The sequence below is a fragment of the Phycisphaerae bacterium genome, assembly GCA_017999985.1.
GTDB lineage: Bacteria > Planctomycetota > Phycisphaerae > UBA1845 > Fen-1342 > JAGNKU01.
In genome coordinates, this window is sequence record JAGNKU010000002.1 from 115,343 (window position 1) to 173,013 (window position 57,671).

The window sequence follows — 57,671 nt, forward strand, 5'->3', positions numbered from 1 at the left end:
CACTCGGTCTGGGGTGCATGGGGATGTCGGAGTTCTACGGCGCCGCAGACGAGCGCGAGTCGCTCGCGACGTTGGACCGCGCGCTGGAGCTGGGCATCAACTTCCTCGACACGGCGGACATGTACGGCCCGTTTAAGAACGAGGAGCTGGTCGGACGCGCGATCTGCGGCCGACGTGCCCACGTCGTCCTCGCGACGAAGTTCGGCATCGTGCGCACCGGCGATGCCGCGGCCCGCGGCGTCGACGGTCGACCCGAATATGTGCGGGCCGCGTGCGAGGCGAGCCTGAAACGGCTGAACGTCGACACCATCGACCTCTACTACCAACACCGCGTCGACCCGGACACGCCGATCGAGGACACGGTCGGAGCGATGGCGGAACTCGTAAAGCAGGGCAAGGTGCGCTATCTCGGGTTGTCCGAGGCGGGGCCGCAGACCCTGCGGCGGGCATGCAAGGTCCATCCGATCACCGCGTTGCAGTCGGAATACTCGTTGTGGACCCGCGATCCGGAGCACGAGATTCTCGCGACCTGCCGCGAGCTGGGCATCGGCTTTGTCGCGTACAGCCCGCTTGGCCGCGGCTTCCTGACCGGGCGGATTCGCAGGCCGGACGATCTCGCGACGGATGACTGGCGGCGGGGTTCGCCACGCTTCCAGGGCGACAACTTTCACCGCAACATGTCGCTGGTTAAGAAGGTCGAGGAACTCGCCGCGGAGAAGGGCTGCCGGCCCTCGCAGCTCGCACTCGCGTGGGTGCTCGCACAGGGCGACGATATCGTGCCGATCCCCGGAACAAAGCGGCGCCGCTATCTCGAGGAGAACGCCGCCGCGGCGGACATTCGTCTTACGCCGGACGATCTGCGCCGGATCGCGGAAATCGCACCGCCGGGCGTCGCCGCGGGCACGCGGTACCCGCAGGCGTACATGGAGATGGTCAGTCGCTGAGCGCAAGCCGCAAAGTCCCTGCCTCGCGAAGTGGGGCCAGGGCCGGCGTGGAAGCCGCGATCCGCGCGCGGGCGTTCGGTTGCCGCGTTGTTCAGTCCGTGTTGCTACAAGACCGCCTTGACGGCCGCGGCCAGCTTCCCGGGCGTGCGTTCTTCCAGCTCGTATGTCACGCGCAGAGACGGCTTGTTGATCTTCAGCATGCGCCCCAGGTCGATCGGCGTACCGATCAGCACGAGGTCGCACGGGACGGCGTTGATCGTCCGCTCGAGCTCCTTCATCTGCTTCTGTCCGTAGCCCATCGCCGGCAGCACTTCGGTGACGTGCGTGTATTTCGCGAACGTCTTCTTGATGCTGCCGACGGCGTACGGACGCGGATCAACCAGCTTTTTGGCGCCGAACTTCTTCGCCGCGATGTGGCCGGCGCCGTATTTCATCTCGCCATGCGTGAGCGTCGGCCCATCCTCGACCACGAGTACCTTCTTGCCTTTGATCTGCTTCGGCTCGGACACGAATACGGGTGAATCCGCCATGATGACGCGGGCCCGCGGATTCGCAGTCTTGATGTTGGCCAGCACGGTCGCGACGTCCTTCTTGCTCGCCGTGTTCACCTTGTTGACGACGATGACGTCGGCCATCCGCAGGTTTGTCTCGCCCGGGTAGTAGCGCACTTCGTGGCCCGGACGGTGCGGATCGACGACCGTGATGAAGAGGTCCGGCTTGTAGAACGGCATGTCATTGTTGCCGCCGTCCCACAGCACGACGTCCGCCTCGGCTTCCGCGGCCCGCAGGATCTTCTCGTAGTCCACGCCGGCGAAGACCAGGTTGCCCGCCTCGATATGCGGCTCGTACTCCTCGCGTTCCTCGATGGTGCACTCGTGCGCATCGAGGTCGGCCAGCGTCGCGAAACGCTGGCAGATCTGCTTCGTCAGGTCGCCGTAGGGCATCGGGTGCCGGACCGCCGCGACCTTCTTGCCGGCCTTCTTCAGCAGGCGCACGACGGCCCGCGATGTCTGGCTCTTGCCGCAGCCGGTGCGGACCGCACAGACGGCGATCACCGGCTTGCTGCTCCTGAGCATCGTGTGCCGGTGACCGAGCATGCAGAAGTCGGCGCCGGCGGCGTTGACGAGCGCGCCCTTGTGCATCACGACTTCGTGCGGCAAATCCGAGTATGCCAGCGCGACAAGGCCCACGTTGTGCTGACGGATAAGGTCGGTGATCTGGTCCTCGGCGTAGATTGGAATCCCTTGCGGATAGCGCGGTCCGGCGAGAGCAGGGGGGTACACGCGCCCGTCGATGTCCGGGATCTGCGCCGCGGTGAAGGCGACCACTTCGACGGTGGGGTTGTCGCGCCAGTAGACGTTGAAATCGTGAAAGTCGCGCCCGGCGGCGCCCATGATGATGACTCTGCGGCTCGCTTGGTTCATAAACTCGCGTCCACTCTGGCCTTGAGAGGGGTTTGGTACGTCGCGGCAGCTGGCTGCTCAGGCGCCAAGCATCCGTGCTGGGCGCAGTCCATCGCTGCGGCCCAGAACATAGCCGGGCCTGCATATTTACTCAAGCGGCGGCTGGCGCCCGCGGGCAGGGGGGCCTTGTCCTGTGGGCCGGCGCTCCGTACTATGCAGCGGGTGAATTGCCGCCCTCCATGGAGCCCGACGATGCGTTCGTGGTCACAAACACTTGCCCGCCTTGGTGTTGTCGTCGTGACCGTCCTCACGCTGTGCGCAGCCCCGGTCTCCGCTCAGGACAAGGACGAGACGATCTGGCGAGAACCCGGCATCAGCTACCTGCCAGAACGATCACCGTACATTGAGTGGATCGCCGCCACGGTGATGATCATCGGCTGTCTCCTGGCGGCGTTCAAGAATCCGCACCGTACGCACCTGGACTAATCCCGGCCGCAGGCCCCAGCGCCGCGGCCGCCTCTGCGGAGCCTGCCATGAACAAGACCACGTGGCTGACCGTGCTCGTCTGCGTGAATCTGCTCCTGCTGACGGCGATCGGCCTGTTCGCGAGCACGCCCCGCACGGCGCTCGCGCAAGGCACGGGCCTGGCGGCGAACTACATGGTGGTCGCCGGCCGCATCCAGAGCGAGTTTGACGCGTTGTACCTGATTGACCTGCGTGAACGCACGCTGCATGCGTTCTATTTCATCAAGGGCAGCCGGGAGCTGAAGTACGCCGGCTACCGCGACCTCGAACGCGATTTCCGCAACAATTGAGGTGCCGCGATGGACCCCAAGACCGCCCACCCGCTCGACGGCCGTACTTTCGCGATCGGCGTGCTGAGCATCACGTCCTGCATCCTGTTCGTGGGGCTGTTGCTGGTGTGGCAGCCGCCGGCTCAGGCTGTGGGCATGAACGACCGCGCGGGCGATTACATTCTTCTGACGCAGCAGCTTTCACAAACGACGGAAGGCGTAGTCGTCATCGATGCGGCTGCCCGCCGGATGATCATTTACGAGTTCGACTACAACGACAAAGTGTTGAACATTCTGAATGGCGCGCCGCTGGACCAACTGCCGAAGCCGGTGGGCGTGGAGCAGCGCGCCCCGGCGCGGCGTTGACGCACGAGGGTGATCGTAAAACTGTGAGCTTGGGGGAGCATGCGGCTGGGCCAGTGTTCGGGGTTTCGTGACTCAACATAATATATCTTATCGGACGTTACGCATCAAGTATTCCCACTCGCTACCACCAGCGGTGAACGCCCCTCTCACGCCGTCCGCACCCGTCTTCTGCCCGGGCGCGCAGCCCAAACCTCGGCCGATCTATCCTTCCCTCGCGCACTCCACCCACACGGGCACTTCAATCGCTGAACGGCAGTATCGGCAGCGCTACGTGATTGCGATCGCGCTGCGCGGGTTGTGCGTCGGCTGCGCATTGTTGCCGCGCGCGGCGCGGCATGGCGATTAGTCTCGCGCGCTGCCGTGCCCGGCGCGTATCGGTGTTCAGCCGAGGCGGATGCGCGCGGATGTAGGCGTCTAGATGCGCGGCGCAGGTGAAATGCTGTTCCCAGCCGTAGTCGCCGGAATGGTAGTCGCAGTCGTCGGCCGAGTACGAGCGGCAGATCTTGGGCCGGGTCTCGTAAATGCCGCAACGATGATCGGGCTGCAGATGACGGCACGGGGATTCGAGCGAAATGTACCAGTCGCCGTCCTCGACGAAGACCGAGACTCGTTCGTGGATCAGAAACCAGCGAATATCGTCAAAGTCGGCCTCATCTTCAGGCGTGTCGATGGGCAGCGCAATATAGCGGCAGCACGCCGCCGTGCAGTGTTCACAGAGTATGCCGGCCATGTGTTTGGTACCTCAGCGGGTCTGGTCGCCGGGCAGAGAGTAAAGCCAGAGCGGGCGCAATCGGCAAGCAGCCCCCCTGCTGTCCAAGAACGTGCGCGCGCACGCACCAAGACTACTGTTGATCGCCCATGCAGACGCCGACGGCCCGTGCCATTGCGATCATTGGATCGTCGACGGGCACGGTGCGCTGTTGGCCGGCGACCGACTCGATCGGCACAGTGCTGGTACGCCCCTGCCGCAGCACCACCATCTGGTTCCATTCCTGTTTCTGGATGAGCCGGACGGCCTCGTAGCCGAACGCGGTCGCCAGAACGCGGTCGTACGCCACCGGCGTGCCGCCGCGCTGAACGTGGCCGAGGATCGTGGCCCGCGTTTCCAGGTGGGTCTTCTCCGAGATCTGAGCGGCCAGGACCGTGCTCACACCGCCCAGGCGAACCGGGTCCGGACTGTCGTGCACGATCTTCTCCACGGTCTGGTGTCCCCCTTTCGGCGCCGCCCCCTCGGAAATGGCGATGAGCGTGAAGCGCTTACCGAGCTGACTGCGGCGCAGGCATTCTTCGCACACTGCGTCCACGTCGTACGGGATCTCAGGAATGAGGATCACGTCGGAGCCACTCGCCAGACCGGCATGCAGAGTCAGCCAGCCGGCGTTGCGGCCCATGAGCTCGACCAGCATGACGCGGTGGTGACTTGAAGCGGTTGAGTGGATGCGATCAAGACACTCGGTCGCGGTCTGGGCTGCCGTGGTGAAGCCGAAGGTCAGGTCCGTGGACATCAGGTCGTTGTCGATCGTTTTCGGCACGCCGACGCAGCGGACGCCGTGCTTGATTAGACCGGCCGCACCGGTCATCGTGCCATCGCCGCCGATGCAGACGACGACGTCGAGGGCGCGTTCGGCGATGTGCTCGATGACCCGATTGGTGACATCCTCGAAGATGGGCTTGCCAGAGGCGTCCTGCCCGACCGCGAACCGGGCGGGGTCGGCGCGGTTGGATGTGCCCAGGATCGTCCCGCCGGCGGTGAGGATGTTGGACACATCCTGCCAATCCAGAACCCGCATGCGATTGCGAATGAGACCGAGGTAACCGTCCTCGATCCCCCACACCTCCGCCCCCAGTTCGTTGATCGCCGCCTTGGTGACGACACGAATGACGGCGTTGAGTCCCGGACAATCCCCACCGCCTGTCATGATCCCGATGCGAGTCACTTTGTGTCCCGACGCCATGCGCAACTCCGCTGCCCCGTGTCCGATAAAGCTCGCCGCAATTGCGACACTATCCAATGATCGGCGGATTTTGACGACGGGGTAATGTACAGCGCCTCCCCTGTTGGCGATATGCCACGCTCCCCGCGTCCCCCCCGGCCAGCCGCGCCCGACCAGTGAATCAATACAGCCAGATGGGGTCTATATAGGTCGTCAGAAATTGCCCGGTTGACCCGGCGGTGGCGGCACTCGCCGCACCGGCAGCCGTGACGCTTCCGCCCCCGCCGCCGTTGCCGCCGCATGCCCCCCCACCGCCGCCGCCCTGTCGTGGGTCCGCAGTGATCGAGACCGCCGTCGATCCGGCAGCGCCGCCCTGGAGGTTGATCGTCCCGGGCACAACGTTGGGGCCGATGAGGTGGACGATGCCGCCGCCACCACCACCACCAGCTCCCGCCGCCGCGCTGCTGGCACCACCGTTGCCCCCCAGCGCGTTGATCGTGCCGGAGTTCGCTACCAGGCCGGACGAAGCCAGAACGACGATCCCGCCCCCTCCGCCGCCGCAGTTACCCGCGCCGGCCGCACCGTTCGCGGTGATGGTCCCAAAGTTCACGACGCCGAGCTGTGCCAGCACGACCAGTGAGCCGCCGCCGTAGCCACCCAGTGCGGCGCGCGCGCCGCCGCCGCCGCCGCCGGCGTTTGCTCCGGGCAGGTAGATGTACCGCGCCGCGAAAGCGCTCGGCGCGACTCCGCCGGCACCGCCAACGCGTGTGGTGGCGTTGCTGCCGTATTCCCCCGCAGCCGCGGCACTGAGGGTGACACCCGGGTGCGCCGGGGAATCACTAAGACCCACCACTGGGGCGGTGCCGTTCTGCGTGCCGCCGCGCGCGCTGGTCTGAACAACAATGGTGCCATTGTTGGTGAAGTTGCCGGTGCAGCGGATGACGGCCCCGCTGGGAACCGTCAGCGTGATTCCCGTGTTGATCGTGAAATCCGTGTAGCGGAGGTCCGTGTCCGTGAGGGTCGTGCTGACGCTCACGACCTTGGGTCCGGCCGACCCGTTACCGTACGTGGTACCGTCGCCGGGCGGTCCCTCGGGTCCCGTGGCGCCGGTCGGGCCTGCAGGCCCCGCCGGTCCGGTCGCGCCGGTCGCGCCAGGGGTGCCGGCGCAGTCCAGCGCATTGAACGCGCCGTCGTCATTCACGTCCTCTTCCGGGTCGCCTTGGCCATCACCGTCGAGGTCCCAGCACGAGATGCCATCGGCCCCGGCGGGGCCTTCCGGTCCGGTTGGCCCTGCCGGCCCCATGTGGCTATCGCAATCCAACTCGTCGAAGTTCCCATCACCGTTGATGTCCTCGGACGGGTCACCGATGCCGTCCTCGTTGAGGTCCCAGCACGAGCGCTCCTGGGCCACCAGTCCGGCCGTGACGCCGTTGCTGTCGTTGATCTGGAGTGTCAAATCCGGGCAACCGGCGAGCGTGATCAGCAGGAGTGGAGCCGATAGAGCGAGGCTCCAGAAAGGCATCGTCGAAATCCTTGCCGGCAGAGCATTCCGTAGCGTGCGTCTCATGCTGCCTCCTAGGGATTCAGCATCCCCGCGATGTCCTGCCGGCGTATCGGATTGCGGGGTGGGCTAGGTAAGTAACGTCGTGTTGTTGCTCTTGGACAACATGCGCGACGGCGAGAGCGCATGTATTCTCGGACGTGCGACCCGGGCGTAACAGGGATGCTTCGCGTCCGCAACGCGGCCGTGCCTGTACGAGGCCCCCTACTCCTCTTCGCCGGGCTCGTCCTGCTCCGGTGCTTCGTCGGCGGGTTCCAGTTGGGCTGCCGCTTCCTCACTGTCCCGCACCTCGCGGGCGCGGGCGGTGGCCTTGGCGACGGTCTCGACCGGCAGCACCAAGCCGCGGCCGCGTGCCAGGAGGTTGGCGGCGTTGCCGCTGACTTCATCCGCATCGGGCTGTTGCACGCAGGCGAAGCCGACCAGCTCGCCCTGTGCGGTGAAGATCGGCAGGCCGGGGTCGGTGTCCAGCGAGCCGCGGACGACATACAGCTCGCGCGGTTTGTGCGTGCGGCCGGCCACCTGGCCCTCGCTGACGAGCACTTCCTGCCCGAAGTAGCGGCCCATCACGCCAAGGGTCAGCAGCCGCTGGCCCAGGCGCGGCTTGATGTTGGCGCGAACCGCGGCGTCGAGCTCGACGCTCGCGAACCGGCGGTCGCCGACGTCCTTGATCTGCAGCCAGGCCAGGTCGAGCTCGGTGTCGCGCGCGACGTAGGTGGCGGGCAGGCCCTCGGTGTCGTCGCCGATGAGCACCTTGATGTCGGTGGGCACCGAGCGGCCATCGCGATAGCGCGCGCGGCCGCCACCCAGCAGCGTGTTGGAGCACAGCACGAGGCCGCCAGGCGCGATCATCACGCCGTTGATCTCGTTCTCGCCGGCATAGTTGCCCATGCTGCCCTGGGTCTTCTGGACGAACTTGATCGTGACCAGCGCCGGCGCGTGCGTCTTGCGCACGTGCTCGTACTCAGCCTCGATCGCGTCCTCGTTCGCCGCCAGCGTCAGCGGCCCAAGCCAAAGCCCGAGCCCCAGTGCGCCAAGCCATCGCCAACCCGAACGTGCATTCAACATGAGTTACTCCTCGCCACTTCTGTCCGCGGGGCTGGCCTGCGGGTTCCAATCCGGCTCGACAAACTGGAAATGCGTCCGCACGCCGCGCAACACGACAAAGACCACGCGCTCCGGTTGCGCGGCCGTCACGTCGGCCATGCGTTTGCGATACACGGGCAAGCCGGTCACCGGCTGGCCATTGATCTGTTGAATGAGATCGCCCGGCTGAATGCCGCCGAGGCCGGCCCAGCCCGCGTCCTCGACCTGCTCGACGAGGACGCCCTCGACGTCGTCATCCCAGCGGTTTTCGTCGCGGTCGAAGAAGGTCAGCTCGCGCACGACCAGGTCGAAATCACGGTTGTGGTCGCGGCGCGCCTCCTCCACGGTCAGGCGCGTCGGTTCCAGCGGCACGACGACCTGCACGGTCTGGTCGTCGCGCAGGACGGTCAGCGTGGCCTGCGCATCGATATCGAGGCGTCGCACCTGCCGCGCCAGCAGGCCGGCATCCTGCAGACCGCGCAGGTTCAGCTCTTCACCGTTCAGACCAACGATCACGTCGCCTACGCGCAGGTCGCTCTGGGCCGCTCGCGTGCGGGGGTAAACGCGCGTCACGCGAAAACCCGTGCGGTCCGCGTATCCGAGCTGCTCGGCCAGGTCTTTCAACAACGGCTGCGTCGCGATGCCGATCCATGCCTTGCGCACTTCCCGGGGCGAGTCCGGCTCCTCCTCCGGTTTCGGCTTGATCAGCGTCACCTGCTGCTCGCCTTGTCGCGTGAACTCGATCAGCAGGTAGTCCGGCAAAGGCTTGCGCGCCATGATCTCCCCATACAGCTTGACGAGCGCTGCCAGATCCTTGACCGGCTGTCGATCGATCGCCTGCAGCACGTCGCCCGGCACGAGCGGCGGCTCGGCGACCGCGGCCGGTCCGCCGGAGCGCGTGCTGGTGATCAGGACGCCGTCAGAGCTGTCAAGCCGACGATCGCGCGCCAGCTTGCGCGTGATGTCCATCGTGGCCAGCCCCCAGCCGCGGAAGGCGGTTTCATCGCCGCGGTCTTTCTGCAGCCGCTCGGTGATGATGGTCGCGGTCGCGGCTGAGCCTGCGCGCTCGTACTCGACGCGCAGCTCCGCGCCAACCGGCAGATCGGCGATGCGTTTCATGAGCGGCGGCACTTCCTCGAGGAAGCGCACGGTAATCGGCTCACCCTGGATCGCCACGATCACGTCGCCGGCCTCGATGCCCGCGCGACCCGCGGGCCCCTCGCGGTCCACGGAATTGACCAGCACGCCCCGCGTCAGCCCGGTGCGCTGAATCGCCTTGAAGCTCACGCCGATGTCGCTGCGGATGACCTCGCCGTCGCGGATGAGCGCGTCCACGACGGTGCGTACGAGGCGGCTGGGGATGGCGAAGCCCATCTGGTCGCCGCCCAGCTCGTTGACACCCACGACCTCGCCCTTGAGATTCACGAGCGGACCGCCGCTGTTGCCAGGCTGGATCGCGGCGTCGTGCTGGATCCAGTTCGTGAACACGCCCGTGCGCTGCCCGTAGTCGAGTTCCATCTCCTCCATTTCGTCGCCGCCGTACTCGCTGCTGAACACGCGGTCCGTGTTCGAGACGATCCCGAGCGTAACGGAGCGCGACAGGGCGAACGGGGAGCCCATCGCCATGACGGTGTCGCCGATGGTCAGTTCCGCCGAATCGCCGAACTGGGCCACGGGCAGGTTCGGCTCCGGCCCGAGGGACGCAACGTCGAGCTTCAGCACGGCCAGGTCGGTCAGCGGGTCCTCGCCGACGAGGTCCGCGCTGAGCTCGCGTTGGTCCGTGAGCGTGCACTTGAACTTGCGGCCCTTGTTGGTGACGTGCTGGTTCGTAACGACGTAGCCGTCGGGCGAGATGATCGTGCCGCTGCCGACGGAGGCGCCTTTCTGCTCCTTGCCGCCCCAGTAGTTGACGGTGACGACGTGGATGTTGACGAGCGCGGGGAAGACACGGTCCCGGGCGCGGGCGACGATCTGTTGGAGGTGCTCGCGCAGGCGCCCGGGTTCGTCCGTGCGCACCTGCGCCGGCTGGTCGCTGTGCAGGTGCGCGGGCTCCTCCGGACGCGCGGCCGGTTCAGCCGCACGTGGCGCGCACGCTCCGGCAGCAAGCCACAGCGTCAGGACCGCGCACAACGTCACGGCAGCACGCCCCGCGTGATAATTCCGTTCCCGGCAGACTGACATAGGCTGGACCTCGCGCGGCAGACCCCGCGAAGGATGATCGTAGCACCACGCTGCGCCACTCGCCGCGCCGGCGCCAGGCCGCTTGATACCGGATGCCGGCACCGGCGGCAAGCCGTGCGGCGCCACGTTAGCGCTGCGGCAACGACTCGATCGTCACCGCGCCGCGCTTCACGTCCAACTGCAGAGGCCGGTTCAGCGGCACCGGCGACATCGGCCAGACATGCCCGAACGACTTCGTAATGATCACTGGCAAGCGGCGTTGCGGGGGCAGGTGATACTTCAATAGCTCCAATACCGCCGGCTGCGTGTCTTCGTGCAGATTGTGGAAGTCGCCGATGAGCACGCCCGCCGCCCGGTCGAACCAGCCGGCCAGCTTCATGGCGGCCAGGTGGCGGTCGATGCGGTACGGCGTCTCCTTCAGATCTTCGAGCATGAGCCACTTGCGGTCCGGTCGCAGCAGCCGTCCCAGCGGCCCCCCCACCACCGCAGCCAGCACGGCGAGGCAACCGCCGACCAGCCGTATACGCCCGGACTTGACGCGGCCGTTGACCACCGCGCCGTGCAGCGGCGCGAAGTACAGGTGCCTCGGGCGCTCCGGCGTCTGCCCCGCGAAGATCTCCGGCAGTGTCCGCCAGTATTCCGCCAACGCGTCGCGGGCCGCCTCCACCGGGCGGATGTTCGAGCCGAGCCAGTTCGGGCACAGCCAGTACAGCCCGCGTCCGCACTTGTAGCTCGCCACCCAGCCAACCAGCGTGGACATCTCGCTGAACCCGAGGGTCCACAACGGCGTGCGCCGACGGGTTAGGCGGCTGAGGTCCAGGTGCGGCAGGATGCGCGACAGGTACGCCCCACCGCTGGCGGCGACGATGGCCAGCGTCCGGGGGTCGTCGATGGCGTTTTGGATATCGCGAATGCGCAGCGCATCGTCGGTGCGCCCACCGCGGCGCTCGTTCTCGATCGCCGCCATGATCTTCATGTTGCACGTCAGCCGCAGCGGCCGCGGCAGATGCTCGCGTGCGAACGCGACGTATTCCTGGACGGACATCTTGAAGCGCGCCGCATCGGGCGCGAGCGGGTTGGCGTGGGCGAGCATGTGGACACGGTTGGGCGACGTCTGGCGATTCGACATTGGCACCTCGCAGTTTCACTCGTTCGACCGACCAGAGGTCGATCCCCCAAGCAGGTCGGTCCCTCGCGACCGGGCGCTTGGCTTCCGGCTCCTAGACCGCTCAGGTGGACGGTTCCGCGCTGGCTGGCACTATAATCGAAACGATGTTGAAGATCGGCCATCTCGAGTTCGACTTTCCCGTCGTGCAGGCGGCGCTGTCTGGGTACAGCGACGCGCCCATGCGCATGATCGCGCGGCAGATGGGCGCACCCTACGCCCTCCACGAAGTCGTCCTCGACAAGTCCGTCGTCCAATCCCTGAAGGCCCGCGAGAAGCTGCTCGGCACGCTCGACCCCGCCGATCATCCGATCGCCGGACAGCTCATGGGCGCCGAGCCGGGACTCTTCGCCGCGGCGGCCGCCGTGCTCGCCGAGCGCGGCTACGATGCCGTCGACATCAACTTCGGCTGCCCGGTGAAGAAGGTGCTCGGGCGCTGCCGCGGCGGATTCCTGCTCTCGACACCGGAGACGGCGATCGAGATTCTGCGGGCTGTTCGCGACGCCGTTCCGCCGCACGTGCCGGTGACGCTGAAGATGCGCCGCGGGCTCGACGACTCGCCGGAGAGCGAACGCAACTTCTTCCGGATCTTCGATGCCGCGTTCGAGCTGGGGCTCGCCGCGATCACCGTCCACGGCCGCACCGTCCGCCAACGCTACATGGGCGCCAGCGATTGGGGCTTCCTGGCACGCGTCAAACGCCACGCCGGCGACCGCACGATCCTCGGCAGCGGCGACCTCTACTCCGCCGAGGACATCCGCCGGATGCTGGAGCTGACCGGCGTCGATGGCGTCACGGTTGCCCGCGGCTGCATCGGTTACCCGTGGATCTTTCGCGAAGCCCGCGCCGCGCTTGCCGGTGCCCCCCTGCCGGACGCGCCGTCCGTCCCCGAACAGGGTCAGGTTATCCGGGCCCATTTCGATCTGGCGGTCGCCGCCTATGGCCCGCGCATCGCCGTCAAGCTCATGCGCAAGTTCGGCATCAAGTACTCGGAAGCCCACGCCCATCCACGCGACGTCCGTGCCGCATTCGTGCACGCCATGACGCCCGAGCAGTGGCTGGACGTGCTGGCGACATGGTACGATCCCGGCCGCGACTGGCCTCCCGGCCGGCGCAAAACCGGGCCCGGTGAACTGGTCGCGGCCGGGGCGATGCTGTAGCCTTCCGCAACTTTGATTAGCAAACTCCAGGCAGACGATGGCCGATCTGGCGGCTGGCCGGTTCTGTCTGCCAGCGGTGACGGTTATCGGTATTTGTCGGCCTGGCACGAGCCGGGCTGTGACCGCGACGGAGACGCAGCCGCGTTGTCATCCGAAGGAGTGGCTCGACTCATGGGTCTGTGTCGCACTGTTATCCTGACGGCGATTCCGGCGGCGCTCGGCGCACTCAATGGTGGCTGTGCCGCGCCGGCCCCTTTCCGGGTCATGTCGTTCAACATTCGCTACGGGACGGCGGACGACGGGCCCAACCGCTGGGAGGCGCGGCGTGAACTGGCCTTCCAGGCGATCCGCGATCAGCAGCCCGATGTACTGGGCCTGCAGGAGGTCCTCGCGCCGCAGGCGGCCGAGCTGCGCGAAGCCCTGCAGGATTACGGCTTCGTCGGCGTTGGGCGCGACGATGGCCGCGAGAAGGGCGAATTCGTCCCGATCTTCTATCGCAAGAGCAAGTTCACGCTGGTGGACTCCGGCCATTTCTGGTTCAGCGAAACGCCGGAAAGGCCGGGCAGCGTCGGGTGGGATGCTGCATTGCCACGGATGGCGACCTGGGTGCGGCTGCGGTTCAAGGAGGCGCTGTTCGCCGACCTGACGGTGGTCAATTTGCACCTCGATCACGAGGGCGAAAAGGCGCGGGTCGAGTCGGCGAAGATGGTGAGCCGGCTGGTGGAATCGCTGGGCGGCAAGCCGGTCATCGTGTTGGGTGATTTCAACTGCGCGCCGGGCTCGGCCCCCTACCAGGCGCTGCTGCGCGACTGCGGCTCGCCTGCGGCCCTCACTGACACGCAGCCCAACGACAAGGCGCCGGGCGTCGGCGGGACTTATCACGCCTTCACCGGCCAGCCGCGCGGCGGACGCATCGACTGGATTCTCATCAACCGGCGGTGCAAGGCGGTGGATGCGGACGTCGATCGGCGTAAGCACGACGGGCGGTACCCGTCGGACCATTTCCCGGTGACGGCGACGGTGCAATTGGCCGCGGGCGCGGCGGGCACCTGAGTGCGTCCGGCGGTTGCCTCCCGGTCCGGGAGTCCGGTTGACGCGGGGTGGGTGCGACGCTAAGGTAATGTGCTCGGCTGTCAGAGCGGCCGAGCGCCGGCCCCCATCGTCTAGTGGCCTAGGATATCAGGTTCTCATCCTGGAGACCGGGGTTCGAGTCCCCGTGGGGGCGCTTCGAACCAGAACCCCCTGAGCGATCAGGGGGTTTTTCTTGCGCGCGGTCGTTGCGTTACGATGGTAGGTGGTCGAGTGAACGCAAATCGTGCGATCGAAGCACTGCGCCGGAGCTTCCTGCCGGGAGAACGTCTTCTCTGGACAGGTCGCCCTTCGCCCGGGTACAGGTGGCGCGGTGCCGACTGGCTAGCCGTCTGCATCGGGCTTGTGCTGATCGCGTTCGCCGTGCATTACTACCTCGGCGAAGACGGTGGGACGTTCGGGATGGCGATCGTCATCGCTTTTTGGGGCGTCATCCTGCTTGCGGCACCCCTGATTCACCGGTTTGAACGAAACTCGATTCTGACGTACGCGCTGACCACCCAACGTGCGATTACCGTCACGCGAAGGCTGGTGGGGACGAGGGTTCGGACGATCCTGCTGCGCTTCCCCTGCCGGGTTGAGCTCGAATTACACCGCAATGGCACCGGCAGTGTCTACTTCGGCGATCGTGGCACGCGTCTCGGCACTGGAGCTGAGCTTGGCGTGCCCATGCATTTCCGCCACGTGGCGGATGCGAGGGTCGTCTATGAATTGATCATCCGGCACATGCCGTCGCCGTTGTGTGCTGGTTGCGGCTACAACCTGACCGGCAACGTCAGCGGGCGGTGTCCGGAGTGCGGCACGGCCATCCTGCCACCGGACACGAAGCCCGGCTGAAGCCGGCTGTGGTACTATGCGTCCACCCTCTTCACCACCGGCTTGAAGCCGGTGGCAGACTCCGGTCGGCTGAAGCCGACCCGACGACGCCGGGGATTCGCAGAGTATGATGCGAAGCGATATGAGCGAACGCCCCTGGATACTTCCGCCGGCGGTGGTCGCGGGCATGGTCGCGGTGCTCGTGGTGTGTTTCGCCGTCGCCGAATGCACTGGCTTCTACTTGCGCACGCCGGATACGCGCGCGCTCGACCACTGGCTGTGGCAGGGGCTCTTTCTGTGGCCGTTTGTTGGTTTGGCGGCCGGTGGCATCATGCACGGGATCAGCGGCCGGCCGCCGCGTGAGGCGCGCTTGTGGCCGGTCATTGTCCCGCCGCTCCTGGCGGCCGTGTGGTTGGCGGCAGCGGAGGGCGGTGAGCAGTACCGACGATACGTGGAGGCTCGCGCCAGCGGCATCCCACGCTATTCGTTCTGGTGGGATATCGGCATTCCCCTCATTGGCGTCGCCATGCCGCTCGTGGCCTGGGGCATGATGTCGTTGCCGCTCTGGGCATTCTCACGCGCCTGGCGGCTGCCCATTACGCCGGGCAAGTGTCCGACGTGCGACTACGACCTGACCGGCAACACGTCCGGCGTGTGTCCCGAATGCGGCACGCGAATCGTGTCTGAACAGAGCATTCCCCATTGGTACTACAAGTCCCGGTTTGGCTGGCTTCCGGAGCTGGCCCAGTTCTCCGATGCGAGCGCCCGGTACGCAGCGTGCAAGTCCGCGGCGAAGGAGTGCAAGACGTGGAGCAGACTCGCACTGTTCGTCGCAGCGGTGCTGATAGTCTTTGAATCTGAGACGTGGCTGCCCGCGGGTAGCGAAAGGTGCTGGACGCGGGTTCAACTCGCCGTGCTCGCCATGTCCGTACCCGTGCTGTGGCTGGAACGGCGTCGCATGCGCCGCGCCCTGCGACGTCAGCTCGCTGCGCGCGACGCACGTCCACCTGGTGCCGCGAAGCCGTAAGCGCCGTTGCGGGCTCACCTGGGTTCCTGTCCGCGCAAACAGCCCGGCGGCCGGGCGGGATTGCCGCGCCGGCCGCCGGATTCGTTCGATGCCACGTGCCATCAACCCCTTACGGGCATGGTGTGGCAGTTGTGTTGTAGATGCACCCGTCGCCCTGCTGGCAGTACGACATGCAGAACCTGTCATACGGGCCGGTGACGGAGATGTGGCTACCCACCTGGTAACCGCACGTGTTCACGATGTAGAGCCCACCATCCTCCCCTTCCAGCAGCACGCACTCCACGCCCTCGACGAGCGTGCCGCAGACCGTGATCGTCGGCAGCGGTGGTGGCGGGGCCGGCGGTTTCTTTTTGGGTGCCGCGACCACGAGACCGCTGCACAGCGCAGCGACACAGGCGAAACCGAGCAATGCTCTCATGATGTGCCTCCTGCCCGAGCATGCATGGGGCCAGACCTGTGACGAGCGCCGGCCACGGCCCCGGATGGTGGCCGACGAGCGCGCATTCTAACCGGCCCTCTCCGTCGTGCAACGGGCAACCCCCGCGCCCCCACGGTGCCCTGCGCCACGGCCAACTCGGCGCACGCAAGAGGCCGACGACTGGATCAAACCAGTCGCCGGCCTGCGTGCCCCCTCTGCACGCGGCGTCGTGCCGGTAAATGCCTACCGGCGGCGAGCCAGCAACAGCACGCCCAGCAGCGTCAGCAGACTGCCGGGCTCCGGGATAATCAGGAAATTCCCGGTGCCGCTCGCCAGGTCGTTCGCGCTCACCACGAACCCGTAGTTCGCCTGCATGTTGAACGCGGGAGAGGTGATCGCCTGCAGCGGCGCGGCGTCGTTACCGGCCGCGCTGCCGCCCGTCACCGCCAGGCCGGCGGTGAACAGGTCCGCAAACGGCGTCCCACTGTTGTAGAGCGTGTGATACACGGCCCCGCCGGGCACGGGCGCGGCCAGCCACGCACCATCGCCCAAGCTGTCCGTCAGCGTCAGCCCGACACTGGCCGTCGCCTGCGCGGGCGAAAGCGGCGCAAAGCTCAACAGCCCTGAGCCGATCGTGAAGCTCGTATCCGCGGCGCCCGCGGTCACGGCGAAGCCCAGAGCCACGACCGGGTCACCGAAATACACGGCGTTGGCCGAAGTCAACGTTGCGATCGGTTCGCCCAAGTCGTTCTCGATCGTCACGGCCAGCGGCAGATGCCAGAAATAGCGGCCCGTGAGCGGATCGTACGTGAGCTCGCTGGCCGGCACGTCATAGGCGCCGCTGCCGAGCACACTGCTGGCCGCGATGGTGAAGGCCACGCCCGTGACGTCGGCCACCGCTGGTGCCGACAGCACCAGCGCGCCGACGAGAGCCACCAGGGCAAAGGGCGCTACCCGCGGCAATTTACTGCTAACCATCATTCCTGCTCCTCCTCCAGCAAACACGCGTAATGCCGCGCCGGCCCCGGGCCCATACAATGTGCCGTACGACCACGGCGCGGCGAATCGCGATTCCCACTTCTTGTGCGTCGCTTACGTCAGCGACGCCGCAGAGCGAGGACCACCAGCGTCAGCAGCGCGGTCCCCGGCTCTGGAATGATCTCGAAGAAATTCGTCCCGCTGGCCATGTCGTTGGCCGACAGCGTGAACGTGACCATGCTGCTCATGTTGTGCACCGTGCCGGCCACCGGTACATAACCGCTGGCCGGGTAGGCGTCCGTCGTCGTCTGCGTTAACCACGGCCCGGCACTGGCCGACGGGAGCAGGTCCGCGAACGGCGTGCCGCCCGGCACGAAGCCGTTGTACTGCGCGAGATACGAAGCCGTGCCGCCTGCGCCACCATTGCCGCTGAGCAGGGCGCCGTCACCCGTCAAATCGGTGACGCTCACGGCGGTGCTGGCTCGGCCGAACGCATTCGACAGGGGCGGAGCGACCACGAGCAACGCAGAAGCGATGGAAAAAGTCGTATCGCTCGGACCGGCGAGCACAGAGAAGCTGAAGCTGACAGCCGGATCCTCATGAATGACGATCCAAGCAGACTCCAGCACAGCCAGCAAATCCTGCGTATGCGGGTTTCGAATCTGGGCTGGCTCAGGGAGATTCCACGTCCACGTCCCGGTATCCGGGTCGAACCAGTTCGGGTTCGGGGGCACAACGAACTGGCCCTGTCCCTCACCATTCGAAACCTCGATCCAGAACAAGGGCCCGGTGACGCCAGCTTGCGCGGCGGCGACGGTCATCGCCAGAACTGTCAGTAGCGCAACGACGCTGCGTTGACGTGCTGCCATGTTTCTCCTCCTCTTAACGCGCTGGACCAGTAGTCACAGTCACGGCACAACTATGCATTTACGCGATGTGACACCGAGCCAAGCGAGCTGGCTCCTCAACTCCTCAATTTCATAATAGCAACACTCGCTCCCGCCGCCTATGGGACTTTCAATAAATCTCGCGTAGGAATTGGCACGGTCTGTGTAGGACTGCGCCTACATTCTGCGGCCTTCCAGCCCACCCCCTCGGTCTGCAGGCCCCCATCGCGCCACGCCCCTGCGAGCGTTCAATCCGCCGTGACAAGCGTCTGAATTACCTGCAGGTCCGCGAGATCCACGTCCCGGTCGCCGTTCGCGTCCCCGGCGCCGCAAGCGTGCGTGGGTGCATACACTCGCTCCGGTCCACGCAGGCAGAACGCCAGCAACGGCAAATCCGTGGCGGTCACGGCCCCGTCGCCGTCATAGTCCCCCGGCGGGCGCGGCGCGAAGACCTCGAACTCGGTGATGCGCGCGTAGTTGTCGGTGCCGCAATCCGTGACGAACAGCCGCACATGCCGCACCAGCTGCGGTGCGCAGTAAGCGCGCGCAGTGCTGTGCTCCTGCGTCCCGTTGTAGATCATTGCATCCACGCGCCACGGCCCGTCCGCGGCGAGCGCCGTCTGCACCTGGAATGCCTCGGTGTTGTATTCCGCGGGTTCGCCCGCCGCGCCGGCGTGGCGTACAATGAAGCCCGTCAACGAACGCACCGCGCCGAGGTCGAGCTGGAGCCAGTGCGGAGGCGTGGTGCCGGCGCTGGTCCACTTGCTCGCCGGTGAGACGACGCCATCGACGGCGAGCTGCCCGTCACCGGAATCGGTCCAGACGTTGATGGCATGGGGCGCGACATTGACGCCGGTGGGTGTTTCAACGTTCATCAAAGGCGGCAGCGGGACCGGCGCCAGCGAGGGCAGGTTCAACGCGCAGGTCGCCTGCAGCGCGTCCCACAGATCATTGACCGCTCCGCCGGGGCCGATGCCGTGCAGGTACTCGATGGAGTAATTCGCCCAGCCGCCGCTGTCGTACTGGTAGATGAACCAGCACGCGCTGCTGATGGGGTGCGCGCGGTCGGTCTGGTTCCAGTCATCGAGGTCCGTGAGTGCGGCGCTGAGGAACTGTGCGCTCTGGGCTTCGTGGAGATCGTCGATCGGCTCCACGCGCCGATTCCACTCGGTCAGATGCACGGGCTTGTCCGCGAAGCCGCGGCTCTCGATGACGGCGAGCTGCGAAAGGTAGCTGGCCTGGAACTCGGCCCGCGAGGTCGCGACGTCGTTCCACGGGGCAGCATAGGCGTGAATGGCGAAACCGTCCACGTCGGCCGGCGTCAGCAACGCGCACATCCGGTCCAGATACACGTTGCCGTCGGTATGCCGGACGCCCGGCTCGACCCCCCCAGGCGAGACCGGGCCCAACAGCACGAGCTGCTCGCCGAGCGGGCTGGGCACCGCTTTGAGCGCCCCACGAATCTGCGTGAACATGTCAACGTACGCGGCGGCGGCGAGTTCGTTGCCGCCCCATTCCCCGTACAGATTCATCTCGTTGCCGATCTGCCAGATGTGGCACACGCCGGCGAGCGTCTGGGCGGCGGCCTGCACGTCGGCCAGATACTGGGCGAGGTGCTCGGGATACGGCACGGTTTCGCCCCAGTTGCGTTCGATGCGGACGATCAGCGAGTGGCCGCGGGCGACCATGGTCAGGAAGCGGTAGTCGCGTTGCCACGCGGCGCTCCACCAGATATCGCTGTTGGTCTGGACGATCTCCAGCGACCAGATGCCCTTGCCGCCGGTCATAGACTCGACCACGCTGCCCGCCGGATCGCCGTACCAGTGAATGCCATACAGCCAGGGCGAGTCGGCGCGGGTCGCAGCGCTGCCGACGCACGTGCAGACGAGCACGGCCAGCCAGAGCGGGCTGCGTCGGCACGCTGCGGATGGCGCGGGGGGCGGCATGCGGACTCCTTGCCCATCTCCATCGGACGGCGGCGGTGCCGTCGCGGACCCGCATTGTAACCGAACGGCGGCGGCCTCAAGGCACCGCGTGCGTGCGGCGCAGGGCCTCGAGCTCCAGCTCGATGCAGGCCCCGGCGAGCTGCTCTTTGATGTCGGGTGACTCGCGGTACTCCTCCGGCGTCCGGCCCCAGTAGAAACCGAGCCAGCCGGCTGCGAAGTTCTCGGACTCGCGCAGAAACGTGCGGAAGTCATCGCTGCCGCAGCGCAACGGAAAGGTCTCTTCGATCAGGACGAGCTTGCCGACGGCGAAGCCCGCGAGCGTCTCGAGCGCGGCGTCGACGCGCCCCCCCTCGGGATAGATGTGTACGGCGAGGAAGTCGAGCTCCGGCGCGACCTCGGTCGGCACGAACCCGGACGACAGGCCGGGCCGGTCCAGGCTCCAGTCCACCAGCCCGACTGTCACCAGGCGGCGCGCGTCGTGCTCGCGAATCGCGGTGACCAGACGTTGAATCCAGGCACGCGCGACCGCCGGCCGGGAGCGGCGGCCCAGATCGAGCGTGATGAACTGCACATAGTGGTACTTGCCCGCGAACGGGGGGCCGAGCCAGTCGCCGGGTTTACGTCGGCCCCCGGGGACGACGGGCTCGTTCATAAGGTCGTAGCAGAACACGGCGGGGCTGGGCGCGCACCGTGCCGCGATCGCCGACCAGAAGCGTGCCTGGGCCTGCCAGCGCGCCTCCTCGGTCAATGCGTCGTACCACGACGGGACGTCGTTCTTCAGATAGCAGCCCAGGCCGGTCAGGTCGAGGTAGAGTCGCTTCTGTTCGGCGAGCACAAGCAGCATCGCCAGACGATCCAGCGCGTCAGGGTCGGGCTCGTCCGGGCCGCGCATGAAGCGCCCGAATTGCAGGTGGACCCGAACCGTGTTCGCGCCGAACGCCGCCATCTCTCCGAAGTCCTCCACGACGCGCGCCCACGCACTGTCCCAGTACTCTTCGATGAGGCGGCCCTCGGCGTCGTGGTCGTAGTTGAACCCGCGCGGGACGAACGCACGTCCGGAGGGCGTGTGCGCGAACCCGCGTCCGTCAGCCGAAACGACGATACGTTCCATGGGGGGCGGGGCCGCGGCCGGTGGGGTCGTCGCGCAACCGCTCAGCAATCCGCCCACCCCGGCCATTCCGATCCAGATTGTCCAGCGAGCACGCAGCGCTGACATGGCCGGCGCAGCATACCCGAAGCAGCCGGCCACTGCACCGTCACCACAGGTTGCGAACCGACGGGGCCGCGTTACAGTGCCCCCTACCGTCCGGCAATGCCGCCGGTCAGCCCACTGGAGGTATCAAGATGCGTAAGCTCACGTTGCTGTTGGTCGCGATCGGGACGGGGTTCATCAGTACCGCACAAACCAAGCCCACGTGGACACAACTATCGCTTTCCACGTGCGGCGTGGACAAGTTCCTCGCGGCGCATCCCGACAGCGACGGCCGTGGCGTGATCATCGCGGTGCTGGACACGGGCGTCGACCCGGGCATCCCCGGCCTGACGAAGCTGCCCAGCGGCGACGTGAAGATGATCGACGTGCAGGACTTCACCGGTGACGGGGACGTCGAGCTGGAGTGGATCGGCCGCGACGGCGAGACCGGCAAGCTCGTGCGGCGCGACGAGGACGGCACACCGACCGAATACACGCCGCCGCAGTTGCCCGCGGATCCGCCGAACACGGTGCGACAGTGGTGGTTCGGGACGTTCAGCGAGTCCAAGTTCGTCAATGCGGACCAGCCGGATCTGAATGGGAATGACACCACGGAGGACGATTTTCCGGTGCTCGTGACGGCGCTGAAGGGTGACCAGGACGACCTGGCGGTGTGCTACGTCGACACGAACCTGGACCGCAGCTTCGCGGACGAAAAGCCGCTGCAGAACTACAAGCTGAACTACGATACGTTCCTGTTTCACCCCAAGAGCCCCGAGTCGGAAATCGCGCCGCTGACGTTCGCGGTCAATATCTTCCTGCGCGAGCGGAAAGTCGTCTTTCATTTCGACAACGGTGCGCACGGCACGCACGTCGCCGGCATCGCCGCCGGCTATCGCATCAACGATCAGGACGGCTTCAATGGCGTGGCGCCCGGGGCGCAGCTCATGAGCCTGAAAATCGGGCACGGTGGGCTGGGCGGACCGAGCGTGACCGACAGCATTGCCGACGCGTTGCGCTACGCCGCGCGGGTCGCGCAGGAGCGCGGCGTGCCGGTCGTGTGCAACCTGTCGTTCGGTGTCGAGTCAGAGATCGAGGGCTATTCCGACATCGACAAGGAGGTTGATCAGATCCTCCGCGCGAATCCGTACCTGGTGTTCTGCACGTCCGCGGGCAACTCCGGGCCGGGGCTCTCATCGGTCGGCACGCCCGCCGCCGCCAGCGAAGCGATTACGGTGGCGGCCCTGATGGCCGCAGATTCCGGCCGGGATGTGGCCGGCTGGACCCTGTCGGACGCGGTGGTGACCACGTTCAGCTCGCGCGGCGGCGAGCTGGACAAGCCCGACGTTGCGACGCCGGGCTGGTCCACGTCTACCGTGCCGCGCTGGGTGCGCGGCGGGGACTTCTGGTCGGGGACGAGCATGGCCAGCCCGTATGCAGCGGGCCTCTGCGCCGTGCTCATCAGCCACGCCCAGCAGCAGAGCACCGGCGCGAAAGTGCGGGCGTGCGACGTTAAGCAGGCGCTGTGCTTGTCCGCGCGGGCGCTGCCCGGCTTCACCGCCCTCGACCAGGGCTACGGCATTCCGGACCTGACGAAGGCCGCCGATCTGCTGGGGCAGATCCTCCCGCGCGCCAAGGACGACCCGGTAATGAGCTACGACATCTCGACGAACTCGCCGTACGGGCATAAAGGCCGGTCGGCGGCGGCGTACTGGCGGAGCACGTGGCTCCCGAAGAACGACCGGCAGACGTTCACCATCGCGCCGATCTTCGCGCCGACCCGGGATGCGTCCGTGCGGTCGTCGTTCACGCGGAAGTTCGAGCTGCGTTCGTTGGCGCCGTGGTGCAAGCTGCCGCAGACGCAGGTCTATCTGCATGCGGAGCAGGAAGCGCGGGCATTTGTGGAGTACGACGCGGCCCAGCTCACCGAGCCCGGTTTGCACGTGGGCATCGTCGAAGCGATCGCGGACGGCATGGTCGCCTTCCGCCTGCTGAACACGATCATTGTGCCGCTGCGCTGCTCGGCGGCGGACGATTTCACGCTGACGCTGCGTGGCGAAACAGCGGACGGCTGGGTGCCCGACCGGCATTTCGTGGCCGTGCCGCCGGGGGCGTCGATGATGAAGCTCATCCTCAAAGCGCCGGAAGACCAGCCGTCCAAGGCGTCGATGACCCAGATCTTCGGCCCGCGCGGCAAGTCCTATCGCACGGGCAGGCGGCTCGACACGGAGAGCGGCGTACGCGAGGTTGAGTGGGTCATCGACGAGGACCTAAGCCCGGGCGTATGGGAAGTGCCCATCGTCGCGGACCGGCCGGACAAGCAGTGGCCCTACGAGCTGACCGTGCGTTTCCTCGGCCTGCACGCCAGTCCGGCGAAGATCACCACGGGCTCGGCGACCAAGCCGCAGGGCGAACTCATCGTCACCAACCTCTTCGAACAGCCGGTCGCAGCCACCATGGATGGCCAGATCGAGGGTTTCCGCCTGCACAAGGAAGACAAGTTCGAGGGCCTGAACGACGAGCTTTCGTATAGCGTCAGCGTGGATGAGCGCTGCAACCGTCTGCGGCTGCGGATCGAGATGACGCCGGAAGACTACGCCACGACGACCGACATCGCCGTGCAGGTCAAGGACGGGGACGGCACCGCGGTGTTTCAGACGGCCTTCGAGGACCGCGTGCTGGAGGCGACGTTCGGGACAGACGGCCACAAGTCGCTGGACGTGGTGATTACCGCAGGCTTCGCGGCGGCGGACGCCACGCGTGAGACGCCGGTCACGGTCGACATCGATCAGCTTCTGTCGTCGCCCGTGGGTGTGAAGGTCTCGCAGGACGGGGAGTCGAGCCTGAAGTTCGTGCCGGGCGTCCCGCTGAAGCTGGAATACGCCGCCACGGACAAGTTGACGAACATCCCGAACGGGCAGCGTCCGGTCGGGTTTCTGCGGTTTCGCGAGCAGGCCAGTAACGACACGGTGCTGCGCGTGCCGCTGGACATCGGCAAGTAGTTGCCTACCGGGCGCCGAGGAGGAAGGTGCCGAACGTGCGAATCAGGACAGCCACGTCGAACTCGAGCGAGCGGTGCTTCAGGTAGTACAGGTCGTAGCACAGCTTGCGGTGTGAGTCGGCGATGCTGGCACCGTAGCCATAGTGGATCTGGGCCCAGCCGGTAAGGCCCGGGCGGGTCAGATGGCGCAGGCGGTAATGCGGCAGCACCTGCTCCAGGTTGCTGACGAACTCCGGCCGCTCGGGGCGCGGGCCGACGAGGGCCATGTCGCCGCGCAGGATGTTCCAGAGCTGGGGCAGCTCGTCGAGGCGTGAGTTGCGGAGGAAGCGGCCGATGCGGGTGACGCGCGTGTCGTTCGGCGCGGCCCAGCGGGCGCCGTCCTTCTCCGCATCCTGGCGCATCGTGCGGAATTTGTACATGGTGAAGATGCGGCCGTGATGTCCGACGCGGAGCTGCTTGAACAGCACCGGACCCGGGCTGTCCAGGCGCACGAGCAGCGCGATCAGCGGCCACAGTGGCAGCGACAGCAGCAGGCCGAGGGTGGCCGCGCCGACGCTCATGACGCGGCTGACGGCCTCATAGTTGCCGCGGTTCTGCACGTCGGCGCGCAGGAACCACTCCGCGGTGATGCTCTCCACCGGCACTTCGCCGAGCAGCTTTTCCACGAACGTGGCCTGATCGGTGACGCGGCAACGGTTCTCAAAGCAGCGGGCCACGGCGCGCCCGACTGCGCCGTTCGACGCCTCTTCCGACGCCACGACGACTTCATCGACCAGGTGCTCGGCCAGAACGGTCGAGATCTGGTCCAGGTTCCCGAGGCACGGGCACGTCTCCTCGAAGTCGAGGTCGGATTCGCTCCGGAAACGCGGCCGCAGCGCGTCCGTGTGGCCGGCCGCCAGGCGCACCGGGCCGCTGGCGACGCTCACGTGCCCCACCACCTCGTACGGCTGCCGGTGTGTGCGCGCCAGGATCGCCATCAGCTTGCGGATTGAATCGCCGGCGCCAACGCACAGCAGGCGCACCCGGCTTTCGGTGATGACGTCATGCGCCAGCAGGCGGAACGGAACCGCGGTCAGCAGGTAAATCACCACCACGGCCAGGCCCACCCAGCGACTCGCGGCCGCGTAGAAGAAGAGCGACAGGCAGGCAAATGACAAAACCACGCCGAGCGCGAGCGTCAGTAGTGACCGCACGAGGATGCGGCTGCGCGCCAGCAGGGTCTTGCGTTCGTACAGCCCGAAGACCAGGCCGGCGACCGTCATCCCCACGCAGAACGTCGCGCTGACCAGCCAGCGGTTGGCGATCCACCCGTAACCCGCGGCGGTACGCAGCAGCAACGTGCAGGCCGCGGACGATGCCAGGCCGATAATCACCCAGTCCAGGTAAATCCAAGCCGTCGACGACATCGACACCAGGAACCGCCGCAGGGGCAACTGCCCGCGCGGCGCGGCGCGGGTGACAACGGGCGGGGCGACCTCAGCGGGCGCCGACTCGGCGGGTATGAGGACGGTCGAAGGCATAGCTCCTGGGCTCGGTCAGTCGTCGTGTCGCCGTGAATATCGGCGCCACTTGACGGGGCCATGAATGCGGCGGAAGCCCGCCGAATGGACAGCCGAAAACTTACGCAAGGCACTGGGCGAGTGACCCGATAATCGAACCAGGGGGGCGCGGACGCGGAGTAGGAACATGCGTCGAGGAATCGCACTGGCGCTGCTGACGATGCTGGGGCTGTGGGCCGGGTGTCATGAGTCACAGCCGCAGCTGACGGTTGAGCCGCGCCTGGACATGTCCGATCTCGCCGCCGGGCTGAGTTTTGTCGAGAGCGGCTTCACGCTGCTCGCGGATCAGCAGACCGAGGGCCGCTTCTCCTGCGCGCTGGCAATCGCGAAGTTCGTCGCGTCGGACAATGGACAGCACGGCGCCCTGGAGTTCGTCACGCTCCAGCCGCACGAGGAATCCTACTGGTTGGAGCAGATGCGCGGCGTACTGGCCGTGCAGGAGCTGGTCTTTCTGCGGCCGCGCACCACGCGCCCCGAGGGACAGAGTGTGGCGGCGCTGTGCGACGCGGCCCGGCGGCTGAAGGCCCCCCTGCTGCTGGTCTATGCGCCCAATGGCCTGGGGCCGAACTCCGCACAGGTGCTCGGCGTGATCTACGACACCGCCTCGCGCGTCGCGCTGGCGACGCTGCGGTCAACCTCACGCATCGTGGACGCCGGCGGCGCCGAGACCTCGCCGCAGAACAAACGCGGGGACCTGCGTGACCGGGACGCGCGCTGCGTCGCGCAGCGCGAGTTCGAGGGCTACGTGCTCGCCTGCCTGCGCGAGCTGATCCACCGCGACCAGCCGCCGGCCACGACGCAGCCCCACGAGAACTGGGACCGGCCGTTCATCGAGCGCTGGTGGATCCAGTCGCGCTGACCCGCGCCGGCCACTCGCGGCCCGTCAACCGCCCCACAATTCCCGGCGGCGTCCGGTAAAGACTGCCGACACGCCGCCACGCACCTGTCGCGCCGATTGGTATGCCACACATCGCTGGCCGAGCGCACACGCGTTTCATACCCTTCATCAAGGAGCGCGGCGACGCATATCCGTCGGCGCCGCGCCGGCTTGGCGCGCCCGGCGTGCGAGCCCCGGGAGCGCCCCATAGGGACCGACAGCCGTGTGCGCAGCCCAAGCGATGCCGCGTCGAGGGGACCGCCACGTTGATCAGCGTCTGACCGTTGATGGCGTGGCCAAGCCGCCCGTCTTGGGTCGGGCCACGCTGCGCGCGGCGTGTCTCACCTGCCTGGCCATCATCGTGTACGGCACACTCGGGCCGGTGTCGAACGCGGCCTGCGCCTGGGTGGTCCCGGTTGAGCAGTGGCGCTGGCTGCCACCCGCGCGGGCGGCGGACATCAATGACTTGGTCACGAACTTCATCGTCTATGTGCCCGTGGGCGTCGCGCTGCGACTGCTCGTGCGGCGACGCGGGCGGGCGGGGACAGTGGACCTGCTGCTGGGACTGGCGCTGTCTGTCGCGCTGAGCTACGTGACTGAAGTGCTCCAGCAGGCCATGCCCGCGCGAGTCTCAAGTCGCACGGACATCGTCATCAATGGCATCGCGGCGCTGCTTGGCTGCCTCTGCGCGGTGCCGCTGCAGAAGCTCATCCGCGAAATCCACGCGCTCTGTTTCGCGCAGCTCCGGGAGCCCTGGCGCGTCTGGCTGGTGCTCACCTGGGCCGCGGTCATCGCCACCGCCGCCCTGATGACCGTGCCGTGGCAGTTGCGGCGGCCGGACGCGGAGTGGGGCTTCGACCGCGTGATCGGCCCGGCGGACGTACGGCGCGGCGCGATGTTCGCACTCACGGGCTTCCTTTGCACGGGCATGTTCCGCCTGCGCGGCTGGTCACCCCGGCCGGCGCTCGGCGCCGCGTGGGGCCTGCTGCTGCTGCCGGCGTTCGGGCTCGAGCTGCTGCAGATCGTGCTGACTGAACACGTGTGCAGCTTCCTGCATGCGCTGATCTCGCTGGCCGGGGCAGGCATCGGCGGCGGGCTGGCGCTGCTGCTGGTGCATGTGCGACCTGATGTGCGCACGGACAAACCGGAGTACGAGCGCGGACCCCATCCGCGACCGCATCGGTGGTTGGCCGCGGTGCTGCTGATCGCGCTCACTTGCGCCGCCGCCCACGGCGCATGGCGCGGGCTGGCACAGGTGCGGCTCCGTGCCAGCCCGGCGGTGAACTGGCTGCCGTTCCGGCCGCAGTTCGAGGCCCCCTTTTTGCGCTCGGCAACGGCGATGATCGAGGAGGTCGCGCTGTACGCCGTCTTGACGATGATCTGCCTCTTTCTGGCCCGGGCCCGTGGACGTGCGACCGCCCTGCTGCTGCTGGTCGGCCTGGTCGGCGTGTTGGAAACCGGGCGCGCGTTTCTCGCCGGACACGTTGCGGACACGACCAGCATGGTGCTGGCGGCCGCGGGGTGGCTGCTGGCCACGCGCGTCTGGAGTGCGCTCTTCCCGACGTCGGCCGGGTCGCACGGTGGGCCTGTCGCGACCTATCGCGCAACGTCTGCCGCCGCGCGCCTCCCCGTGAGTTGAGACGCGCGCTCGGCCAACGGATCACACCCTGTCGATCAGTGTCCCGCCCGTCCCGACCGATAGTACCCACGAAGTCTCGCGCGCCGCGCTGCGTGCCGAGCGCACTCGGGCCGCCCGGACGACCTTCGCGCACCGCCTGCGCCAGACTCGGTGCTATGAATATCGGACTCGACGCCCGCACGATGACCGTGCTCCGGCCACGCGGCACGGGACGCAACCTGCTGGACCTGTTCCGGCGTGTACCGCTGCTGCGCCCCGACTGGCGATTTATCCTGTATCACCAGCGGCCGCTGTCGGTCGCGGACCGCGCACGTCCGGATGCGCCATGGCAATTGCCCAATGTCGAGCTCCGGCAGATTGACCTGCCCGGCGACCGGCTGGACGCGTGGTTTCAGCTTCGGCTGCCCTACGCCGCCCGGCGCGACCAGCTCGACCTGCTGCACCTGCCGGCCAACGCGGCGCCCGCGTGGTGCCCCGTGCCGAGCGTGGTCACGATTCACGACCTGATTCCGCTCACCCTGCCCGGCGAGCTGTCGCCGCGCGCGACGCGGGCGTTTCGGCGGGGCATCGTGCGCACCGTTCACAACGCGACGCGCATCATCACGGTATCGCGCGCGACGCGCGATGTGCTGCGCCGGGAATTCGACGTGCCGGAAGCACGCATGACGGTCATCCCTTGGGCACCGGACGCACGTATGCTCGCCGCGGCGACGGCACCACTCACCGCCGCCGAACGCCGCCGCATCCAGGTGCGCTATAACCTCGGCCCGCGCTGGCTCGTCAACTTCTCCGGCAGCACGCGGCGCAAGAACGCCACAGGTGTGCTGGCCGGCTTCGCGCAGGTCGCACCGCAGGTCCGCGGCGATCTGCAGGTAGTGCTGCTCGGGTGCGAGCCCGAGGCCTATCGCGCGGAGCTGGTCGCCCGGGCCGAGCAGCTCGGCATCGGCGCCGGCTGCCGCATTCTGGGCTTCATACCCCACGACGACCTGCCGGCCCTGTTGCGCGCGTCCGCCGGCCTGCTCATGCCCAGCCGCGGCGAGGGGTTCGGGCTGCCGATCCTGGACGCGTTTGCCTGCGGCGTGCCGGTGCTGACCTCCAACGTCAGCAGCATGCCGGAAGTGGCCGATGATGCGGCGGTGTATTGCGACCCGGATGATGCAGGCAGCATCGCGGCGGGGATCGCGAAATTGCTGGAACCGTCCGTCGCCACCCGACTCGTGGAAGCGGGCCGGCGGCGACTGGCCTTGTTTGACTGGGAGCGCACTGCCGCGGCGGTGTGCGCCGTGTACGAGCAGTGTCTGGCGCGGTCGCCCGTGAGCGAGCCGCTGGCGGCCGCGTCCTGCGAGGAATGTCTGCGATGAACGTACCCATGTGGGGCGACCAGGCCGGCCAGTGGCTGAAGCTGGACTGCCGCAACTACCGTGGCGACCGGCCGTGTGCGGTCGGCATCCAGGGGGTGTGCCCGTCGGACTGTGCGCGCTACAGCGCGATGGGCCAGCGCATCGTCATCATCAAGCTCGGCGCGCTGGGCGACGTCATTCGCACGGCCGCGCTGCTGCCGGGGTTGAAGCAATGCTGGCCCCAAAGCCACGTCACGTGGATCACGCGCCCGGCGGGCGTGCGTACGCTGGCTCACCATCCGCTGATCGACCGTTTACTGCCGTTCGACGCCGAAACGCTCTGTCATCTCGAGCACGAGCGTTTCGACCTGTGCCTGAGTCTCGACAAGGAACCGGCGCCGACCGCGCTGGCGATGCGGCTCGATGCGCGCGAGCGGCGCGGCATTGGGCTGAGCAGCCACGGCACCGCGTACCCGCTTAACGCGGAGTGCGTGCGGTACTTCCAGCTCGGCCTGGACGACGAGTTGAAGTTCCGCCGCAATCAGCAGACCTATCAGGAGTTGCTCTACGACGCCGTCGGGCTGGAGTACCACGGCGAGCGCTACCGCCTATATCCTGACGCGACCCAACAGGCACACGCCGCGGACGTCTGGCGTCGCCTGGGAGTGCATGACGGCGAAGTCGTTGTCGGCCTGAACACGGGGGCCGGGCGGGTCTTCGCGAACAAGAACTGGCCGGCGGGCAAGTTCATCGCCCTCGCGCAGCGCCTCATCGGCCAGAACGGCTGGCGCGTCGCGCTGCTCGGCGGGCCGGACGAGGCTGCGGTGAACGCAGCCATCGTCGATGCGTGCCCGGGGGTGCTGAACACGGGGTGCACGCACACCGAGCTGGAATTCGCGGCGCTGGTGCGACGGTGCGATGCGCTCGTGACCGGCGACACAATGGCGATGCACGTGGCGATCGCCGGTGACGTGCCCACCGTGGCGCTCTTCGGCCCCACGGCCGCGCAGGAGATCGATCTGTACGGGCGCGGCGAGAAGGTCGTGACCGGCCTAACGTGCGCGCCCTGCTATTTCCGGCGCTGCGATCTTTCCCCCAATTGCATGGATGAGATTTCGGTCGAGCGGGTGCTGCGGGCGGTGCAACGCTGGGTCGCGGCCGGCTCCACGCAGGCACGCACCGTCACTGCCATTGTCGAGGTGCATGCGTGAATCACGGCGCCGCGCGACCGCTGCGTGTCCTCGTGGTCGCGGCGCACGAGCCCTGGCCGCTGGACGGCGGCGGACGTTTGCGCTTGTACAACTATCTGCGCGGGCTCTCCTCCGCGGCCGATGTCACCCTGGCGCTGCCGGAGCCGGTGCAGCATGCCGGTCACATGCCGGCGGGGCTGCGCACCGCGGACATGTCGGCCGGGAGCGCCCGGCGACACCTGCCACAGCACACGCGACCGTGGGTGGCACGCCGGGTGGAGCGGCATTTCGGCGCCAATCCGGCGGTGCGGCGATGGCTGCAGCGCCACGCGGTCCCACCGGAGTTCGACGTGACGCTGCTGCACGGCGCCGTCACCGGCCAATACGTCGACGCGGTCCGCGTACCCGTCGTGTGGGACGCCGTTGACGAGCTGGTGCTGTACACGGTGCGAGACGCGGTGCGGGGCGGCGCCAGATGCTGGTGGCGTGCGGGGCGCGCCGCGGCGCTGTACGCGCTTTTCGAGCGCTATGTCGCGCGGCGCGCCCAGGCGACGATCTTCGCGTCGAGCGTCGATGCCTCCTACGCCCGCCGCTGGGCGGGGGCAACACGGATCGAGACCATCAGCAACGGCGTCGATTTCCGCTATTTTGCGGCTCACACTCGGCCTCCGACGCCCGGCACCGTCGCGTTCGTCGGCTCGCTGAGCTTTCCGCCAAACGTCGAAGGCATCACGCGTTTCGCCCGGCACATCTGGCCGCGCCTGCACGCGACCGCGGGACACCGCTTGTTGATCGTTGGTCGAGCTCCCACGCCGGCGGTGCGCGCGCTGGCTGAGCTTCCCGGCGTCGAACTGCACGCGGACGTGCCGGACGTGCGGCCGTACGTAGCCGAGGCCGGCGTGGTGATCGTGCCGACGCGGCTGGGGGGCGGGGTGAAGAACAAGGTTCTGGAGGCGTGCGCGCTGCGGCGGCCGGTGGTCGCGAGCCCCCGCGCGCTGGCGGGCCTTTCCGCGCGGCGCGGGCGCGACGTGCTCTGCGCTGCTAACGATGGCGCCTGGGTGAGGCACATCACGCACCTGCTGGCAAACCCGGTCGCGGCCGAGCGGGTGGCACGGCACGGATATGAGTGGGTGCGACGGGAGCACAACTGGTCACACATCACGGATCGTCTGCTGCAGGTGCTCAGCGACGCCGCGGGTGTGACAGCACGGTGGCCGGTCCCGCCGCGCGACGTGGTTGAGGACAACGCAGCATGGCGACCTCGCTCGGATGTACGACAGAGCTGTGCGCCGGTCACAGTCTGACCGCCGGCACACGCGCGCATGGCCGGCTGCTGCCTGCAGCGCTAATCGCGGGTGGGGTGGCGATCGTGTGGCTAGTCAGCGCGGATGTCGTCCTCGCGTCGTGCGGGTACATTGCGAGCAAGGCGCAGTCCGGGTGGGCAACGACGGTTGGGTATGCGGCGGGACATGCTCTGGGGGCGTTCGCCATCATCGCCGTGGCCTGCAGCCCGCGCCTCCGCCAATGGGCAGGCGCCCGCCTCGACCGACTCGCGCGCACCCTGGAGCAACCTGGCGGCCTGCTGCTGCTGCTCGGGCTGCTGACCGTGGTACGCGTGGCCTGGATACTCCTCGTACCGACGCAGCCCACGAGCGACAACGCGGCGTATCACGGCCTGGCCACTCGTCTGGTCGAAACTGGCATGTACGACACCGCGAAGCACCGCGCGTATTGGCCGCCGGGGTATCCCGTCTTTCTCACTGGCCTGTACGCCGTCTTCGGCCCGTCGCTGCTGGTTGCCAAGCTGGGCAACGTCGTCCTGGCGGCGGGGGTGGATCTGCTGACGTGGCACGCCGTCCGGCGGCACGTGTCAGCACCGGCGGCGGGAGCGGCGTTGTTGCTGACCGCGCTATGGCCGGGCCGCAACCTGCACGTTGACGTGCTCTCGTACGACGAGCTGGTCATGGCGCTGCTGCTGCTGTCGCTCGTGCTGCTGCCGCGCGTGGATCGCGTGGACGCGCGACATGCATGGCTCTGGATGGCCGGCGGGCTGGTGCTCGGGCTGGCTTGCCTCGTCCGACCCACACTCGGGCTCGTGCCGGCCGCGATCGGCGGATGGCTGCTTGTGCGCGGCTGTTCACTCTGGCGCGCGGTCGTACTCACCGGCGTCTACGGCCTGGCCATGCTGGCCGCGATCACGCCGTGGACGATCCGCAACTACGTCGTCCTGGGTCGCTTCGTGCCGCTGACGACCAACGCCGGCGGGAATTTCTACAACTCGTGGGCGCCGGGCGGCACCGGCTGCTTTCACAAACCCGCGTGGGAGCACCTGTGGGCGGTCACCGGCGGCGACGAGCTGCAGATGTCGCCGACGGGCTTCGCGCTGGGGATGGCGGCGATTCGCACGGACCTGCCGGCGGCGATCTGGCGCGTCGCGCAGAAGCAGGTGCATTACGTCGGTTCCGATAACTGGCTGTTGCCGGTGGAGTCGTACACGGCCGCGCTCGGCGGCAACGCGACGGCCGGCGACGCGCTGAAGCTCGGCGTGCACACGCTCAGCAACGCGTGGTACGTCGTGCTCATGCTGCTGCCCATCTCCGCCGTGCGCCGCATGACCCGGCTCATCGCCGCCCAGCCGCTCGCGTGGCTGTGCATTGCCGTGTTCGCGACGGGACTGATAACACACACGGTTTTCGAGGCGCAGGCGCGGTATCACCTCGTGTACCTGCCGTGCTGGAGCATCCTCGCGGCGTGCCTGTGGGCCGGACGCGCGCCCGTGCGGCAGCCCTGAGCGCCCCAGCGCGCCTTCGTCGCGGGGGCTCGTTCATCTGCCGATAAGACCGCTAGAGAACGCCAACCGAGGCCACGGATTACGGATGTCGCTGACCGCGATTGCCTTCTGGATTTCGTACGTCGGCGGCGTGCTGGCGGCCCCGTTCAACCCGGTGGCGGGCATGTTGCTCTACATCCTCGTCTACCATCTCAATCCGGAAACGCAATGGTGGGGTGAATCCGTGCGCGCCCTGGGGCTGCGCACGTCGTTCATCGTGGCGGCGGCGACCGGGCTCGGCCTCCTGCTGCGGCAGCCGCGCCTCGCGCACGGAGCGCGGCAGTTCCCCGTGCCGTATGTCCTGGCGATTCTGTTCGGCATTTTCGCGCTCGGCAGCCTCGTGTGGGGCGTGGAGTACGGTGAGCGCGGCGCGTACCTGGCCGAGAAATTCGTCAAGACGCTCATCATCCTGTTCATCCTGATTCGCTGCATCCGTACGCCGTTGCAGTATCAGCTCGTGATCATGGTCTGGCTGCTGGGCGTGGCGTACGTGGGGTACGAGGCCACGGGTGGGGCCGGGCTGGTTCAGGCGGGGCGCCTGACGGCGGGCCTGGGTGGTCCCGACTTCAACGATTCGAGCGGTCTGGCGGTGCACATGGTTTCGACACTGCCGCTCGTGGGGGCGTGCTTTTTCATGGCCCGCTCGTGGTGGGGCCGGATCGCCGCGCTGGTGACCGGCGCGCTCGTCGTGAACACGATCGTCGCCACACGCACGCGCAACGTGCTGGTTGGCCTCGCCGTGATGACAATTTCCGGCGTGTTGTCGCTGCCGCGCGGCTATCGTGTGAAGGGGTTCGTGGCGGTCATCATCGGCACGGTGCTGGCCATTCAGCTCACCGACCCCGGCTGGTGGGAGCGCATGGCGACGATCCGCACGTACCAGCAGGACGCGTCCTCGACTTCACGACTCGTGCTGTGGAAAGCCGCCCTCGCGATGGCGACGGACTACCCCTTTGGCATCGGCCTGGGGAACTTCCACCAACTGGTCATGGACTACGTGCCTGACCTGACCGTGGAGCGCAGCGCGCACAACACCATAATCGCCTGCCTTGCCGAGCTCGGCTGGCCCGGGCTGCTGCTCTTCCTGGTGATCACCGGCGTTTCCATCGTGCGGCTCGGCCGGCTGCGGCGCACCGCGCGCAGCCTGCCGCCGTTTGAAGAAGTCCACTTCTACCGCTGGCACCTGCGTTTTCACCTCGGCTGGCACGCCGTCGCGCTGCGGACCGCCCTGCTCGGCTACCTTGCCTGCGCCCTGTTCACGACGCGCCTGTTCACCGAGGACTTCTGGCTGATGCTCGGGTTCGGCATGTGCCTGGCCAACGTCAGTCGCGGCCTGCAGGCAGCGAGCGCGGCATTGCCGGCGTCCGAACTGCCGGAGGACGCTGCGAGTCCCGTGGCTGCGTATGGATAAGCGCCGATGGTCTTCAACTCGCTCACGTTCCTGGTGTTCCTGGCCATCGTGCTCGCGGTACACAACCTGCCGCTAAGCTGGCGCACCCGCAAGGCCAATCTGCTGGTCGCGAGCTACGTCTTCTACGCGGCCTGGAACCCGCCGTTCGTGCTGTTGCTGTGGATCTCGACCATGGTGGACTGGCTTGCGGCGCGCGCCATGGCGCGGGCGCAGAGCCGTGTCGCCCGCCGCGGTTACCTCGTGCTGAGCCTCTTCACCAATCTGGGCCTGCTGGGGTTTTTCAAGTATGGCGGCTTTCTGGTCGCGAACTTTGCCGCCCTGCTGCGTGGCCTTGGCATCGCGTATCAGCCCGCGGCGCCGGACTTCATCCTTCCGATCGGCATTTCCTTCTACACGTTCCAGACGCTGTCCTACACCTTGGACGTCTACCGTGGCACTTTGCGTCCGGCGCGGAGCTACCTCGACTTCGCCCTGTACGTGACTTTCTTCCCGCAACTTGTGGCCGGACCGATCGTACGGGCGGCGGATTTCCTGCCGCAGTGCCGCGCGCCGCGCCGCGTGACGGCCGACCAGTTCGGCTGGGGCTGCGCGCTACTGCTGATCGGACTGGCGCAGAAAGTCATCCTCGCGGACGCGTGCCTCGCGCCCGTCGTCAACAAGGTCTTCACCGCGGCGTCACAGGCAGGACGGCTCGACGCGTGGATCGGCGTGCTGGGCTTCTCGGCGCAGATCTACTTTGACTTCGCGGGCTACTCCACCTGCGCCATCGGCACGGCACTCCTCTTCGGTTTCACGCTGACGGAGAACTTCCGCCGGCCATACGGCGCGCTGGGGTTCTCGGACTTCTGGCGGCGCTGGCACATCTCGCTGTCAACCTGGCTGCGCGACTACCTGTACATTTCGCTCGGCGGCAATCGCAATGGGTCGGTGCGCACAGGTGTCAATCTGATGGCGACGATGCTATTGGGCGGACTCTGGCACGGGGCCTCGTGGATGTTCGTCATTTGGGGTGGCCTGCACGGGCTGTACCTGTTGGGCGAGCGCGGACTGCGACACGTCTGCCGCGGCCGGGCATTCACGGCCCAGCTTGGGCCGCGCATCCTGGCGATCCTCATGACGTACCTGCTCGTCTGCGTCGCGTGGGTGTTCTTCCGCGCGCCGGACCTGGCCACGGCGTTCACGCTGCTGAAGTGCATGGTCGGCGGCGGACCGAATGCGTTGTGGCTCGGCGATGTCTCCGCCGCCACCGCCCTGCTGATTGTCGCCGTCACGCTAGCCTGGCAGGGTGCCATGCGCGACCGCCGGCTGGAAGACCTGCTGGCGCACGTCCCCTGGCCCGTGCGTTCCGCCGCTCTCGCGGCGCTCATCCTGGCACTGTGTATCTCGCGTGGAGAAGGGCGTGCCTTCATCTACTTCCAGTTCTGAGCCGCAGACACCGCGCGGGCCCTGGGGCCGCACGTGGCTGCTCGCCGGCCTGCTGACCGCCGGATTGCTCGGTGGCTGGGAACTCTATTGGCGCACGCAGGGCTTCTTCCCCACGCGCGTCAGCGACGAGCCGCTGTGGCTGCTGGCGCGCGAGAAGCTCACGGCGGCGGAGCGGCCGATTGCGCTGATCGGTGCCTCGCGGTCCCAGGTGGGCATCGACCTCGACGTTTTCGCGGCCCGGACGGGCGTGCGACCGGTGCAACTGGGAATCTGCTACAGCTCGCCGACGCCGGTGCTGCGCGAGCTGGCGGAAGATGCCACGTTCGCCGGACTGGTCATCTGTGACGTTACGCCGCTGCTGTTCTTCCAGAGCGGCGGGCCGGTTGTGGAACGCTCCAATCGCTATCTGGCGCGCGCGCACACCTACGTCTCACCCGCGGACCGGCTGGAATGGCAGCTCCAGCTCGCACTGGAGACAATGCTCGTGACGCGTCTGGACCGCCTGGCGCCCGAGCACTTCGCGGAATGTTGGGCCAAGGGCACGTGGCCGGAGCCGGGGCTCGGTAGCTTGCGGGCCGACCGGATGATCACGGCGTACTATCCGCCCGGCTTCGCGGCGGGCCGACCGACGACGGTGGGACCCTTCAAACGCAATCCGTACCTGGCGGACGCTGCGCGGCGGGACGCATTGCTCGACCAGGTCGCGCAAGACGTGGAACGCATCCGCGGCCGGGGTGGCGAGGTCGTCTTCGTCGTTTTGCCGTTCACGGACGACTACCGGCAGAAAGAACGCGCGCTGGCCCCCCGCGCGGAATATTGGGATCGCCTGCTCGCCCGCACCGGGGCTCCCGGCATTCACTTCGAGGACTTCCCCAGCCTGAGCGGGTTCGACTGTCCCGACGGCTGTCACCTGGATTCGCGCGACGCACCCCGCTTCACGCGTGCCCTCTTGGACGCCCTGCAGCCGGCCCTGGCCGGCACTGCGTGGGAGCTCGAACCCGGCGCGCCGTTGCGCACGGTCATGCGTCCCTCTACCGGCTCGGACCGGTAGACGCCGGGCGCAAAGCCTGCGCGCGACCGGACCGGCCCCGTCCGCCGGCCACGCGTGCGGATTACCGGCTCCATCCCGTCTGTACGCGCTGTCGATAAGTCCCTGGGAAGCACGTGGCACGGTGTGCGGGACGGCGCCAGGAGCGTGCGCCGGCTGCCACGTGTGCGCAGTCCCAAGGAGTACGTCATGGCATCCTCCGCGGCTACCTGTTCTGCCTCGTCCGCCGCCAAGGCGCGACCATCGAAGGCGGCCCGCAAGACCGTCCGCGTCGCCGTTATCGGGCTCGGCTATTGGGGCCCGAATCTGGTGCGCAACTTCCACGAAGTCATCGGGGAAGATCTCCGCGCGGCGTGCGACCGCGACGCGGCCCGGGCCACCGCGATCGGCAACCGCTACCCGAACCTGCGCACGACCTGCGACGCGGACGTGGTCCTGACGGACCCGGAAATCGACGCTGTCGCGCTCGCGACGCCGGTCAATTCGCATTACCCGCTGGCCAAGGCGGCGCTGGAGGCCGGCAAGTCAGTCCTGGTGGAGAAGCCGCTGACCGCGGACGTGGGACAGGCCGAAGAGCTGGTCGACTTGGCGCGGCGCAAGGGCCTCGTGCTGATGGTCGACCACGTGTTCGTCTACAGCCCGCCGGTGCGAAAGATGAAAGCGCTGGTCGAGTCCGGCGAGCTGGGCCGGCTGCTCTACGTGGACAGCGTGCGCATCAACCTGGGGCTGTTCCAGCGGGATGTGAACGTCGTCTGGGACCTCGCCCCCCATGACCTGTCGATCGCCGACTACCTGATCGGCCGTACGCCCAAGAGCGTGGCCGCGTTCGGCAGTGTCCACACGAGCGGCGGCCATGAGGACGTGGCGTACCTGAACCTCGACTTCGGCGGCGGCCTGATCGCGAATTTCCACGTGAACTGGCTGTCGCCGGTGAAGATCCGCTACACGATGCTCGGCGGCAGCCGGAAGGGGCTCGTGTACAACGACCTCGACCCGGTGGAGAAGATCAAGGTCTACGATAGCGGCATCAGCGTCCGCGAGGACGACCTGGAGGATCGGCGCAACCTGCTCATCGACTATCGCACAGGGGACATCTGGTCGCCGCGCCTCGACCAGAGTGAGCCACTGCGGACGATGGCCAGCCATTTCGTCGATTGCGTGCAGAACGGCAAGACGCCGCTGACCGACGGCACCGCGGGACTGCGGGTGGTCCGCATCCTCGATGCCGCCCAGCGCAGCATCAAGGCCCAGGGGGGACGCATCACGCTATGAGCCAGGGAGACTTCGTGCGTGTCGCGCCGGACGTGGAGCTGGGCCGCAACGTCAAGCTCTTCGGCTTCTTGAACCTGTACGGCTGCCGCATCGGCGACGACACGAAGATCGGGACCTTCGTGGAGATTCAGAAGAACGCCGTCGTCGGTCGGCGCTGCAAGATCTCGAGCCACACGTTCATCTGCGAAGGCGTGACGATCGAGGACGAGTGCTTCATCGGCCACGGCGTGCTCTTCACCAACGACAAGTACCCGCGCGCGACGAGCGCGGCCGGCGCCCTGCAGACGGAGGCCGACTGGCAGGTCGTGCCGACGCGCGTTTGTCGCGGCGCGTCCATCGGCTCCGGGGCCGTGATTCTCTGTGGCGTCACGATCGGCGCCGGCGCGCTGGTCGGGGCCGGCGCCGTGGTGACGCACGACGTGCCGCCCGGTGCGGTCGTCGCCGGCGTTCCGGCCCGCGTGCGGGCCCGCGCCATGCTGGTGTGAAGCCGCGTCCGCGGTGCGGCGCGGCGGAAGGCGGACATGCGCGTTCTCTTCATTGGTGGCACGAAACGCGGCTATCTGGCGCTGCAGGCGCTCGCCGACGCCGGTGCGCACATCGTAGGCGTCATCAGCCTGCGACAGGACGACCACGAGACAGAACGCTATGAGGAACCGCTGCGCGCGCTGGCCGAGCGCCTGCAGGCGCCACTGTCCGAAACCCGCCGGATGAACGAGCGCGACTATGCTGCTCTGATCCGCAACGAATGGCGGCCAGATGTGGCCTTCGTGGTCGGCTGCCGCATTCTGCTGCCGGCCGAAGTCTACACCGCCCCGCCCGGCGGGACGTTCGCGGTGCACGACTCGTGCCTGCCCGAATGCCGCGGCTTCGCCCCGCTGAACTGGTCCGTGCTGACCGGCGCCGACCACACCGGTGTAACGCTGTTCCAGGTCACGGAGGAAACGGACGCCGGTGACATTCTCGCGCAGGAGCGCATCCCGATCGGTCCGGATGAAACGGCACCGGAGGTCTATGAGCGCGTCTGTGCCGCGACCGCCGACCTGCTGCGGACGACCTATCCGCAACTGGCGGCCGGCACCCTGCCGCGCCGCGCGCAGGACGCCTCCGCCGCCACATACACCTGTCGGCGGACGCCCGCGGACGGGCTCATCGACTGGCACGCCGACACGACCCGGATCTACAACCAGGTGCGGGCGCTGACGCGACCGTACCCGGGGGCATTTTCGTACTGCGATGGCCGCAGGCTGACGATCTGGCAAGCAACGCCCGTGCAGCCGCCACCGCGCTATGTCGGCCGAATCCCCGGGCGCGTGGTCGGCATCGACAAGCCCGGCGGCACGGTGGACGTGCTGACCGGCGATGGCGTGCTGCGGCTGGGTGAGATTCAGTTCGAGGGCGACAACGCCGTGCCCGCGGCGACCGCGATTCGCTCGGTCCGCGCCACCCTGGGTGTCGGCGTCGATGACCTGCTCCGGCGAATCGCGAAGCTGGAAGAGCGTGTGGCGCGCCTCGCACGCGAGCGTACGCCGCGCCGTACGAACGGGGCCGCGCAGCCATCCGGCGCGGCTGGAGGCCAGGCATGATTCCGCTGACCAAGCCGACCCTGGGGCGCGCGGAAGCCGCCGCCGTGGCCGCCGTGCTGGAAAGCGGCTGGCTGACGCAGGGCCCGCGCGTGGCCGAATTCGAGCGCAGCGTCGCGGCGTACTGCGGCGCCGCGCATGCCGTCGCGTGCAGCAACTGCACGACGGCGCTGCACCTGGCGTTGCAGGCCCTGGACATCGGACCGGGGGACGAGGTCATCGTGCCATCGCTGACGTTCATCGCGACGGCCAACGCAGTGGTCCACTGCGGCGCGCGGCCGGTCTTCGCTGACGTTGATCCACGCACGTACAACCTTGAGCCGGCGGCGGCCGAGGCGGCGATCACGCCCCGCACGAAGGCCATCATGCCTGTGCATCAGCTTGGCCTGCCGGCGGACATCGACGCGTTTCGCGCGATCGCGGACCGGCACGGGCTGACCGTCATCGAGGACGCTGCTTGCGCACTGGGGTCGCGCTATCGTGGCCGGCCCATCGGCGGGCATTCGCCGCTGGTGTGCTTCTCGTTCCATCCCCGCAAGGTCATCAGCACTGGCGAGGGCGGCATGGTGCTGACCTCGGACGAGCGGCTGTGCCAGCGGATGCGCCTGCTGCGGCAACACGGCATGAGCGTCCCGGACACGGCCCGGCACGGCGCGCAGCACCTGGTCATCGAGCGATACGTCTGCGTTGGCCACAACTATCGGCTGTCCGATGTGCAGGCCGCCATCGGCATTGTCCAAATGCAGCGGCTGGATACGCTCGTGCGGCGGAGGCGTGAACTCGGGGCGCGCTACACTGCGTCCATCGCGGGCATGCCCCACTTGTCCGCGCCCTACGTACCGGACTATGCCGAGCCGAATTTTCAGAGCTACGCCGTCCAGCTTGCACCGGAAGCGCCGCTCAGCCGCAACGAACTGCTGCGCCGGTTGCTGGCGCGTGGGATCGCCACCAAGCCGGGCATCATGACGATTCACCGCGAGCCGGCGTATCGTGCTACGGACTGGCCCCCGCTACCGCACTCAGAGTTCGCCAGCGACCGCAGCCTGCTGCTGCCGCTCTACCCGGACATGACGGCCGCGGAGCAGCAGGCGGTGATCGCCGCGCTGCGGGCCGCACTGACCGAAGGAGCGCGGGGGCCGCTGGGATGCGCAGCCGGGGCGTGTGGAGGGGCCGCCCGATGAGCTTCGCCGGCCGGAAAGTGCTCGTCACCGGCGGGGCCGGGTTCATCGGCGCGGAGCTGGTGCACCAGCTCGCGGCGCGGCACGCGCGCGTCGCGGTCGTGGACAATCTCGTCAACGGCCGGCGTGAGAACCTCGCGGGGCTGCCGGATGAACAAGTGCGTTTGCACGTGGCCGACATTCGCGCCACGGACACAATTGCGCAGCTGCTGGTCGGCGTGGACACCGTCTTTCACCTCGCGTGCCTGGGTGTGCGACACTCGATCCATACGCCGCGGGAGAACCACGAGGTCAACGCGCGCGGGACGCTGGAGCTGCTCATGGCAGCGCGGGCCGCCGGAGTCCGCCGCTTCGTGCATGTCTCGACGTCCGAGGTCTACGGCACCGCCCAGCACGTGCCGATGACCGAGGACCACCCGACGACGCCGATGACGGTGTATGGTGCATCGAAGCTCGCGGGCGAGTGCTACGCGCGGGCGTTCCACCGAACCTACGGTTTTCCGTCGGTCATCCTGCGGCCGTTCAACGCGTACGGGCCGCGCTGCCACCACGAAGGCGATAGCGGCGAGGTGATCCCGAAATTCCTGCTGCGTTGCCTCGCCGGCCGGCCAATGATCGCCTTCGGCGACGGCCGGCAGACGCGCGACTTCGCTTTCGTCGCGGACACGGCGCGCGGCATTTTGGCTGCCGCGGACGCGGACCACGCCGTCGGCGAAACGCTCAACCTGGGGGCTGGGCGGGAGATCAGCATCAACGAGCTGGCCGCGGAAGTGGCTGCGACGGCCGGCCGATCCGACGCTGTTCTTGAACACGATGCGCCGCGGCCGGGCGACGTGCTGCGGCTCTTTGCGGACACGACCAAGGCCCGGCGTCTGCTCGGTTTCGAGCCGCAGGTGGACCTGCGCACCGGACTCACTCGCCTGCGCGCCTGGTATGAAAGCCTCGGTCGCACGCCGGCCGAACTGCTGGAAGAAGAGGTTGTCCACAACTGGCGGCCGGCCGAGACCGCAACGTCCGGCTGCGTGTCCGGAAACGAATGAGACCGATGAGGGTTTCCGTGGTCATCCCGGCGTACAACGAAGCGGACACGCTGCCGCTCCTGCGCGGCCGCATGACCGCAGTGATGGACGCACTGCACGCGTATGACTTCGAGCTGGTGCTCGTGGACGATCACTCCGCCGACGCGACGCCGGAGCGCATCGCCGAATGGGCGGCGCTCGACGGCCGAGTGCGTGGCGTGCGCTTCGCGCGGAATTGCGGCTCGCACGCAGCGGCGGCCGCGGGGCTGGCGCGCTGCACGGGCGACTGTGCGGTGCTGATGGCCGCGGACCTGCAGGATCCGCCGGAGCTGCTCGCCGAGCTGCTGGCGCCGTGGCGCGACGGCTACGACGTGGTGTGGGCGGCGCGCGCCGGGCGGCGCGGCATCGGCTGGCGCGAGCGGCTGTGCTCGCGGGCGTACTGGGCGCTCATGCGTTTCATCGCCGCCAGCGACGCACCGGCCGAGGGTGCCGACGTTGTGCTGCTGGACCGCAAGGTCATCGACGCACTCAACGCCATCGGCGAGAAGCACACGTCACTGCTCGCGCTGGTCACGTGGCTGGGCTTCCGGCAGAAACACATCTCGTACGTCAAGGAGGCCCGGGCCGCGGGCGCGAGCGGGTGGACGTTCACCAAGCGCCTGAAGCTCGCCATCGATTCCGTCGTGTCCTTCTCGGCCCTGCCGATTCGACTCACGTGGCTGTGCGGGCTGCTGTTCCTCGCGGCCGATGCGCTCTGGATCACGGCCGTCCTCGGGGGCTGGCTGACAGGCCTCTGGTACGTGTCGGCCGCCATCGCGGCGATCATCAGCCTGCTGCTGCTGGGCTTTGGCGTACTGCTGACATTTCTCGGGGCAGCCGGCGAGTACCTGTGGCGCGCCTATGACGAGGTTCGGGGGCGGCCGCGCTACGTGATCGAGCGGGTGCTTGAACCGGCCGACTCGCGTTTTGTGGCCGAGCGGGCCGCGCGACCTGCCCCGACCCGCGTGCCTGTCCCAGACGAGGTGGAAACCCCGGCATGAAACGCGCGATCCTCAGCATCCTGCTCGCCTGCGTGCTGCTCGGCTTGGCCGTGCAGCAATTCGGTTGGGGGCCGGCGTGGGCTGCGCTGACGCACGTATCGTGGCCCTGGCTGCTCAGCGCCCTGCTGCTGCAGGCGCTGATCATGCTCGTCAAGGCCTGGCGCTGGGCGGAAGCGCTGCGGGCCGCGGCCGGCCGGGCGATGCGTGGCATCGCTACCGCCACGTTCGTGGGATTTGCTGGCAATCTCGTCTTGCCGGCCCGCCTCGGCGAGCTGGCGCGCACTCATCTCGCTGCCTCGACCAACCATCTGTCGCGCTCGGTAGTCCTGAGCACGATCGCGGTCACCCAGTTCTTGGACCTGTTGCTACTTGGATTGCTCTTTTTCCTCATGAGTTTCCTGTTCGCCACCGAGGCGCTCATCCACCCGGGCGTGCTCACGTCGTTCGCGCTCGGCGGCCTGATCGCGCTGGCGGGGTTGGTGGCTGTGCAACACCGCTGGGCCGCGCTGGCCGCGTTGCTGGCGCGCGTCACACGCGTGCTTCCCGGTCCGCTGCGGCGCGCCAGCACGTACTACGCCGGTCAGTTCGCACTCGGACTGCACCTGCTCGCCCAGCGCCGGGCCGGCATGCTCGTTGCCCTCGCCACGGTCACGGCCTGGACGCTGGAGATTGCCAGCTACGCGCTCGCGCTGACCGCGTTCGGCGTGACGGTGACGCCCCTGATGCCGGCGCTGCTGGTGGTCGTACTCAGTCTGGCGTTCATCTTGCCGCTCACGCCCGCAAACATCGGGCCGCACCAGTTCCTGTGCGTGCTGGTCCTGGGGCTGTTCGACGTCAACGCCGGGCCGGCCCTGGCGTTCAGCCTGGGTTTGCAGGCGGCCTGCGCGCTGCTCGTGCTGGCCCTGGGCGGCTATGGCCTGCTGCGCTGCGGGCTTGCGCCCCGCACCCTGTATCGCGCTGTCCGCGCCGTGCAGTCGCCTTCTTCAACAACGGAGGTTGCCGAAGATGATCTCAGTGCCCTTTCTCGACCTGAAGGCCCAATATCGCCAACTGGCGGCCGAGATTCTGCCCGCGCTCCAGCACGTGTGCGAGAACTGCACGTTTGTGCTCGGACCGACGGTTAAGGCCTTCGAGGAGCAGTTTGCGGCGTACTGCGAGGCCAGGCATTGCGTGGCCGTGAACAGCGGCACGAGTGCGCTGCACATCGCGCTGCGCTGCCTGCACATCGGTCCGGGCGACGAGGTCATCACCGTCCCCATGACGTTCGTGGCCACGACCTGGGCGATCAGCTACGTCGGCGCCACGCCGGTGTTCGTCGATATCGACCCCGCCACTCGCACGCTCGACGTCACGCGGCTCGAGGCGGCGATCACGAACCGCACGCGCGCGATCCTGCCCGTGCACCTGTACGGCCAGCCGGCGGACCTGACCGGCATCTTCCGCCTCGCCGAAAAGTACCACCTGCCCGTCGTCGAGGACGCCGCCCAGGCGCACGGCGCCCGGCATCTCGGCCGGCGTGTCGGCGCCCTCGGCCGCATCGGCTGCTTCAGCTTCTACCCGGGCAAGAACCTCGGCGCATACGGCGAAGGCGGCGCCGTTGTGACGAACGATGCCGCTCTGGCCGACGAAGCCCGCGCGCTGCGCGACCACGGCCAGCGGCAGAAGCATCAGCACGAGATGGTCGGCTACAACTACCGCATGAGTGGGTTCCAGGGCGCGGTTCTGGGCATCAAGCTCACGCACCTCGACGCATGGAACGCGGCCCGCCGCGCACACGCGCAACGCTACCTGACGCGGCTCGCCGGCACGCCCAACCTGGGCCTGCCGATCATGGACGAGGAGCGCGAGAGCGTGTTCCACCTCTTCGTGGTCGAAGTCGCCGAGCGCGACCGCGTCGCCGCTGAGCTGAAGAGCAAGGGCATCGACACGGCGCTGCACTACCCGGTGCCGGTGCATTTCCAGCCGGCGTACGCGCACCTGCGGCTCGGTGGGGGCAGCTTCCCTGTCAGTGAACGCGTGGCGCAGCGCTGCCTGAGCCTGCCCATGTACCCCGAGCTCACGGACGAGCAGATTGACTACACGTGCGAACAGTTGCGGGCCGCAGTCACCGGCCGCGCCAGCGCCACCGCCAGCCGCGTGCCCGCCGCACGCTAAGGAGGGCCGGCCACGAAACCGGAATCGCTCATCGGCCTGACGGTCGACGTCGAGTGGGCCCACCCCGCGGTCCTCGCGGACCTCGTGGGCCTGCTGAACGAGCGCGGCCTGCGCGCAACCTTCTTCTGCACGCACGCGGACGTCGCCGTCGCCGGGCATGAGCGCGCGCTGCATCCCAATTTTCGCCGCAACGGCGCTGCGCTGCAGGCCCTGCATCAGCGCCTCGGCGGCGACCAGGCGACGCTGTCGGACGCGGCCGCCTACAAGCACGTCCTGGAGGCAACGCGGGCGTACTGCCCGGAAGCGCGCGGCGTGCGCGCCCACAGCCTGCACTACGACACCGAGCTGGTCGCGCTCTACCGTGCAGGCGGCCTCGAATACGACAGCAGTTACGCGCTGCCGCTGGTCGCCGGGTTGCAGCCTTTCTGGAAAGAGCACGGGCTGCTGGAAATCCCTATTTACTATATGGACCACCTGGACCTGATCACGCCGCGGACCGGTTTCGATGTGGCCCGCTTGGAGCTGGAGCGGCCGGGGCTGAAGGTCTTCGACTTTCACCCGAACATTGTGTTCACGAACGCGCCCAGCGACGAATTCTATCAGGCCACGAAGTCGGCCTATCACGACCCGGAACGCCTGCGCGCCGGACGGCACACTGGCGCCGGTGCGCGCACGCTGTTCCTTGACCTGCTGGACTGGATCGCGACGCGACGCTGCCCGACGGTCACGCTGGGGGAGGTCAACGCGGACTGGAGGAGCCGGTCATGACATCCGCCACCGCCCCCCTGCCGCCCGCCCAGGCTGCCGGCCCTGGCGCGATCATGGTCGCACCGTACACGTCCGCCGACGAGACGGCGTGGGCAGATTTCCTGGCCGGGTCCGGCAACGCCACGCTATTTCATGACCTGCGCTTCCTGGCATATCACTCCCCCGGCCGCTTCGACACGCATCATCTGCTGTTTCGCCGGGGACCGAGCCTCGTTGCGCTCCTGCCCGCCGCGATCATCACTGAACCCGACGGCCGGCGTTTGCTCAAATCCCCCTACGGGGGCTCCGTCGGTGGGTGTGCGCTGCGGCCGCGCGAGCACATCGAGACGATCCAGGCCATCGTGCAGGCCCTGCAGGAGTACGCCGTCGCGTGCGGCCTGGCGGGGGTCGAGCTGCGCATTGGCCCCGGCATCTACGCGCAGCCGCCCAACGAGAACATGAGTTTCGCCCTCGCCGCCGCCGGCTTTGTCCTTGCCCGCCGCTGGCTCAGTCAGGTGATCACGCTGCCTGGCGATGCGGCCGCGGTCGTGGACGGCATTCCCACGCCGGTGCGGCGGCGCTACGTGCGCTATGCCCAGCGTCAGGGCGTCGCGTTCGCGCAGGTTGGCCCGGAGCGCCTGCCCGACTTTGACGCCCTGCTGACGGCGAACCGCGCGAAACACGGCGCCGTACCGACGCACGCGCTGGCCGACCTGCAGCGCATCTTCGAGCTGACACCCGAGCGCGTGGGCTTGTTTCTGTGTGAATACCAGCGCCGGCCGATCGGCGGCGCGTACCTGCTCGAGCTGAATCCGCGCGTGGTCTACTGGTCGTACCTGTGCCACGACGAGCGTTTCGAGCACACCCGCGTCACGACGTTCACAACGGCGCGCGTCATGGAGCACTACGCGGCCCGCGGCTTCAAGTACCTGGATTTCGGCCCGTCCACCTTCGATGACTGGAGCCTCAACCGCGGCCTCGCGAAGTTCAAGGAGGAGCTGGGCGGTGTCGGGTTCTGCCGCGACACGTGGCGCTGGGAGGTTACTTTTCCGGCGCCGCGACCGGATGGGAGGACGAACGCATGACGCCGACGCTACGCGTATCCGCCGCCCCGCCAGCCTGGGCCACGCGCCTCCTCACTTGTCCGCATTGCCACGCGTCGTTGTCGCCGGCAGCCGGTGTTTTCACCTGCGCGCGGTGCGGCGAAGTCGGCCATTGGCGCGACGGCATCGCCTGCTTCGGTGCCTCGTTCGACGATCCATCGGTGGCCTGGTACGAGTCCGTCGGCGGAACGAACTTCCACGAACGAATCCAGATCCCATTCACCATGAGCTCGCTGGAGACACCGGTCTACCACGCGTTCCTGCGCGTCGTGCGGCCGTCGGACCCTGCGACGGTCATTGTAGACCTCGGCGCGGGCGACGGACGCAACACCGAGCCGTGGCTGGCCTGGGGTTACCAGCGCGTGATCGCCGTGGATGCGATTGCCGCATCGCTAGCCCGACTGCGCGACCGGCTGGGCGCGACGCATCCTGAATGGCGCAACCGTCTCCTCCTGGTTCAATCCGATCTGCGGCGCGTCCCGCTGGCCAGCGGCAGCGTCGGGCTGGCGCTGGCGATCGAGGCGCTGTACTACCTGAACGAGGACTACGCCCGCGGCCTCAGCGAATGTCGCCGAATTCTACATTCGTCTGGGCTGCTGCTGACTTCCGAGCGCTCGTGGGAAGGCGCGTTGCTGACGCACCTGCTTTACGGCGGCGTCCCGGCCCTGTGTCGCCTGCGCGACAACCGGGATGTCTGGGACGGCGAGCCCGGCGCGGGCGTGCGCAGCCGCTGCTTCACGGAGGAGGAACTGCTCACCGCCTTGCGCGACGCCGGTTTCACGCCGCTGGAGTGCAAAGGCATGCCGGCCCTGGCGGTCGTGCTGGGCTACCTGCGCGGGCAGAACCGGCTCTCCGCCGATGACGAGGCGTACCTGCCGCAGGTGCGCGCGTGCCTGCAGACCCTGGCCGAACGCGGCACACTGCGCCGCACGCATGTCGTCGTGGCCCGGCCGCAGTCGGAGAATGGCTGATGGAAACGGTCGGCGAATCCGCCGTGCGCCGTGCCTTCACGGCCACCGCCGTGGGCAGGCTGCTGCTGGTCCTGGTCCTGCTTGGTTGCTGGGTGCGCTTCGGCGTCGTGAACCCGAGCCGCAACTACCAACTCGACTTCCGCGCGTTCTACGCAACCGGCAAGGCGCTGCACGCCGCCATCAACCCTTACGACCTCGAGGCGAAAAAGGAGCACATCAACCCGCACTTGCCCGGCCGGCAAAGCCTGATGGGTTACGCCTATCCGCCGCCGACGCTGCCGCTGATGTATGCCATCGCGCTGTTGCCGCTGCCGGCCGCGCAGATCGTGTGGGCGTGGTTCCAGTTCGGCCTCCTCCTGACGGCGACGCTGCTGCTGTTTCGCGGACTGGGCGTACAATTCGGCTCACCCGTGTCCTTGCTCATTGCCGTGCCGTTCTGGCTGAGCAGCCCGGTCTTCAATCTGTTCCGCTGGGGCCAGTTCGACGGCATCCGCGCCGCGCTCGTCGGGCTGGCGGTCTTCCTCCTCCTGCGCCGGCGGATGGCCGCGGGCGGCATGGCCATCGCACTGGCCGCCCTGGCCAAGGTCTACCCTGTGGCCTATCTGTGGGTGTTCGTGTTACGCCGTGAGTGGAAAGCACTCTTCGCCGGCACCGCGGTAATTGTCGTGCTCATGGCGCTCGGCTTGGCCGCCCTTACGCCAGAAGCCCGCGCCCGCTACCTCTTCAACAACCAGGACGAATTCAGCGAGGTGGATTGGGTCATCTCGCCGGAGAACATGAGCGTCATCGGGTTCGTCCACCGCGCCTTGGTCGACAACCCGCACGGGGTGGAGAAATCGCAGGCATGGCTGAACCTGGGGCCGGACTTCGCGCGCTGGGTGATCATCGTCATCGACTTCGTCCTGATCGCGGGCGCGTCGATCTGGGTCGTCGGGCACCGCCGTCGGCTCGGGGCCGCCGACGGCGTGGCCATGCTGGTGCCGGTCGTGCTCCTCTGCGAGTTGAATGCCTGGCCGCATCACTGCATGGCGATGCTGATCCCAATCGCGATGATCGTCGCGCTTGCCGCGCGCCAGGAACGGCTCGCCGGCCTGGACGCCGTGTGGGTCGGCGCGATCGTGTTCCTGTATACGTTCTGCCCGGTGCACGAGTTCGGCATCACGCTCCCCAAGCGCATCGAGCACATCGTCGGCCCGACGACCACTTATGCGATGGTCCTCACGTGGCTTTTCATGCTCGTGCGCTACCCGGTCCTCATGCGGCGTGCCGTGCCGGTGCCGGCTGAGCCCGGCCGCACGACCGCGAGCGGTGCCGTACCGCGCCTGCCGGGCTGGTCGCCGCCGGTCGATGGCGTCCTGGGCCAGCCGACGTGAACCCCGGCGGCCGGCCGCACATTTTGCATGGCGGATGCAGACGTGAACGTAGCGCTGGTCATTGAGAGCCTCGACGGCGGCGGGTCCGAGCGCGTCGTCCAGCGTCTGGCGCTCGGCTTGGCGCAGCGCGGCCAGCGTGTCCACGTGTATTGCCTCCGCGGAGCCGACGTCCCCCTGGAGCCGCTGGCCGCCGCCGGCATCACCGTCCGCGAGGCACACAGTGTAGGTCGCGACCCCCGGCTCGCGGCTCGTCTGGCGTGGTGGCTACGGCGCGACCGGGTCCAACTGGTGCACGCCCATAGCTGTGCCGCGCTGGCGTGGGCCTTCCCCGCAGCCCGCATGCTGGGCCTGCCGCTCGTCCACGTCTGGCACGGCTGGCCGCTGGCACAACCCACACGCTACCACCGTCTGGCCGAGGTGCTGGACCGCTTCGTCAACGGCGTCGGCGTAAATTCGCAGGCCCTCCGTGCGCGCCTGCCCATCCGCCGCATCGCCGACACCGCGACGTACCTTCCCAACGGCATCGACCTCCCCTGCCTCGCGCCGGCCGACGCGCGCCGCCGGCTCGAAGCCGTGTGCCAGCGTCCGCTCGGTCGCCCCCTGGTGCTCAGCGTGGGAAACGTGCGCGTTGAGAAGGACATCTGCGGGCTGCTGGCCGCGTTCGCCGTGCTGCGTCGCGACTGGCCGACGGCCCAGCTCGTCTGCGTCGGTGCGGTCCACGATTACCGCTACTGGCGGCTGGTGCAACGCCAGATGGACACGCTCGGCCTCGGCGACGCCGTCTGTTTTGCCGGTGCGTGCCGCGAGGCGTGGCAAGTCATGGCGGGCGCCGACGTGTTCTGTCTCGGCAGCGCGACCGAGGCGATGCCCAATGTGGCGCTCGAAGCCATGAGTCAGCGCGTGCCGATCGTGGCCACGGCGGTCGGCGATATCGGCCGCCTGCCACCTGACCGCGCTGACGGTCCGTGGCTGCTGCGGCACAACGAAAGCGGACTGCTTGTGCCGCCGGGCCAGCCTGCGGCGCTGGCCGCGGCACTCGACAGCGTGCTGCGCGACCGGGCGGCGGCGCAGCGCCGCGCCGAACTTGCACACGCGGACTACCATCGCCGCTTCACCACCGGGCAGATGGTCGGCAACTACGAATCCTTCTATGCAGCCGCGCGACGACTGCGGCAGCGCACCAGAGGGCCGGCGCGCACGCGGCGCGTGTTGATGCTCGGCCCGGGGCCGGCGCAGGTGGGCGGCATGGTGACATCCATCAACCTGCTCATGGATGGTCCGCTGAGCGCGCGATACGACCTGCACCGCTTCGCGACCACGTGCGACACCGGTGCGACCAACACGATGCCCCGTGGCTGCCGGCTCGCATGGTCCGCTTGGCGGCACTGGAACGCTCTGGCCCGACTGATCACGGTCCTTGTCCGCCGGCGCATCGACCTCGTGCACATCCATACGTGCAGTCACGTGACGTTCTACCGCAATCTGCTGGACATCGCGGCGGCAAAGCTGCTCGGATGTCGCGTCGTCCTGCACATTCGCGGCGGGCAATTCGAGCGGTTCTGCCGCATGGCGGGACCGACCGGCGGCTGGCTCATTCGGCGCGGCCTGCAAGCGGCGGACGCCATCCTGGTTCTCTCCGCGCACTGGCGCGAGATGCTCGCACCCTACACGGGCACGACACGGGTGTACGTTGTCCCCAGTGCTGTGCGGATCGCCGCGCTGCCGGCGCGTCGCGCCGCGCAGAATGGCCCCTGTCGATTTCTTTATCTGGCCGCCCTGACGCACGCTAAGGGCCTCGGTGACCTCATCACCGCGGCGGCGCACCTGCGGCGCGCCGGCGTGCAGTTCAAGCTCGTCGTCGCCGGCCCCGCGACCGGTGACGCGCTCTCCGTGTGGCGGGAACGCGTCGCCTCCGCCGGGCTCGCCGACGTGACCCTGTTCACCGGCACGGTTCAGGGCCCACAGAAAACCCAATTGTTGGCCACGGCGGATTGCTTCGTGCATCCCAGTCACAGCGAAGGTTTGCCAAACGCCATCCTCGAAGCTGCGGCGGCCGGCTTGCCCGTCATCGCGACCGCGGTCGGCAGCGTGCCCGAAGTGCTGGAAGGCGACCACGAGCGGCGCGGATTGCTCGTGCCGCCGCAGTCGCCCGATCGCCTGGCCGCGGCCATGCAAACGCTGGCCGGTGACGCCAACTTGCGTGCCCGTCTCGCTGCGGCGCTGCACGCGCACGTCGCGGGGCACTACGGCCTGCCGGAGGTCTCGTCGCGCGTTGCGCGGGTCTATGAGGGTTTGCTGTCCCATCGCCGGCGCCGTGCGCAGTCTGCAACGCCCATCGCCAGTAGCGCGCGGCAGACGTGCGCGACGGCCGGCGTGCAACCGGCCGGACAGCAGTTCCTCCGGGAGGTGTGCGCGCCATGACGCTGCCCACCTGGCTGGTGCAACGCGTGATCTTTCCGCTGCACGAGCGGTTGCGCGGCCGGCCCACGCTGCGCGAGTTCGCCACGTTGCGGCACCTGGCCGCGCAGCCACCCGCCGTCGTGCAGCAGGACGCGCGCGAACGCCTGCGCGCGCTGCTCCTGTTCGCCGGGGCCCATCTCCCGCATTTCACCGGGCTCTTCCTGCGTGGCGGCGTGAACGCCTACGCCGACGACGTGGAGGCGGAGCTGCGCAAGCTGCCCGTGCTGACCAAGGCGGACGTGCGGGCCCGCGCTGCACTCATGACCTGGCGCGACGTGCCGGGGGGCGCGCTGCCCCACGCGAGCGGCGGCACGACCGGCGACACGCTGCAGTTCGTGATTGATCGTACGCGCCAGGCGCAGGATCTCGGCGCGCGGTTGTTCATGCAGAGCCTGTTCGGCGTCCTGCCCGGCGAGCCGCGCCTCCACCTCTGGGGCTCACCGATCGAGGCGCGCGGCGCCGCCGTCAAGCGTTGGCGCGACCGCCTGCTGAACGAGCGTCTGCTGAGCGCGTTCGAGCTGTCCCCTGCGCAGCTGGACGCGCACCTGAAAAGCATGTGTGACTTTCGGCCACGGGTGGTCTACGGCTATCCGACTGCGCTGGCCCTGCTGGCGCGGCACGCCGCGCGCCGCATGCGGGGCGAGCACTTCCCGTGGCTGCGGCTGATTGTCGTGACCGGCGAGGAGGTCAGCGCGGCGCAGGTGGCGCAGATTCAGCAGACCTTCGGCTGCCCGGTCGCCGCCGAATACGGCAGCCGCGAGGTCGGCTTGATCGCCCACGAATGCCCGCAGGGTCGGCTGCACGTCGTCTGGCCTCACGTGCACGTGGACATCGCGGTGGGAAACGAAGTCGTCGCACCCGGCACCGCCGGCGACGTCATCTGCACGACACTGAACACCCGGGCGCAACCCTTCCTGCGCTACCGCGTCGGCGACGTTGGGCGGCGCCTGCCGGAACCCTGTCCGTGCGGGCTCCCCTTTCCGGTGATGCGGCTGGAGGGCGGGAAGATCACGGGATTCATCGCACTGCCCGCCGGTCGTCTTTGTCACGGCGCGGTCACCTCTCACGTCTTGCGACAAGAGGCCGGCATCCGCGCCTTCAAGACATATCAACGCTCGCTGACGACGTTTGAAGTGCTGTTGGAAGTCGATGATCGCTTCGACAGCGCCGCGGTGGAACGTGTGCGCGCGCGCTACCGGGCCCTCTTCGGCCCGCGCGTCGAAGTGGATTGCCGCATCGTGGATCGAATCCCACCCGACCCGTCCGGCAAACGCCGGTACGTCGTATCGGACGTGGCCCCGACCTACACGGACTTCGAACTCGTGGCTCCGCCGGAGCACGCCGCCGCGGGCGACGGCGCGTGTTGACCAGCCGGGCCGCAATTCGGATTTGGACTAATCCTCCGGCAGCGATCAGGCGATTCAACTGGTATGGGTTGCGTGGTCTCGACGCCGACACCTGCCGGGGGGACCCGCCGTCCCGCCGAAGCGCATGCGTCCCATAAACTCTTGCCCGAGGATTCCTGCCGGTCGCCGTCCCACACCGAGCGAGGCCCTACCATCCCGGTCGGGCCTGTGCTGCGCTGCGGGCGCTGCTATGACGTCATCAGGAACGTGGGCCACGAGCGCAGCACACGCTGCGGGCACTGCCACGCCACCCTGCGTGTGCCCACCCATTTGCTCCTTACCTGCGAGCACTGCCGGCGCAGCCATCGCATCCTGGCGCGCGACCTGGTCACGGCGCGGCAATGCCCCGCGTGTGACCAAGCGCTGACCCCCGCCGACGTGCTGCTTACGCCGCGCCGGCGCCACCACCACGTCGCCAAACGACACCACGCCGCGCCGGACAATTTTTCCGACGCGGCGTGGGCAGTGTTGATCGTGGGCCTGACCATCGTGACCGTCATGGCCCTGCTCGTTCTGCTCTGAACGCGCTTAGCGGCGCGGCCGGCGCAGGAGCCAGAGCCCTGCGGCGCAAGCCAGCGTGCACATCGCCGGCTCGGGAACGACGACCGGCGCCACCTCAAACCACTGCTCGGGCGCCGGAGGTATGCTGCCCTCCCAGTTGAACGTCACCGTCCCGCTGAGAATGAAGCCGCCGGCGAGCGGCAGGTCGGTCCCGATGAGCATGTAATCGGTTTCCGGTGCCGACGCCAGGTCGCCGACGTTGTACATCAGGAACCCGGGGAGCGTGATCTTCAGGTTGCTGACCACGACCGAGCGGCCAGTCCCGTCCGCACAGGCGGTCACGAGCAGGCCGTTGGTGGCCGGATCGATCGTGACCGGCGTCTGAATCGTGTAAAGATCGTCGATGCTCAAGCCTGCGATGCCACCGGCGTTGTACACGACCTTGAAGCCGTGCGCAATGCCGTCGTTCCACAGGGTGAACGGCAACTGTGTCACGCCCGGGGGATTCGCGCGGGTCAGCCGGAGCAGTTCCGTATCGCCGCGAGCCACGAATTCCAGCCCGCCGAGCAGGTACGCCTGCACCTCCGCAAAGGTGTTGAAGTGCTGGGTCGTGATCAGGTCAGCCATCGACGGCGCCGCCAGCGCCGCGCACAAAGCCAGTGCCAATACGTGTCGCATGAGACCCTCCTGGAGGTCACTCGGTTTCCGGCTGCTCGTACGGGTCGACCGACGTGTCGTACACCGCGAAGCAGAACTCCGTGTTCAGCGGGTTGAGCCAGACATCGCGGAACTCAACCAGCACGCCGTACCCGACTTCCGGGTCGTAGTACGTGACGATTTCCTGCTGGACGATCGCGCCGGGCGTGATCAGCACGACGAGGTCGTTCGGGTCGAAATTCTCGGGGAACTGGTAGCCGACCAGCGCGATCGCGTAGACGCCGTTCGTTTCCGCGACCTTCCGCGCGTTGTAGCCGTAGCCGTTGATCGGCACGCCGTCATGGCCGACGCAGCCGAGGGCGACCGCGTACAGATCCTTGCCATCCTCACCGTCTGCGCCAGCCGGGCCGGTGGCGCCGGTGGGACCCGTAGCGCCGGTGGCGCCCGTCGCGCCGGTTGCGCCCGTTGCACCGGTAGCTCCGGTTGCGCCGGTTGCGCCCGTCGCACCGGTAGCTCCAGTTGGGCCGGTTGCGCCAGTCGCACCCGTGGCGCCGGTAGCGCCCGTGGCACCCGTCGCACCCGTGGCTCCGATGCGTCCGGACTGGATGTCGTCCTGGATCTGCTCGTAGAGGCCGGCACGCATCTCCTGAGGATCGACGGCCACGTTTTGGCCCTGGGCTTCGTCGATCAGCTCGCCGATGATCACCGCGATGGGGATGGTGAGCAGGTCACGACCCCAGTCCTGCAGTCCCAGGGCGCCAGCGCCGGCCGACAGCGCTCCTGGACATCCGCCCATCGTGAGCGCCACCAAGAGCGCTCCGCATACGCTCGCTACACCAATTACCCTGGACATAACTCTCTCCCTTGCACAACTCGCGCCTCTCCCTGAAGGCAATCTCTCTCCAGGAAATCCTATGGCCCGCACCTTTGGGCCCGCTCACGGAGTCGGGCGCGGACGCGGTGAGGATGGCGTTTGCCGCCGGCCGCGGGGGTATTATTGGTCACTCGGACGGTCGACCGGGGCTAATCGCATCATTTCGCGCTGCTGTCCCATAACTCCAGATGTGCCCGCCACGAGGGGCACGCCCTGTCGCTACATCGGGCGCTAGCGCGCACTGAGGACTGGAGTTTTGGGGTCCGATGTGTGGAGTGCGGTTGGCCCCAGGCAGACCGCCCCGGTGGTTGGGAGTTCCGTCACCAAATGCGAGATGAACGCGACGCGCTCCTGCCAGCCCTCGGCCCGCACCAGATCCTGCCGTGCCTGGGGGTGACCATCCTGGGCCATGGCCAACGCACGCTCGCACGCCGCCAGAAACTCGGGCAGCGTCTCGGCGAGTTGGACAAAGGGCGCATAGCGGCGCACGGCGTCGAGCGGCGCAGAGACTACCGGCAGTCCAGCGGCCAGGTATTCGCGCAACTTGATCGGGTTCACCGCCCGCGTCAGCCGGTTCATGCGGAACGGTATCAGCCCGACGTCAAACCCTCGACAATACGCCGGCAGCAACCCGTACGGGCGCCCGCCGAGCAGGTGAATGTTGGGAATATCGGCCAGCGGCGCCACGTTGCAGCGCACGTCCCCCAGGAGCACAAACGACCACTCGGGCCGGGCGCGGGCCGCGTCCGCCAGCAGGGGCATGTCCATGTAGTCGCCCACCACGCCCATGAACGCCAGCACGGGCCGCGGGACGCGGCGCAGATCCTCCGGCACCGCCGCGACCGGCAGCGTCAGCGCCCCGGCGAAATGCTCGAAATCCACGCCGTGCGGCACATGGTGTACGCGCGGGTGCCGCGGACGGTGGCGCTCGAACAGCTTGGCCGACGTCGTGATGACCACGTCGCTGGCGGCGATCGTCCGGCGTTCGAGGTGTTCGACCAGTTCCGTGTCGTAGCCGGAGAAGGCGGCGAAGTCGTCCACGCAGTAGTACACCACCCGCTCGACCGGCACGCGGCCGATCAGTTCGGGGATATCCGGCGCGAACAGCCAGAGTTGGGTCGGTCGCTGCGGCAGACGGCGCAGGGTCCCCAGCACCTGGCGCGAGAGCAATTGGCTGTTCACGAAGCGGGCGACTCGTGAGGCCGGCAAGGGCACTAGCAGCGGTGAGAGCACGTCCATGCTGGCGGCCACGCGCCGGGGGCCGCTCCAGATTTGCCGAAGGCGGCGCACCACCAGGTGTGAGTCGCCGCGCGTGAGCTGCGGGCGGCGCGACGCGTGGTAGTTCACCCACACGACGTGGTTGTGCTGTGACAGCCGCCACATGACGTGGTGCTTGCTGGTCGGGTGGTCGAACCAGTTGCTCGCGATGCAGATGATATTGCGATCACGAATCACAGGCCCGACACCCCGTCTCCCATCCCAACGGCCAGGCTGACCGAACACGCGCGCGACAGGGCCGCGCAAGGCAGCGTGCGGGCCGGCTCTTCCACCTCACCGCACAGACAACGCTCGATGCGCTGCATCTGGTCTGCCACGTCGTAATGCTCTTCCGCGAGCGCCCGGCCGCGCGCCGCAAGCGCCCGGGCCTGGGCTTCATCGCGCAGCAGCCGCACGACGGCGTCGGCGAATTCCGCGGCCGATCCGGCCACCAGGAACGGCGGCGGATCGTCGTGGTCGATGCCGGCGGCGGCCTGCGGCGTGACGACTGCCGGGCGTGCCGCCGCCAGTGCCTCAATCAACTTGGTCTGCACACCGATCTGCTCGCGCACCGGGCAAACAAAGACTCGCATGCTGCGCAGGTGGGGTCGCACGTCCTCGACAAAACCGGTGACCCGTACGCCCGGCTGCCGCGCCCAGCGGCGCACACGCCGCACCGGGCGGCTGCCCACGATCAGCCAGCGCGCCCGTGGGACCGCGCGTTTCACCAGCGGCCAGACCGCCTGCCCGAACCACTGCACGGCGCGGACGTTCGGCGGGTACGACATGGAGCCCAGGAAGCCCACGATCGGCTC

The 57,671-nt window shown here is 68.0% G+C and carries 50 protein-coding genes and 1 tRNA gene (2 of these 51 running past the window's edge); 34 read left to right on the forward strand and 17 right to left on the reverse strand.

Features of this window, described 5'->3' with window-relative positions:
- Positions 1 to 944: the 3' portion of an aldo/keto reductase gene (locus KA383_03980; GenBank protein MBP7745266.1), read on the forward strand. Its footprint begins 43 nt before the window's first position; only the last 944 of its 987 coding nucleotides appear in the window; its start codon lies off the left edge, out of view; the stop codon is at positions 942 to 944.
- Between the two features lie 104 nt (positions 945 to 1,048).
- On the opposite strand, the gene KA383_03985 is transcribed toward KA383_03980, so the two are convergent.
- Complete coding sequence (locus tag KA383_03985) at positions 1,049 to 2,368, reverse strand: GTPase (protein ID MBP7745267.1); 1,320 nt, start codon at positions 2,366 to 2,368, stop codon at positions 1,049 to 1,051.
- Positions 2,369 to 2,599: 231 nt separating this feature from the next.
- Here KA383_03985 and KA383_03990 point away from each other — a divergent pair, with 231 nt between their 5' ends.
- From KA383_03990 to KA383_04000, 3 genes are read left to right on the forward strand one after another with little or no spacing between them, the layout of a single operon-like run.
- Positions 2,600 to 2,833: a hypothetical protein gene (locus KA383_03990; protein MBP7745268.1), complete on the forward strand. Its 234-nt coding sequence runs from the start codon at positions 2,600 to 2,602 to the stop codon at positions 2,831 to 2,833.
- Between the two features lie 47 nt (positions 2,834 to 2,880).
- A complete protein-coding gene (locus tag KA383_03995) occupies positions 2,881 to 3,162 on the forward strand; it encodes a hypothetical protein (protein MBP7745269.1) in 282 nt (93 codons plus the stop codon).
- Between the two features lie 9 nt (positions 3,163 to 3,171).
- Positions 3,172 to 3,507, forward strand: coding sequence for a hypothetical protein (locus KA383_04000; protein ID MBP7745270.1), 336 nt, complete (start codon positions 3,172 to 3,174; stop codon positions 3,505 to 3,507).
- 238 nt (positions 3,508 to 3,745) lie between these two features.
- Here KA383_04000 and KA383_04005 read toward each other — a convergent pair whose 3' ends face one another.
- The 6 genes from KA383_04005 to KA383_04030 all read right to left on the reverse strand — a co-directional run bounded on the left by KA383_04005 (position 3,746) and on the right by KA383_04030 (position 11,395).
- Positions 3,746 to 4,237: a YkgJ family cysteine cluster protein gene (locus tag KA383_04005; GenBank protein ID MBP7745271.1), complete on the reverse strand. Its 492-nt coding sequence runs from the start codon at positions 4,235 to 4,237 to the stop codon at positions 3,746 to 3,748.
- A 112-nt stretch (positions 4,238 to 4,349) separates the two neighbouring features.
- The gene (locus KA383_04010; GenBank protein MBP7745272.1) at positions 4,350 to 5,462 is read right to left on the reverse strand and encodes a 6-phosphofructokinase; all 1,113 of its coding nucleotides are present in this window, start codon (positions 5,460 to 5,462) and stop codon (positions 4,350 to 4,352) included.
- A 160-nt stretch (positions 5,463 to 5,622) separates the two neighbouring features.
- Positions 5,623 to 6,963 (reverse strand): collagen-like protein, encoded by a 1,341-nt coding sequence (locus KA383_04015; protein MBP7745273.1) that lies wholly within the window; start codon positions 6,961 to 6,963, stop codon positions 5,623 to 5,625.
- Between the two features lie 243 nt (positions 6,964 to 7,206).
- Entirely contained in the window at positions 7,207 to 8,067 is an 861-nt protein-coding gene (locus tag KA383_04020) for a trypsin-like peptidase domain-containing protein (protein MBP7745274.1), read from the reverse strand.
- A 3-nt stretch (positions 8,068 to 8,070) separates the two neighbouring features.
- Complete coding sequence (locus KA383_04025; protein ID MBP7745275.1) at positions 8,071 to 10,221, reverse strand: PDZ domain-containing protein; 2,151 nt, start codon at positions 10,219 to 10,221, stop codon at positions 8,071 to 8,073.
- A gap of 172 nt (positions 10,222 to 10,393) precedes the next feature.
- A complete protein-coding gene (locus KA383_04030; protein ID MBP7745276.1) occupies positions 10,394 to 11,395 on the reverse strand; it encodes an LD-carboxypeptidase in 1,002 nt (333 codons plus the stop codon).
- Between the two features lie 143 nt (positions 11,396 to 11,538).
- Between KA383_04030 and KA383_04035 the strand changes: the two genes are divergently transcribed.
- The 5 genes from KA383_04035 (at position 11,539) to KA383_04055 (ending at position 15,523) form a co-directional block, all read left to right on the forward strand.
- Positions 11,539 to 12,591, forward strand: coding sequence for a tRNA-dihydrouridine synthase (locus KA383_04035; GenBank protein MBP7745277.1), 1,053 nt, complete (start codon positions 11,539 to 11,541; stop codon positions 12,589 to 12,591).
- Positions 12,592 to 12,762: 171 nt separating this feature from the next.
- Positions 12,763 to 13,644, forward strand: a complete 882-nt coding sequence (locus tag KA383_04040) for an endonuclease/exonuclease/phosphatase family protein (protein ID MBP7745278.1) — start codon at positions 12,763 to 12,765, stop codon at positions 13,642 to 13,644.
- A 99-nt stretch (positions 13,645 to 13,743) separates the two neighbouring features.
- Positions 13,744 to 13,816, forward strand: a tRNA-Glu gene (locus KA383_04045).
- Positions 13,817 to 14,025: 209 nt separating this feature from the next.
- A complete protein-coding gene (locus tag KA383_04050; GenBank protein ID MBP7745279.1) occupies positions 14,026 to 14,517 on the forward strand; it encodes a hypothetical protein in 492 nt (163 codons plus the stop codon).
- A gap of 106 nt (positions 14,518 to 14,623) precedes the next feature.
- Complete coding sequence (locus KA383_04055) at positions 14,624 to 15,523, forward strand: hypothetical protein (GenBank protein ID MBP7745280.1); 900 nt, start codon at positions 14,624 to 14,626, stop codon at positions 15,521 to 15,523.
- Positions 15,524 to 15,632: 109 nt separating this feature from the next.
- On the opposite strand, the gene KA383_04060 is transcribed toward KA383_04055, so the two are convergent.
- The 5 genes from KA383_04060 to KA383_04080 form a co-directional block, all read right to left on the reverse strand.
- Complete coding sequence (locus KA383_04060) at positions 15,633 to 15,941, reverse strand: hypothetical protein (protein ID MBP7745281.1); 309 nt, start codon at positions 15,939 to 15,941, stop codon at positions 15,633 to 15,635.
- A gap of 243 nt (positions 15,942 to 16,184) precedes the next feature.
- Entirely contained in the window at positions 16,185 to 16,922 is a 738-nt protein-coding gene (locus KA383_04065) for a hypothetical protein (protein MBP7745282.1), read from the reverse strand.
- A gap of 116 nt (positions 16,923 to 17,038) precedes the next feature.
- Positions 17,039 to 17,788, reverse strand: coding sequence for a hypothetical protein (locus tag KA383_04070; protein ID MBP7745283.1), 750 nt, complete (start codon positions 17,786 to 17,788; stop codon positions 17,039 to 17,041).
- A 266-nt stretch (positions 17,789 to 18,054) separates the two neighbouring features.
- Positions 18,055 to 19,752 carry a discoidin domain-containing protein gene (locus KA383_04075; GenBank protein MBP7745284.1) on the reverse strand — a complete coding sequence of 566 codons (1,698 nt, stop codon included), beginning with the start codon at positions 19,750 to 19,752 and terminating at the stop codon, positions 18,055 to 18,057.
- 76 nt (positions 19,753 to 19,828) lie between these two features.
- Positions 19,829 to 20,863 (reverse strand): cellulase family glycosylhydrolase, encoded by a 1,035-nt coding sequence (locus KA383_04080; protein MBP7745285.1) that lies wholly within the window; start codon positions 20,861 to 20,863, stop codon positions 19,829 to 19,831.
- Positions 20,864 to 21,096: 233 nt separating this feature from the next.
- Here KA383_04080 and KA383_04085 point away from each other — a divergent pair, with 233 nt between their 5' ends.
- Entirely contained in the window at positions 21,097 to 23,946 is a 2,850-nt protein-coding gene (locus tag KA383_04085; protein ID MBP7745286.1) for a S8 family serine peptidase, read from the forward strand.
- A gap of 4 nt (positions 23,947 to 23,950) precedes the next feature.
- Here the strand turns inward: KA383_04085 and KA383_04090 are convergent, their stop codons facing one another.
- A complete protein-coding gene (locus KA383_04090) occupies positions 23,951 to 25,465 on the reverse strand; it encodes an exopolysaccharide biosynthesis polyprenyl glycosylphosphotransferase (protein ID MBP7745287.1) in 1,515 nt (504 codons plus the stop codon).
- 166 nt (positions 25,466 to 25,631) lie between these two features.
- On the opposite strand from KA383_04090, the gene KA383_04095 reads away from it, so the two are divergent.
- The 24 genes from KA383_04095 to KA383_04210 all read left to right on the forward strand — a co-directional run bounded on the left by KA383_04095 (position 25,632) and on the right by KA383_04210 (position 54,089).
- On the forward strand, positions 25,632 to 26,363 hold the full coding sequence (locus tag KA383_04095) for a hypothetical protein (GenBank protein ID MBP7745288.1): 732 nt from the start codon (positions 25,632 to 25,634) through the stop codon (positions 26,361 to 26,363).
- 259 nt (positions 26,364 to 26,622) lie between these two features.
- Complete coding sequence (locus tag KA383_04100) at positions 26,623 to 28,020, forward strand: VanZ family protein (GenBank protein MBP7745289.1); 1,398 nt, start codon at positions 26,623 to 26,625, stop codon at positions 28,018 to 28,020.
- 155 nt (positions 28,021 to 28,175) lie between these two features.
- A complete protein-coding gene (locus KA383_04105) occupies positions 28,176 to 29,381 on the forward strand; it encodes a glycosyltransferase family 4 protein (protein MBP7745290.1) in 1,206 nt (401 codons plus the stop codon).
- Positions 29,378 to 30,571 carry a glycosyltransferase family 9 protein gene (locus KA383_04110; protein ID MBP7745291.1) on the forward strand — a complete coding sequence of 398 codons (1,194 nt, stop codon included), beginning with the start codon at positions 29,378 to 29,380 and terminating at the stop codon, positions 30,569 to 30,571. Before KA383_04105 ends, KA383_04110 begins: the two co-directional genes overlap by 4 nt.
- Positions 30,568 to 31,854 carry a glycosyltransferase gene (locus KA383_04115; GenBank protein MBP7745292.1) on the forward strand — a complete coding sequence of 429 codons (1,287 nt, stop codon included), beginning with the start codon at positions 30,568 to 30,570 and terminating at the stop codon, positions 31,852 to 31,854. The genes KA383_04110 and KA383_04115 overlap by 4 nt, the downstream gene beginning before the upstream one ends.
- Complete coding sequence (locus KA383_04120; protein ID MBP7745293.1) at positions 31,803 to 33,341, forward strand: glycosyltransferase family 39 protein; 1,539 nt, start codon at positions 31,803 to 31,805, stop codon at positions 33,339 to 33,341. Before KA383_04115 ends, KA383_04120 begins: the two co-directional genes overlap by 52 nt.
- A gap of 85 nt (positions 33,342 to 33,426) precedes the next feature.
- Positions 33,427 to 34,791 (forward strand): O-antigen ligase family protein, encoded by a 1,365-nt coding sequence (locus KA383_04125; GenBank protein MBP7745294.1) that lies wholly within the window; start codon positions 33,427 to 33,429, stop codon positions 34,789 to 34,791.
- A 6-nt stretch (positions 34,792 to 34,797) separates the two neighbouring features.
- The gene (locus KA383_04130; GenBank protein ID MBP7745295.1) at positions 34,798 to 36,216 is read left to right on the forward strand and encodes an MBOAT family protein; all 1,419 of its coding nucleotides are present in this window, start codon (positions 34,798 to 34,800) and stop codon (positions 36,214 to 36,216) included.
- Entirely contained in the window at positions 36,191 to 37,267 is a 1,077-nt protein-coding gene (locus tag KA383_04135) for a hypothetical protein (protein ID MBP7745296.1), read from the forward strand. Before KA383_04130 ends, KA383_04135 begins: the two co-directional genes overlap by 26 nt.
- Before the next feature lie 186 nt (positions 37,268 to 37,453).
- A complete protein-coding gene (locus KA383_04140; GenBank protein MBP7745297.1) occupies positions 37,454 to 38,536 on the forward strand; it encodes a Gfo/Idh/MocA family oxidoreductase in 1,083 nt (360 codons plus the stop codon).
- Positions 38,533 to 39,021 (forward strand): N-acetyltransferase, encoded by a 489-nt coding sequence (locus KA383_04145; GenBank protein MBP7745298.1) that lies wholly within the window; start codon positions 38,533 to 38,535, stop codon positions 39,019 to 39,021. The genes KA383_04140 and KA383_04145 overlap by 4 nt, the downstream gene beginning before the upstream one ends.
- Before the next feature lie 36 nt (positions 39,022 to 39,057).
- Complete coding sequence (locus KA383_04150) at positions 39,058 to 40,119, forward strand: methionyl-tRNA formyltransferase (GenBank protein ID MBP7745299.1); 1,062 nt, start codon at positions 39,058 to 39,060, stop codon at positions 40,117 to 40,119.
- Positions 40,116 to 41,297, forward strand: coding sequence for a DegT/DnrJ/EryC1/StrS family aminotransferase (locus KA383_04155; protein ID MBP7745300.1), 1,182 nt, complete (start codon positions 40,116 to 40,118; stop codon positions 41,295 to 41,297). The genes KA383_04150 and KA383_04155 overlap by 4 nt, the downstream gene beginning before the upstream one ends.
- Positions 41,294 to 42,334 (forward strand): GDP-mannose 4,6-dehydratase, encoded by a 1,041-nt coding sequence (locus tag KA383_04160; GenBank protein ID MBP7745301.1) that lies wholly within the window; start codon positions 41,294 to 41,296, stop codon positions 42,332 to 42,334. The genes KA383_04155 and KA383_04160 overlap by 4 nt, the downstream gene beginning before the upstream one ends.
- Positions 42,335 to 42,339: 5 nt before the next feature.
- Entirely contained in the window at positions 42,340 to 43,353 is a 1,014-nt protein-coding gene (locus KA383_04165) for a glycosyltransferase family 2 protein (protein ID MBP7745302.1), read from the forward strand.
- Positions 43,350 to 44,477 carry a flippase-like domain-containing protein gene (locus tag KA383_04170; protein MBP7745303.1) on the forward strand — a complete coding sequence of 376 codons (1,128 nt, stop codon included), beginning with the start codon at positions 43,350 to 43,352 and terminating at the stop codon, positions 44,475 to 44,477. Before KA383_04165 ends, KA383_04170 begins: the two co-directional genes overlap by 4 nt.
- A complete protein-coding gene (locus KA383_04175) occupies positions 44,359 to 45,507 on the forward strand; it encodes a DegT/DnrJ/EryC1/StrS family aminotransferase (protein MBP7745304.1) in 1,149 nt (382 codons plus the stop codon). The genes KA383_04170 and KA383_04175 overlap by 119 nt, the downstream gene beginning before the upstream one ends.
- Before the next feature lie 84 nt (positions 45,508 to 45,591).
- Positions 45,592 to 46,275 carry a hypothetical protein gene (locus KA383_04180; protein MBP7745305.1) on the forward strand — a complete coding sequence of 228 codons (684 nt, stop codon included), beginning with the start codon at positions 45,592 to 45,594 and terminating at the stop codon, positions 46,273 to 46,275.
- Positions 46,272 to 47,339: a GNAT family N-acetyltransferase gene (locus KA383_04185; GenBank protein ID MBP7745306.1), complete on the forward strand. Its 1,068-nt coding sequence runs from the start codon at positions 46,272 to 46,274 to the stop codon at positions 47,337 to 47,339. Before KA383_04180 ends, KA383_04185 begins: the two co-directional genes overlap by 4 nt.
- Positions 47,336 to 48,328 (forward strand): class I SAM-dependent methyltransferase, encoded by a 993-nt coding sequence (locus KA383_04190; protein MBP7745307.1) that lies wholly within the window; start codon positions 47,336 to 47,338, stop codon positions 48,326 to 48,328. The genes KA383_04185 and KA383_04190 overlap by 4 nt, the downstream gene beginning before the upstream one ends.
- Positions 48,328 to 49,701 carry a DUF2029 domain-containing protein gene (locus KA383_04195; GenBank protein ID MBP7745308.1) on the forward strand — a complete coding sequence of 458 codons (1,374 nt, stop codon included), beginning with the start codon at positions 48,328 to 48,330 and terminating at the stop codon, positions 49,699 to 49,701. Before KA383_04190 ends, KA383_04195 begins: the two co-directional genes overlap by 1 nt.
- Before the next feature lie 42 nt (positions 49,702 to 49,743).
- On the forward strand, positions 49,744 to 52,122 hold the full coding sequence (locus KA383_04200) for a glycosyltransferase family 4 protein (protein ID MBP7745309.1): 2,379 nt from the start codon (positions 49,744 to 49,746) through the stop codon (positions 52,120 to 52,122).
- Positions 52,119 to 53,528, forward strand: coding sequence for a phenylacetate--CoA ligase family protein (locus tag KA383_04205; protein MBP7745310.1), 1,410 nt, complete (start codon positions 52,119 to 52,121; stop codon positions 53,526 to 53,528). Before KA383_04200 ends, KA383_04205 begins: the two co-directional genes overlap by 4 nt.
- A 207-nt stretch (positions 53,529 to 53,735) precedes the next feature.
- Positions 53,736 to 54,089, forward strand: a complete 354-nt coding sequence (locus tag KA383_04210) for a hypothetical protein (protein ID MBP7745311.1) — start codon at positions 53,736 to 53,738, stop codon at positions 54,087 to 54,089.
- A gap of 6 nt (positions 54,090 to 54,095) precedes the next feature.
- Here the strand turns inward: KA383_04210 and KA383_04215 are convergent, their stop codons facing one another.
- From KA383_04215 to KA383_04230, 4 genes are all read right to left on the reverse strand, one after another.
- Positions 54,096 to 54,746: a hypothetical protein gene (locus KA383_04215; GenBank protein MBP7745312.1), complete on the reverse strand. Its 651-nt coding sequence runs from the start codon at positions 54,744 to 54,746 to the stop codon at positions 54,096 to 54,098.
- A gap of 16 nt (positions 54,747 to 54,762) precedes the next feature.
- On the reverse strand, positions 54,763 to 55,533 hold the full coding sequence (locus tag KA383_04220) for a hypothetical protein (protein ID MBP7745313.1): 771 nt from the start codon (positions 55,531 to 55,533) through the stop codon (positions 54,763 to 54,765).
- Between the two features lie 297 nt (positions 55,534 to 55,830).
- Positions 55,831 to 57,054 carry a glycosyltransferase family 1 protein gene (locus tag KA383_04225; protein MBP7745314.1) on the reverse strand — a complete coding sequence of 408 codons (1,224 nt, stop codon included), beginning with the start codon at positions 57,052 to 57,054 and terminating at the stop codon, positions 55,831 to 55,833.
- A protein-coding gene (locus KA383_04230) for a TIGR03087 family PEP-CTERM/XrtA system glycosyltransferase (GenBank protein MBP7745315.1) crosses the window boundary here: on the reverse strand, positions 57,051 to 57,671 show its final stretch. The gene runs 666 nt beyond the window's last position; 621 of the gene's 1,287 nt are visible here — the last part of the coding sequence; its start codon lies off the right edge, out of view; it ends in the stop codon at positions 57,051 to 57,053. Before KA383_04230 ends, KA383_04225 begins: the two co-directional genes overlap by 4 nt.

Bases quoted from the DNA above. Each gene is read 5' to 3' on its own strand.
- KA383_03985 (MBP7745267.1), bottom strand. From the start codon at position 2,368: ATGAACCAAGCGAGCCGCAGAGTCATCATCATGGGCGCCGCCGGGCGC.
- KA383_03990 (MBP7745268.1), top strand. From the start codon at position 2,600: ATGCGTTCGTGGTCACAAACACTTGCCCGCCTTGGTGTTGTCGTCGTG.
- KA383_03995 (MBP7745269.1), top strand. From the start codon at position 2,881: ATGAACAAGACCACGTGGCTGACCGTGCTCGTCTGCGTGAATCTGCTC.
- KA383_04000 (MBP7745270.1), top strand. From the start codon at position 3,172: ATGGACCCCAAGACCGCCCACCCGCTCGACGGCCGTACTTTCGCGATC.
- KA383_04005 (MBP7745271.1), bottom strand. From the start codon at position 4,237: ATGGCCGGCATACTCTGTGAACACTGCACGGCGGCGTGCTGCCGCTAT.
- KA383_04010 (MBP7745272.1), bottom strand. From the start codon at position 5,462: ATGGCGTCGGGACACAAAGTGACTCGCATCGGGATCATGACAGGCGGT.
- KA383_04015 (MBP7745273.1), bottom strand. From the start codon at position 6,963: ATGCCTTTCTGGAGCCTCGCTCTATCGGCTCCACTCCTGCTGATCACG.
- KA383_04020 (MBP7745274.1), bottom strand. From the start codon at position 8,067: ATGTTGAATGCACGTTCGGGTTGGCGATGGCTTGGCGCACTGGGGCTC.
- KA383_04030 (MBP7745276.1), bottom strand. From the start codon at position 11,395: ATGTCGAATCGCCAGACGTCGCCCAACCGTGTCCACATGCTCGCCCAC.
- KA383_04035 (MBP7745277.1), top strand. From the start codon at position 11,539: ATGTTGAAGATCGGCCATCTCGAGTTCGACTTTCCCGTCGTGCAGGCG.
- KA383_04040 (MBP7745278.1), top strand. From the start codon at position 12,763: ATGGGTCTGTGTCGCACTGTTATCCTGACGGCGATTCCGGCGGCGCTC.
- KA383_04055 (MBP7745280.1), top strand. From the start codon at position 14,624: ATGATGCGAAGCGATATGAGCGAACGCCCCTGGATACTTCCGCCGGCG.
- KA383_04060 (MBP7745281.1), bottom strand. From the start codon at position 15,941: ATGAGAGCATTGCTCGGTTTCGCCTGTGTCGCTGCGCTGTGCAGCGGT.
- KA383_04065 (MBP7745282.1), bottom strand. From the start codon at position 16,922: ATGATGGTTAGCAGTAAATTGCCGCGGGTAGCGCCCTTTGCCCTGGTG.
- KA383_04070 (MBP7745283.1), bottom strand. From the start codon at position 17,788: ATGGCAGCACGTCAACGCAGCGTCGTTGCGCTACTGACAGTTCTGGCG.
- KA383_04075 (MBP7745284.1), bottom strand. From the start codon at position 19,752: ATGCCGCCCCCCGCGCCATCCGCAGCGTGCCGACGCAGCCCGCTCTGG.
- KA383_04080 (MBP7745285.1), bottom strand. From the start codon at position 20,863: ATGGAACGTATCGTCGTTTCGGCTGACGGACGCGGGTTCGCGCACACG.
- KA383_04085 (MBP7745286.1), top strand. From the start codon at position 21,097: ATGCGTAAGCTCACGTTGCTGTTGGTCGCGATCGGGACGGGGTTCATC.
- KA383_04090 (MBP7745287.1), bottom strand. From the start codon at position 25,465: ATGCCTTCGACCGTCCTCATACCCGCCGAGTCGGCGCCCGCTGAGGTC.
- KA383_04095 (MBP7745288.1), top strand. From the start codon at position 25,632: ATGCGTCGAGGAATCGCACTGGCGCTGCTGACGATGCTGGGGCTGTGG.
- KA383_04100 (MBP7745289.1), top strand. From the start codon at position 26,623: ATGCCGCGTCGAGGGGACCGCCACGTTGATCAGCGTCTGACCGTTGAT.
- KA383_04105 (MBP7745290.1), top strand. From the start codon at position 28,176: ATGAATATCGGACTCGACGCCCGCACGATGACCGTGCTCCGGCCACGC.
- KA383_04110 (MBP7745291.1), top strand. From the start codon at position 29,378: ATGAACGTACCCATGTGGGGCGACCAGGCCGGCCAGTGGCTGAAGCTG.
- KA383_04120 (MBP7745293.1), top strand. From the start codon at position 31,803: ATGGCGACCTCGCTCGGATGTACGACAGAGCTGTGCGCCGGTCACAGT.
- KA383_04125 (MBP7745294.1), top strand. From the start codon at position 33,427: ATGTCGCTGACCGCGATTGCCTTCTGGATTTCGTACGTCGGCGGCGTG.
- KA383_04130 (MBP7745295.1), top strand. From the start codon at position 34,798: ATGGTCTTCAACTCGCTCACGTTCCTGGTGTTCCTGGCCATCGTGCTC.
- KA383_04140 (MBP7745297.1), top strand. From the start codon at position 37,454: ATGGCATCCTCCGCGGCTACCTGTTCTGCCTCGTCCGCCGCCAAGGCG.
- KA383_04145 (MBP7745298.1), top strand. From the start codon at position 38,533: ATGAGCCAGGGAGACTTCGTGCGTGTCGCGCCGGACGTGGAGCTGGGC.
- KA383_04150 (MBP7745299.1), top strand. From the start codon at position 39,058: ATGCGCGTTCTCTTCATTGGTGGCACGAAACGCGGCTATCTGGCGCTG.
- KA383_04155 (MBP7745300.1), top strand. From the start codon at position 40,116: ATGATTCCGCTGACCAAGCCGACCCTGGGGCGCGCGGAAGCCGCCGCC.
- KA383_04160 (MBP7745301.1), top strand. From the start codon at position 41,294: ATGAGCTTCGCCGGCCGGAAAGTGCTCGTCACCGGCGGGGCCGGGTTC.
- KA383_04165 (MBP7745302.1), top strand. From the start codon at position 42,340: ATGAGGGTTTCCGTGGTCATCCCGGCGTACAACGAAGCGGACACGCTG.
- KA383_04170 (MBP7745303.1), top strand. From the start codon at position 43,350: ATGAAACGCGCGATCCTCAGCATCCTGCTCGCCTGCGTGCTGCTCGGC.
- KA383_04175 (MBP7745304.1), top strand. From the start codon at position 44,359: ATGATCTCAGTGCCCTTTCTCGACCTGAAGGCCCAATATCGCCAACTG.
- KA383_04185 (MBP7745306.1), top strand. From the start codon at position 46,272: ATGACATCCGCCACCGCCCCCCTGCCGCCCGCCCAGGCTGCCGGCCCT.
- KA383_04190 (MBP7745307.1), top strand. From the start codon at position 47,336: ATGACGCCGACGCTACGCGTATCCGCCGCCCCGCCAGCCTGGGCCACG.
- KA383_04195 (MBP7745308.1), top strand. From the start codon at position 48,328: ATGGAAACGGTCGGCGAATCCGCCGTGCGCCGTGCCTTCACGGCCACC.
- KA383_04205 (MBP7745310.1), top strand. From the start codon at position 52,119: ATGACGCTGCCCACCTGGCTGGTGCAACGCGTGATCTTTCCGCTGCAC.
- KA383_04215 (MBP7745312.1), bottom strand. From the start codon at position 54,746: ATGCGACACGTATTGGCACTGGCTTTGTGCGCGGCGCTGGCGGCGCCG.